Origin of the sequence: Bacteroides sp. 1_1_14 (assembly GCF_000162515.1) — a bacterium.
GTDB lineage: Bacteria > Bacteroidota > Bacteroidia > Bacteroidales > Bacteroidaceae > Bacteroides > Bacteroides thetaiotaomicron.
Genome location: NZ_GG774716.1, coordinates 1 through 57,671 on the forward strand (window position 1 = coordinate 1; position 57,671 = coordinate 57,671).

The 57,671-nt window shown below is 40.5% G+C and carries 36 protein-coding genes and 1 pseudogene (1 of these 37 running past the window's edge); 23 read left to right on the forward strand and 14 right to left on the reverse strand.

Translation table 11 applies throughout. The features are described 5' to 3' along the window. Positions 1-153, reverse strand: a pseudogene (locus HMPREF9007_RS0125490) (AraC family transcriptional regulator); the annotation flags it as partial. Positions 154-1,053: 900 nt separating this feature from the next. On the opposite strand from HMPREF9007_RS0125490, the gene HMPREF9007_RS01080 reads away from it, so the two are divergent. The 6 genes from HMPREF9007_RS01080 (at position 1,054) to HMPREF9007_RS01050 (ending at position 8,554) form a co-directional block, all read left to right on the forward strand. Then, positions 1,054-1,788 carry an alpha/beta hydrolase gene (locus tag HMPREF9007_RS01080; RefSeq protein WP_008763782.1) on the forward strand — a complete coding sequence of 245 codons (735 nt, stop codon included), beginning with the start codon at positions 1,054-1,056 and terminating at the stop codon, positions 1,786-1,788. A 345-nt stretch (positions 1,789-2,133) separates the two neighbouring features. Next, positions 2,134-3,270 carry a site-specific integrase gene (locus HMPREF9007_RS01075; RefSeq protein ID WP_032850808.1) on the forward strand — a complete coding sequence of 379 codons (1,137 nt, stop codon included), beginning with the start codon at positions 2,134-2,136 and terminating at the stop codon, positions 3,268-3,270. A 304-nt stretch (positions 3,271-3,574) separates the two neighbouring features. After that, entirely contained in the window at positions 3,575-4,468 is an 894-nt protein-coding gene (locus HMPREF9007_RS01070) for a DMT family transporter (protein WP_008763784.1), read from the forward strand. A 2-nt stretch (positions 4,469-4,470) separates the two neighbouring features. Further along, on the forward strand, positions 4,471-5,010 hold the full coding sequence (locus HMPREF9007_RS01065; protein ID WP_008763785.1) for a YbaK/EbsC family protein: 540 nt from the start codon (positions 4,471-4,473) through the stop codon (positions 5,008-5,010). Positions 5,011-5,577: 567 nt separating this feature from the next. Beyond that, positions 5,578-7,026: a glycosyl hydrolase family 28 protein gene (locus HMPREF9007_RS01055; RefSeq protein WP_008763787.1), complete on the forward strand. Its 1,449-nt coding sequence runs from the start codon at positions 5,578-5,580 to the stop codon at positions 7,024-7,026. A gap of 154 nt (positions 7,027-7,180) precedes the next feature. Next, positions 7,181-8,554, forward strand: coding sequence for an MATE family efflux transporter (locus tag HMPREF9007_RS01050; protein ID WP_008763788.1), 1,374 nt, complete (start codon positions 7,181-7,183; stop codon positions 8,552-8,554). A gap of 508 nt (positions 8,555-9,062) precedes the next feature. On the opposite strand, the gene HMPREF9007_RS01045 is transcribed toward HMPREF9007_RS01050, so the two are convergent. Continuing rightward, positions 9,063-9,488: a DUF3788 domain-containing protein gene (locus HMPREF9007_RS01045; protein ID WP_008763789.1), complete on the reverse strand. Its 426-nt coding sequence runs from the start codon at positions 9,486-9,488 to the stop codon at positions 9,063-9,065. A 602-nt stretch (positions 9,489-10,090) separates the two neighbouring features. Here HMPREF9007_RS01045 and HMPREF9007_RS01035 point away from each other — a divergent pair. Both HMPREF9007_RS01035 and HMPREF9007_RS01030 read left to right on the forward strand, forming a co-directional pair. After that, a complete protein-coding gene (locus HMPREF9007_RS01035) occupies positions 10,091-12,046 on the forward strand; it encodes a DUF3857 and transglutaminase domain-containing protein (protein WP_008763790.1) in 1,956 nt (651 codons plus the stop codon). A gap of 6 nt (positions 12,047-12,052) precedes the next feature. Next, the gene (locus HMPREF9007_RS01030; RefSeq protein ID WP_008763792.1) at positions 12,053-13,615 is read left to right on the forward strand and encodes a DUF3857 domain-containing protein; all 1,563 of its coding nucleotides are present in this window, start codon (positions 12,053-12,055) and stop codon (positions 13,613-13,615) included. Between the two features lie 185 nt (positions 13,616-13,800). On the opposite strand, the gene HMPREF9007_RS01025 is transcribed toward HMPREF9007_RS01030, so the two are convergent. Further along, complete coding sequence (locus HMPREF9007_RS01025) at positions 13,801-14,271, reverse strand: DinB family protein (protein WP_008763793.1); 471 nt, start codon at positions 14,269-14,271, stop codon at positions 13,801-13,803. A gap of 197 nt (positions 14,272-14,468) precedes the next feature. Between HMPREF9007_RS01025 and HMPREF9007_RS01020 the strand changes: the two genes are divergently transcribed. Then, entirely contained in the window at positions 14,469-15,089 is a 621-nt protein-coding gene (locus HMPREF9007_RS01020) for a hypothetical protein (protein WP_008763794.1), read from the forward strand. Positions 15,090-15,119: 30 nt separating this feature from the next. Here HMPREF9007_RS01020 and HMPREF9007_RS01015 read toward each other — a convergent pair whose 3' ends face one another. Both HMPREF9007_RS01015 and HMPREF9007_RS01010 read right to left on the reverse strand, forming a co-directional pair. After that, complete coding sequence (locus HMPREF9007_RS01015; protein ID WP_008763795.1) at positions 15,120-15,830, reverse strand: LytTR family DNA-binding domain-containing protein; 711 nt, start codon at positions 15,828-15,830, stop codon at positions 15,120-15,122. After that, on the reverse strand, positions 15,827-16,831 hold the full coding sequence (locus HMPREF9007_RS01010) for a histidine kinase (protein WP_008763796.1): 1,005 nt from the start codon (positions 16,829-16,831) through the stop codon (positions 15,827-15,829). Before HMPREF9007_RS01010 ends, HMPREF9007_RS01015 begins: the two co-directional genes overlap by 4 nt. A 233-nt stretch (positions 16,832-17,064) precedes the next feature. Between HMPREF9007_RS01010 and HMPREF9007_RS01005 the strand changes: the two genes are divergently transcribed. The 4 genes from HMPREF9007_RS01005 (at position 17,065) to HMPREF9007_RS00990 (ending at position 23,383) form a co-directional block, all read left to right on the forward strand. After that, positions 17,065-18,168, forward strand: a complete 1,104-nt coding sequence (locus tag HMPREF9007_RS01005; RefSeq protein WP_008763797.1) for an efflux RND transporter periplasmic adaptor subunit — start codon at positions 17,065-17,067, stop codon at positions 18,166-18,168. Positions 18,169-18,177: 9 nt separating this feature from the next. Continuing rightward, entirely contained in the window at positions 18,178-21,327 is a 3,150-nt protein-coding gene (locus tag HMPREF9007_RS01000; protein ID WP_008763798.1) for an efflux RND transporter permease subunit, read from the forward strand. A 12-nt stretch (positions 21,328-21,339) separates the two neighbouring features. After that, positions 21,340-22,707: an efflux transporter outer membrane subunit gene (locus HMPREF9007_RS00995; protein WP_016268775.1), complete on the forward strand. Its 1,368-nt coding sequence runs from the start codon at positions 21,340-21,342 to the stop codon at positions 22,705-22,707. 451 nt (positions 22,708-23,158) lie between these two features. Next, positions 23,159-23,383, forward strand: coding sequence for a winged helix-turn-helix domain-containing protein (locus HMPREF9007_RS00990; protein ID WP_008763800.1), 225 nt, complete (start codon positions 23,159-23,161; stop codon positions 23,381-23,383). A gap of 168 nt (positions 23,384-23,551) precedes the next feature. On the opposite strand, the gene HMPREF9007_RS00985 is transcribed toward HMPREF9007_RS00990, so the two are convergent. From HMPREF9007_RS00985 to HMPREF9007_RS27935, 6 genes are all read right to left on the reverse strand, one after another. Then, positions 23,552-24,700 (reverse strand): acyltransferase, encoded by a 1,149-nt coding sequence (locus HMPREF9007_RS00985; protein WP_008763801.1) that lies wholly within the window; start codon positions 24,698-24,700, stop codon positions 23,552-23,554. A gap of 109 nt (positions 24,701-24,809) precedes the next feature. After that, on the reverse strand, positions 24,810-25,373 hold the full coding sequence (locus tag HMPREF9007_RS00980; protein WP_008763802.1) for a Crp/Fnr family transcriptional regulator: 564 nt from the start codon (positions 25,371-25,373) through the stop codon (positions 24,810-24,812). 261 nt (positions 25,374-25,634) lie between these two features. Then, complete coding sequence (locus HMPREF9007_RS00975; RefSeq protein ID WP_008763803.1) at positions 25,635-27,128, reverse strand: RagB/SusD family nutrient uptake outer membrane protein; 1,494 nt, start codon at positions 27,126-27,128, stop codon at positions 25,635-25,637. Positions 27,129-27,161: 33 nt separating this feature from the next. After that, positions 27,162-30,239 (reverse strand): TonB-dependent receptor, encoded by a 3,078-nt coding sequence (locus HMPREF9007_RS00970; protein WP_008763804.1) that lies wholly within the window; start codon positions 30,237-30,239, stop codon positions 27,162-27,164. A 375-nt stretch (positions 30,240-30,614) separates the two neighbouring features. Continuing rightward, positions 30,615-31,757, reverse strand: a complete 1,143-nt coding sequence (locus HMPREF9007_RS27930; protein ID WP_277754725.1) for a hypothetical protein — start codon at positions 31,755-31,757, stop codon at positions 30,615-30,617. A 133-nt stretch (positions 31,758-31,890) separates the two neighbouring features. Next, entirely contained in the window at positions 31,891-32,553 is a 663-nt protein-coding gene (locus tag HMPREF9007_RS27935) for a hypothetical protein (protein WP_008763806.1), read from the reverse strand. A gap of 839 nt (positions 32,554-33,392) precedes the next feature. On the opposite strand from HMPREF9007_RS27935, the gene HMPREF9007_RS00965 reads away from it, so the two are divergent. From HMPREF9007_RS00965 to HMPREF9007_RS00930, 8 genes are all read left to right on the forward strand, one after another. Then, positions 33,393-34,781: a glycosyl hydrolase family 28 protein gene (locus HMPREF9007_RS00965; RefSeq protein ID WP_008763807.1), complete on the forward strand. Its 1,389-nt coding sequence runs from the start codon at positions 33,393-33,395 to the stop codon at positions 34,779-34,781. A gap of 35 nt (positions 34,782-34,816) precedes the next feature. Beyond that, positions 34,817-36,760, forward strand: coding sequence for a glycoside hydrolase family 97 protein (locus HMPREF9007_RS00960; RefSeq protein ID WP_008763808.1), 1,944 nt, complete (start codon positions 34,817-34,819; stop codon positions 36,758-36,760). A 112-nt stretch (positions 36,761-36,872) separates the two neighbouring features. Beyond that, a complete protein-coding gene (locus tag HMPREF9007_RS00955) occupies positions 36,873-37,388 on the forward strand; it encodes a sigma-70 family RNA polymerase sigma factor (RefSeq protein WP_008763809.1) in 516 nt (171 codons plus the stop codon). 205 nt (positions 37,389-37,593) lie between these two features. Further along, entirely contained in the window at positions 37,594-40,596 is a 3,003-nt protein-coding gene (locus tag HMPREF9007_RS00950) for a SusC/RagA family TonB-linked outer membrane protein (protein ID WP_008763810.1), read from the forward strand. Between the two features lie 3 nt (positions 40,597-40,599). Continuing rightward, positions 40,600-42,453: a RagB/SusD family nutrient uptake outer membrane protein gene (locus HMPREF9007_RS00945; RefSeq protein ID WP_008763811.1), complete on the forward strand. Its 1,854-nt coding sequence runs from the start codon at positions 40,600-40,602 to the stop codon at positions 42,451-42,453. Positions 42,454-42,471: 18 nt separating this feature from the next. After that, positions 42,472-45,555, forward strand: a complete 3,084-nt coding sequence (locus HMPREF9007_RS00940) for a TonB-dependent receptor (protein WP_008763812.1) — start codon at positions 42,472-42,474, stop codon at positions 45,553-45,555. 11 nt (positions 45,556-45,566) lie between these two features. Then, positions 45,567-47,504, forward strand: a complete 1,938-nt coding sequence (locus HMPREF9007_RS00935) for a RagB/SusD family nutrient uptake outer membrane protein (protein WP_008763813.1) — start codon at positions 45,567-45,569, stop codon at positions 47,502-47,504. A 26-nt stretch (positions 47,505-47,530) separates the two neighbouring features. After that, complete coding sequence (locus HMPREF9007_RS00930) at positions 47,531-48,967, forward strand: Ig-like domain-containing protein (RefSeq protein ID WP_008763814.1); 1,437 nt, start codon at positions 47,531-47,533, stop codon at positions 48,965-48,967. Positions 48,968-49,114: 147 nt separating this feature from the next. Here the strand turns inward: HMPREF9007_RS00930 and HMPREF9007_RS00925 are convergent, their stop codons facing one another. The 3 genes from HMPREF9007_RS00925 to HMPREF9007_RS00920 form a co-directional block, all read right to left on the reverse strand. Further along, a complete protein-coding gene (locus HMPREF9007_RS00925; protein ID WP_008763815.1) occupies positions 49,115-51,172 on the reverse strand; it encodes a TonB-dependent receptor plug domain-containing protein in 2,058 nt (685 codons plus the stop codon). An 86-nt stretch (positions 51,173-51,258) separates the two neighbouring features. Next, positions 51,259-51,642 carry an AraC family transcriptional regulator gene (locus tag HMPREF9007_RS27940; RefSeq protein WP_032850811.1) on the reverse strand — a complete coding sequence of 128 codons (384 nt, stop codon included), beginning with the start codon at positions 51,640-51,642 and terminating at the stop codon, positions 51,259-51,261. A gap of 23 nt (positions 51,643-51,665) precedes the next feature. Beyond that, positions 51,666-55,292, reverse strand: coding sequence for an ATP-binding protein (locus HMPREF9007_RS00920; protein WP_032850812.1), 3,627 nt, complete (start codon positions 55,290-55,292; stop codon positions 51,666-51,668). 323 nt (positions 55,293-55,615) lie between these two features. Here HMPREF9007_RS00920 and HMPREF9007_RS00915 point away from each other — a divergent pair, with 323 nt between their 5' ends. After that, the gene (locus HMPREF9007_RS00915; protein ID WP_225651750.1) at positions 55,616-56,920 is read left to right on the forward strand and encodes a family 43 glycosylhydrolase; all 1,305 of its coding nucleotides are present in this window, start codon (positions 55,616-55,618) and stop codon (positions 56,918-56,920) included. Positions 56,921-56,933: 13 nt separating this feature from the next. Continuing rightward, a protein-coding gene (locus tag HMPREF9007_RS00910) for an alginate lyase family protein (protein ID WP_016268763.1) crosses the window boundary here: on the forward strand, positions 56,934-57,671 show its start. The gene runs 870 nt beyond the window's last position; only the first 738 of its 1,608 coding nucleotides appear in the window; the start codon lies at positions 56,934-56,936; its stop codon lies off the right edge, out of view.

Genomic DNA, 57,671 nt, shown 5'->3' on the forward strand with positions numbered 1-57,671 from the left:
AGAATCTCCCGAGTACGCTTTTATTTGTTCGGAACTGCGGGCATAATCCCGGTAACGCGATATGACCGCCGACAAAGCATTGAACTTCACGGCGTGAACGCCTTCTATAAAGGAAGGGCGAAGACTGTTGTAAATGGATAAGTCGGTTTGCATAAGTCATTTCTATAAAACGGAGCCGCATCCCCTTGTTGCCAAAACTCCGCAAGTCGTTACTTATGAACCGCTTGGAACACGGTACGAATCCTAATTACAAATATATCGCATCTGATAATCCGGAACAAATATCAGCAGGTAAAAATGAAAATAAACCTCGTTATTTTTGATTATTACCTGCAATAATATTATATTTGCAAACAAATAAGAGTTGTTTGACAGCATGAGAAATATAGTGTATCAAAGCACTTTACCAATTTCTTATCCGTTGCCCATTCTCATGCGAGTTTCTTTTAATCTATTTGTAGTCAATTAAATACCTTCAGACTACATCAAATATACGAAAAGGAATAGTCAAAGATTCATTAGATGGTTCTTTTTCTTTGTTTGTATTCTTATGGAGATTTCCATATCTTTTCTGTGCTGCTTTGATTTACTCCGTTGCCCGATATTCGTTCGTTCCTGCACCGTTATGAACTAGTTCCGAGTTTACGTAGATTTACTTTTTATGTTTAATGGATGTAAGATTAATGCTGCAATGTTTTATTCGTCTGACAGTTGTTTCTTTTTCGTCTGACAGTTGTTAGACGAAAGAATAACAGTTGTCAGACGAAAGTTCAACAGTTGTCAGACGAATAAGGTTATATAAACCGAGCATTAGATGATTGCATACAGCAAATTAATTTTAAGAGAGACTGGGATTAGTTCGTTACGATGCGTTTCAGTGAGTTGTTATTTACCGTTTGAAATATTTATTTCTCTCTGTGATTACATATTTCCGCTTTATTTCTCTTTTATTATATGTAATTTTGTAACTCTAAATTAAGAATACTCTATATGAAATTAAAAGTTTTGACAACAAATCATTGTGTATACAAAATAAATATCCGGTGAATCACTATGTGCAGAATAATCATCTTATTAATTTCATTGATACTATCAGTGCAATGTTTTTCACAAACGGAGTTTACTACTTGTCTGTTTGACATATCCAGAAACAGAGTGATACCGATAGCGGTTTATCAGCCACAGAAAGTAAATTCAAAAACGAAAGTTATCATATTCAGCCACGGCTATGATGGGAATAAAAACAGTAAGTCGAACCAAACCTATTCCTACCTGACACGTTTTCTTTCACAAAAAGGTTTTTATGTAATTAGTATACAACATGAATTGTCCGATGATCCTCTTTTAGCGATGGAAGGCGATTTCATGCAGACCCGTATGCCGAATTGGGAACGAGGAACCGGCAATATACTTTTTACCATTCAGGAATTTAAAAACTTGAAACCACAATTGAATTGGAGCGAACTCATCTTGATAGGGCATTCTAATGGAGGTGATATGACAATGCTGTTTGCCACTAAATACCCGCAGCTGATCAGTAAGGCTGTATCTATGGACCATCGTAGAATGATCATGCCTAGAACTTTGAAGCCACGTTTGTATACGTTGAGAGGATGTGACTATGAGGCAGATGCGGGAGTGCTACCTACCGTACAGGAGCAGGAGCACTTCAGAATGAAAGTAGTAAAACTGGATGGAGTTACACATAGCAATATGGGTGAGAATGGAACGGCAGAACAGCATGACCTCATCAATCAATATATCTATAAATTTCTGACAGAAAGCTAACTGAAGTATCATTTCTATTTTATCCGGTGGTTTTAAACCGGAAGCCTGTTTTTCTTGTATGCTTGCTTTGTCATTATAAATAATAATGTAATTCAAAAAGCAAGTTTTAGCCAAACGAGGACAACCAACTGATAATGTGCGAGTAAAGTCCTTGATTTGGCTTTCCTTTTAGACGGTAAAAGCCGACCATAGACAAAGGTAAGACAAAGTTCAGTTACTTTTCCATTACCTGCGATAAAACTGCAAGCTGGTTATAAGTCGCTATTTGTCTGCATCTTGCGTTATAGCGTATAACCTCTTGTAACTCAAAGTAAACTAATTTTGTAACGTTTAAAACTTTGAGCAATAAGAAGTACATTTAAAATTCTATTCTATCTCAAGAGGAATAACCCTAAACCGGACGGAACAGGAAGAATCACTATTGACAAAACTATCAGCCAATTCAGTTGTAAAATGACTGTACCGCCCAATCTATGGGATACCAAAGCAGGAAGACTGACGCAAGCCGATGGCTTTACCACAGCAGATAAAGTAAAAAATGTCTATCTGGGTTTAGGTGTAAAGCAAGAAACGTTCTTAACTCTGTTTGCAAAACATAATCAGGAGTTTTCCCGGAAAGAAGGATACAACAGGTCGGAAGGCACTTATTCCAAATACTGTACGGTTTATAAGCATATGGAAAACTATATCCGACAGGAATACAAACGGGATGATATTTTTCTGAAAGAGTTGAACCTTGCTTTTGTTAATGGCTTTGAACACTATCTGCGTACAGAGCGGAACTGTTCCACTAATTCAATATGGATGTATATGATAGGAGTAAAACACATTGTTACCATTGCCCGTAATTCAGGACAATTAGCTATCAACCCTTTTGCAGGCTACCTGATAAGCCCTGAACAGAAAGACAGGGGATTCCTAAGTAAAGAAGAACTCAACTTACTTGTAAATGCCAAGATGAAAAATGCCCAATATGAATTAGTACGGGATTTATTTGTATTTTCCTGCTTCTGCGGACTTAGCTATTCGGATGTAAAGAATCTGACGAAAGACAATCTACAAACCTCATTTGATGGTCATTTATGGATAATTACCCGTAGGCAAAAAACAAATACAGATTCAAGTGTCCGGCTGTTGGAAGTTCCCAAACGAATAATTGAGAAATACAAAGGCTATACAAGAGATAACAGAATATTTCCTGTTCCGAGCAATACTTCCTGTAATAGTATACTAAAAAAGATAGCCAAGCAATGCGGAATCAAAGCCCGTTTAACATATCATGTAGCCCGTCATACTTTCGGAACTTTATTAACTATCTCACAAGGAGTTCCGATTGAAACAGTCAGTCGAATGATGGGGCATACCAATATCAAAACCACCCAGATTTACGCCAAGATAACAAAAGAGAAAATCAGTCAAGATATGGAAATCCTATCCCATAAATTAGAATCTTTGGAAAAGCAGGTAATGGAAAGAATATGATAAATAAGGCAAGCTTAACAGCTTGCCTTTATTCTACAAATGTTTCAAATAATAAAGGATTGATGGCAATACTATCATTATTTTTTTCTAAATTTGTGGCGTTAAAAAAGTAAGTATAAAAATGTATCAACGTTTTTCCTCAAATACACCTCCCCCGGTAGCCTAAAAGGCTGAATAACCGGATTCAATTAGATTTCGTTCCTGCATTTCTGTAGGGACTATTTTCATATACTTATTATTAGTATTCAAGGTTGTTTAGCCTCTAATCAGGTATTCATTTATTAATAAATTAAACAATCTTGAAATGAAGAATATTAAATATATTCTCATGGTTCTTCTTGGAGGAGCCATGTACGGTACGATGTCATCATTTGTTAAACTATCGTACTCATGGGGGTATAATGCCGCTGAAATCTCTTTTGCACAAGCTGCATTGGCAGCAATCTTTCTTGGAACTTATACTTTAGTTACAGGAAAAAGTATTCAAGGGAAAATTACCCGAAAAGATTTATTACCGTTGATATTGACCGGAAGTGCTATCGGAGTGACTAATTATCTTTATTATCAGTCTGTAAGTTATATTTCCGCCTCACTGGCTATAGTAATTCTTATGCAGTTTACATGGTTTAGCCTGTTTTTGGAATGGATTATATTCGCTAAAAAAACGTCCAGAATCGAACTCCTGACAGTTTTCTTTATTCTTATTGGTACAGTTATGGCAGGGAATCTTTTTGATTCAAAAGCATGGTCATTTTCATTAAAGGGAATCTTATTGGCGTTATTCGCTTCCCTGACCTATGCTATTTATATCGTAGCAAATGGGAGGTTTGGGAAATGTGTCCGATGGCAATCAAAAAGTACGTTTATAATGATTGGTTCTGCTCTCACAATTTTTATAGTGAATAGCCAAACAATTATTACAGATAATCATTTCGGTGGAAGCTTTATGCTTTGGGCGTTATTCCTTGCCATAATCGGAACAACTATTCCCACTGCATTGTTTGCTGCCGGTATTCCAAAAATAGGAGTTGGAATAAGTTCTATTCTGATGACGATAGAATTGCCAGTAGCTGTTATTTGTGCAGTTGTAGTTCTGAACGAACATATCAGCCCGGTACAGATAGCTGGCATAGTTGTAATGCTTACAGCAATCTCGACAATGAATTATTACAAATCATTAAAAAACAAAAGTAATTAACCATGTTTTACATAAGTGAAATACAATATACTGCTCCGGCAGAATATAAAACAGAATTGCAAGAAGTGATTTATACAACTTTACAAAAACTCAGAATATGCTTTGAACGCGTTGATACTGATGAGGTTATTTCAATAGAAGACTGTATCCCTATCAATAGAAAACTTGACATGAAAATGGTCAAAACCCTCTTTCTTTGTAATCGACAAAAAACTGATTTTTATCTTTTTATTACTACTGCTGATAAGCCTTTCAGGGCAAAAGAATTAAGTGCTGTAATAAATATACCGCATTTATCATTTGCCCCAGTGGATTTATTTGAAAAGATGCTCGGAACAAAAGTCGGAGCAGCGACTATTTTTAGTGTGATTCTGGATAAAAATAATCATGTACAGGTATTACTTGATAAAGATGTTGTGTCAGAAGAATACTATGGTTGTAGTGACGGGACAACAAGAGGGTACATGAAAATTAAGACAGCAAGTATCGTCAATTATTTTTTGGATTTTGCGAAACACAAACCAACCATAATTGCCATATGATTGCATCTATTCTAAAAAGTATGAGATTGTTCGTTCTATTGAATGAACCCTCACAGGAAATATCTGTAAATGAAATGGAAAACGCTTATTTTGATTTTGTGGAACAAATAAAACTAATTAATGCTTTCAAAGACTATTCATATGCTTTTAGGACATTGAATTTTGTTCGTATTGAGTTATCGAATACGAATCGGGGAAAAAAATGTACTTGAACAGATGTATTTTCAGAAATCATTATCATTTATCAAATCCGAGTTAGAGTTGTTAGAAAAACAAATGATGTATCCTAAATTTTTCATTCAAAAAAAACAGCCGAATGATACTTAGTGGAGATCTAATATATTTTCTTATTTAAACTTATTGACCGGACAGACGAATATCTTGGTTGGATGCGAATAGTGATTGTTATATCTTTATAACGTACTAATTCTTCTTACAAAATAAATTCCATTCTCTATTTTATAAAAGTAAAAATATTCATTCTTCTGTTGGGCGTTTTTTATAGTCAAAACGTATTCAAATTAGAGTGTTTAATAAATTTCAATATCAAATTTAAAATCAAAGAATATGAATTATCCAAAAGCGATACTTCTTTCATTGGCGTTATTAGCTATGCATTCGCTTAACGCAGAGGTAGTCACATACCCTGCTGGGGTCGGGGTGAAAACCTTAAACGATTTTTCTGTGGAAGTGCGTCAGGGTAGCGGACCGTGGTTGCCCGTTGACGTTTATCCTGTTAAAGTTGATAGGGTTGATGAAAAAGGGCATAACGTGGAGGTTGCCTCCATTGCTTATTTCGATTTTGACGGAATGGTAGATGTGCGAGTAATCAGCAACAAAGAGAGAGTCAATAGTGCGAGAGTACGTCCTTTAAGCTATAAGATAACACCGGATTGTGTTGGAGACACAGTGACATTCTCACTTTCGCGTCCTCGCAATCTCTCAGTAGAGGTCAATGGAGATATTTTTCACAATCTTCATCTTTTTGCGAATCCGATTGATAAATTTCGTCCTTCCGATAAAGAAATCCAAAGGGCTCTCAAGAAAAAAAAAGGGTCCAATTTGATTTATTTTGGTCCCGGTGTGCATAATCTTCCTAATGATACTCTATTTGTCCCCTCAGGAACTACTGTTTATATCGATGGGGGAGCTCGTGTTTATGGCAATATATTCACGGAAGGAGCACATGATGTGAATATTTTCGGGAGAGGCGAGGTACACCCTGATGGCAGGGGAGCCGGTGTTTGGGTCAGACGTTCTAAAAATGTCAGGATCGACGGAATTGTGGTTTCGCAACTCCCCATAGGACAATGCGATTCGGTAGAGTTGATGAATGTGAAATCAATCAGCTATTATGGTTGGGGCGACGGAATGGATGTTTTCTCAAGCAGTAACGTGATATTAGATGGGGTTTTCTGTCGTAATAGTGATGACTGTGCCGCAGTTTATGCTTCTACGCAAGGATTTAAAGGGGGAAGCAATAATGTATTGGTGAAAAATGCGACACTTTGGGCTGACGTGGCTCATCCAATCAATATCGGAGGACATGGAGATCCGAACGGCATGGATACAGTGCAGAACGTCACTTTTAGGAATATCGACATTCTTGATCAGGCAGAAAAACAGATTGATTATCAGGGATGTCTGGCTATAAATCCAGGCGATAATACATTGGTGCGTAATATTACGTTCGAGAATATTCGGATTGAAGATTTTCGTAACGGACAGCTTGTGAATTTCAGAATCAGTTTCAATCCGAAGTATTGTGTCTCTACCGGCAGAGGTATTCAGAATGTGCTTGTTAAGGATGTTACTTACAATGGATCGGGTGAAAACTTGTCGATCATTGCAGGGTATGATGAGAATCACAAGATATCTGGTATCTGGTTTGTGAATCTTGTGGTCAATGGGCGAAAGATTACAGACGACATGCCTGGGAAGCCGAAATGGTATAAAACCGGAGATATGGCCGGTATCTTTGTTGGAGAACATGTAGAAAATCTCTCTTTTGAATAGAAACGAAGCAGGCAGAATGTTAGAAATGGCGCCACATGCCAAAAACTGTCATACGGTCAGAAGGAAAGATTATACTTCAATTTTTATCACAATATAGATAAAAATTGAAGTTTTTTATCTATGTTGCAGCCGATTTTAGAAAAAGAAGTTTGGAATGAACAATAAATACGAAGAACGGCTGGGAACAGAACGTATGTTACCGCTTGTTTTCAAGATGGCACTTCCGGCAGTGGCTGCACAATTCGTCAATCTGCTTTATAGCATTGTCGACCGTATATACATCGGGCATATTCCGGGAATTGGCACCGATGCGCTGGCGGGTGTAGGGGTGACTACCTCTCTCATTATACTGATTTCTTCTTTTTCGGCAATTGTCGGCGGCGGTGGTGCTCCGCTGGCTGCCATTGCACTCGGACAGGGCGACCGTGTACGAGCCGGAAAGATATTGGGAAACGGGTTTGTTCTGCTGATATTGTTTACTTTGCTGACTTCTGTCATCGCATATACTTTTATGGAACCTATTCTCCTCTTGACAGGAGCTTCGGAAAACACCTTGGAATATGCGGTTGACTACCTTTCCATTTATCTCTTGGGAACGATATTTGTCGAAATATCCACAGGGTTGAATAGCTTTATCAATGCTCAGGGGCGTCCTGCCATTGCCATGTTTTCAGTTCTGATCGGAGCCTTATTGAACATCATTCTTGATCCTATTTTTATTTTTTGGTTTGACATGGGCGTGAAAGGTGCTGCTTTGGCTACGGTACTTTCCCAAGCATGCAGTGCGGTGTGGGTGGTAAGTTTCCTCTTTTCCCGACGTGCCTCTCTGCCTTTGGAGAAACGATATATGGGACTGGACCGGAAGATTATCCTTTCCATATTAGCTTTAGGAGTATCCCCCTTCATTATGGCAAGTACGGAAAGTCTGGTTGGGTTTGTCCTCAATAGCAGTCTGAAGGAATTTGGAGATATCTACATCAGCGCATTGACGATTTTGCAAAGTTCGATGCAGTTTGCCAGTGTACCGCTGACCGGATTTGCGCAAGGATTCGTTCCGATTATAAGTTATAACTTCGGGCATGGTGACAAGCAGCGTGTGAAAGATTGCTTCCGTATTGTGCTGGTAACCATGTTTTCCTTCAATTTGATATTGATGCTTTTCATGATTCTCTTCCCTTCGACGGTTGCCTCTGCTTTCACCAGTGATGAAAGACTGATAGAAACTGTACGTTGGACAATGCCCGTTTTCTTGGGTGGCATGACCATCTTCGGCTTGCAACGTGCCTGTCAGAATATGTTCGTTGCATTGGGACAGGCCCGAATCTCTATCTTCATTGCTCTGTTGCGTAAAGCTATCCTGTTGATTCCGCTGGCGTTAATTTTGCCGAACTTTATGGGAGTAACCGGAGTGTATGCAGCTGAGGCTATATCTGATGCGACTGCGGCCATCTGTTGCACGTTATTGTTCTTTTGGCAGTTCCCTAAAATTCTGGGAAGGATTAAAGGGAATACTTTGCGTGTGGAGTAATCGTTTCTTTGTAATTTATTTTTTTACTTCACAGATATGCATGGTATTACGGTTGTATTCTGACTGTTATCTCTCTCTTTATCTCATTTCCTGTGCGTAAATGTTGATTTATCCGGATATCTGTACCTGTTAATATATAGAAAAGTGTGTCTGTTTGCCAGGCGATGGTACCGGCTATCCTCTGATATAGGATTTCTCTTTTCATTCTTATTCTGTATCCGGCAAAGATACAAAAAGGATGTTTGTATCTTGGCAGGAGGTAAAAGGTGAATCTAAACCGGATATTTTTCAATTGTGTGAGTAACTGTGGCAGTCGGGCTTTTGGGAAGAAGCAGTTGTAGCCTGCGAATGGGCGTATCGTTCTCGTAGAAATTAATGAGATATTCGATTTTGTTACGAAGCATCGTTCTGCAATGCCTCGTACAGCTTACCGGTCGGTATGCACTGGAGAAAATGCCTAAAGATATGAGAGCGGAAGCTATGAAAAAATAGCTTCCTTTTCCTTCCTTTACTCTGCTTTTCTGTTTGGTTTTCGCTTAATAAGCAGAAGCCGTTCCATATCATTGAATAGTTTTGTGTCTTTTAATTCAAACATGATCCATTTGCCGTCGTGGAAAGTGGTAGCTGCATCATAGATCATCTGTACCTCGTTTGAAAACTGTCCCCGCTGAATTTCAAATTTGGCACGTTCATCTTTTCCTAAGATAACCATAAATCCCAGAGTCTTTTCCTTCGCATATAAAGCACAGAGGGTTTTACCGCCTTTGCGGTATTTGTATTCATACGTCCACGCTTTGCCGCCATGGTTCCAAAGTAGCTCCATTTCGTAGCTCTTCTCGATGCGCTGGCAGAGTGAGTTCCATACATCATAAAGGTCTGTTCCTATCAGATTCTCTATATCTTCGGAAGTCGGTATTTGAAAAGGTTCTTTCATGGTATTTGCTGTTTTATCATATATGCTGCAAAGATAGGATGATCTTTTAGTAAATCGTTGTCCAATATAGGCATCCTGGGTTATGATTATTAGGAGAAGTTCCATTTTCATCTACATTTCAGTCTTTTTTCAATTTTCATTGTACTCTTTCAAATATAGCAATGAGATTCTAGAACTAAGATGTAAAGACATATTCCATACTTCACCTCAATTATAATTTTAAAATTCAATCTATTTGTTGAGAAAAATAAAATATGCTGAAGAACGTTATTGTGTGTTTTGTAAAAGGCAGTATATCAAACAGTTATAAATTTCTATTTTTGGTTTAAAACCAACAGGTCGTTCCTTTAAAACCAACGCCCCATTTCTTTAAAACCAAGAGGGAATTTCTCGGTGAGAAACGGAGGATTGGTTAGAAACTAGATATAAATTCAGGATAAATATTTAAATATTTCAAATAGGTCATTTGTTTTTGTAAGTAAGGTGATGTAGTAATTTGTTGTATTGAGGCAGGAAAAATGATAATTGCTTTAGCACAAAATAAATAGATTCCAAAGATTTTACTTACATTTGTTTCTATAAATAAAATGTAAGTGAAAAACATGAGAAAACAACTATTAGTATCACTCCTTTGCTGCCTTCTTGTTTCGGCTGCGTCATTGGCTCAAAGCTGGAAACCTTATGAACAGGCTGCGAAGGGGAAGACTTACGAAGCATCCGATTGTGTGACACTGTTGGATAGTACATCGGTATCTGTCCAGCCTACAGGACAAGGGTCGTTTGCTGTATGCAAAGTGATAAAGGTACAGACTCCGAGGGGAGCAGGGGATAATCGGGTGATTAAATACGATTATGACCCTTTGACTGCTTATGCCGAATTTAAACGTGTAACCATCCATCGTGCCAATGGAAAAGTAGATGAACTTGATGTCAGGAAAACCTGTGATTATGCTGCTCCTGCGCGTGCTATTTATTGGGGCGCAAGACAAATCATGATTGAAGTGGGCGCCTTGCAGCCGGGTGATATTGTGGATTACGAAATAGCCAAGAAAGGCTTTACCTATGCGTTGCTTGCAGCCGGTAATGAAGATGAATCACGCTTTATTCCGCCTATGCGCGGACAGTTTTATGATATTGTTCCTTTTTGGAGCAGTACTCCTACTGTACGTAAAGTTTATGTAGTAAGCATTCCGATGGAGAAGGAACTTCAGTTTCAGTTCTATCAGGGTGAGTGCGCATCATCCATGCGTTATGAAGACGGTCGCAAGAAATATAGCTTTGCGATGGATGATATGATGCCTTTCGTTAAAGAGCCAAACATGGTAGACCTTTTCGATGCAGCTCCCAAACTGATGATGTCTTCCACTCCCCAGTGGAAAGACAAGTCGTTGTGGTTCAATAAAGTGAATGAAGATTATGGTAGTTTTGATCCATTGCCCGAAGCACAGAAAAAAGTGGATGAACTGATAAAAGGCAAGAAGACCGAAATGGAAAAAATAGCTGTGTTGACTCATTGGGTGGCAGATAACATCCGCTATTCCGGCATCTCGATGGGAAAAGGAGAAGGATTTACACTTCATAATACTAAAATGAATTATACTGATCGTTGCGGAGTCTGCAAAGATATAGCAGGTACACTGATTTCGTTCTTGCGCATGGCTGGTTTCGAAGCCTATCCTGCCATGACGATGGCAGGCAGTCGGGTAGAAAGTATTCCTGCCGACCATTTTAATCATTGTGTGGCAGTGGTGAAACTGAGCAATGGAACATATATGCCTCTTGATCCGACATGGGTTCCTTTCTGCCGCGAGTTATGGAGCAGTGCCGAACAGCAGCAGAACTATCTGCCGGGTGTACCCGAAGGTTCTGATTTGTGTATCACTCCGGTTTCGGCTCCCGAAAACCATTATGTACGTATCAAAGCCGACAACCGCTTGGAAGCAGATGGTACACTACGCGGTACTTTTACCCTTACAGCCGAAGGACAGAGTGACAGCAATATCCGTCGCATCTTTACCACCGGCTTTCAGAGCGAATGGAAAAGCACGATGGAACGTCAGCTGTTGGCCATCTCTCCCAAAGCCAGATTGTTGAGCGTAGACTATGGAAAAAATCCCAAAGACTATCAGGCTGCACCTATTAAAATCACTTTTCGTTATGAAATACCCGATTATGCCTTGAAAGGAGAGGGCGAGATGTTTTTCCGTCCGATGGTGATGAATAACCTTTATAATCAGGTACGATCTTATATGTGGATCGATACTTCGGTAGAAAACCGCAAGTATGGTTTCAAAGATGCTTGTTCCCGTTTGGTCGAACTGGATGAAACGGTTCAGCTTCCGGCAGGATACAAGCTGGTGAGTGCGGTCAAGGATGAAACCATGCAAGGAGTGGGAGCCGATTTTGAAGGTTCGTTGGTACAGAAAGGAAATAAAGTGTTGCTCCACAATCGATTGGCTTTGAAGAAGCGTGTTTATGAGGCTTCTGATTGGGAAAGTTTCCGCAATGCTGTGAATGCCCACAAGGCGTATGGTGAATATTTGGTGATTAAAAAGTAGAGCAGAATGAAAAATACATATTATTATATAGTTACGCTGGCGATGTTGATTCTGGCATTTCCGGTGAAAGCGGCATCCGAAGCTGAATTTGGGAAATTGAGCAAGGCTTATACGTTACACGCTGACGGCAGTCAGGAAATGCGTGTGCAAAAAGAGCTGACTTTGTTTACTCATGCAGCGATGAACCGTGTGTATGGAGAGAGTTTTATCATTTACAATCCGGAGTTTCAGACACTGAAGATACACGATTCTTATACTCGTCAGAAAGACGGTACTATTGTGAAGACTCCCGAAAATGCCTTCGTTGAGGTGCTTCCTTCCGTAGCGGCAGATGCTCCGGCTTATAATGGTCTGAAAGAGATGGTAGTCGTTCATACGGGACTGGAATTGGGAGCTACCATTTATCTGGACTACTCCGTCGTTACCCGTCCGGGATATCTGCCCGAACTGGATGTGTGCGAGCAGGTGGAAGAGCTTTCCCCAATCAGGGAATATGTGTTTTCGCTGTCAGTGCCCGAAAGCAAACCTCTGCATTATGAATGGTTGAATGGAAAAGCTGCTCCGGTGGTGAAAACTGCGGATGGCATGAAAACAGTGACCTGGACACTGAAAAATGTGCAACCGCGTCCTTATTCACTTGAAGTTTCTTTGCCGGCAGGTAATGTACAGGCTGTTGTGGCGTCCACTTATGCTTCAAAGGCTGATGCACTGAAAGTGATAAAACAACAACTGGAAAGTAATGGAAAGGATGTTTCCGAATTAGCACAGAAGCTGACTGCCAGTGCACAAACCACAGAACAAAAGAAGGAGTTACTCACTGCTTATGTAGAAGGATTAGGAAATTGCCGTCTGACCTTGTCGCAAACCGGATACCGTTTGCGTCCGGTCTCCGAAGTGATCCGTTCGGCATACGGAACTGAAGCGGAGAAGGCTGCTTTGCTGGTTGCCTTGCAACAGGCGGTAGGCATCCGTGCGGAGATAAAAGCGGCTTTTCCTAAAACAGAAGATAAAGATGCGGCCGGACTTGCCGCTGTCAGCGGATTGTTTGTGACCAATAAGGGGATTGCTGATATACAGAATTTTGTTTCTGTAGTTGATCTGAATGCTCAGCCGATAATTTTAGAGCAGGTTTCTCATGTTGTTTCACGAACTGATACCTTGCGGGTGAGCGATAAAACCGGAAAGGCATTGGCTGATGGTTATCGGAAATTCGACTTACCGCAGGCTCGCGGTGGATGGGCAAGTTATGATGGACGTGTGACAGCTCTGAATACAACTCGTCCTGTTAACCTGCTTTTGCGGTATTTGCCTGATGAGGCTTATACCTATATCATAAAGATTGATGAAGGAATGAAACCAGTGGTTGTGCCGACTAACAAAAAGATTGAAAATGCTGTCGGCATCATGGAAGTTACAGTGAAAAAGGCGGAGGATAAGATAGAGATAATCCGTACCTTGAAACTGAAAAAACAATTGATAACTCCGGATGAATATCCGGCATATTATCGCTTGATGGCGGAATGGATGGATACCAATGGCAATAGCCTGTTGTTTCAGACTGCGAAGTAAATCTGACAAGCATATTGTTCATTTTGAAATAGTGGTAACATACAATATGTTGACTTTTATGGCTAATTATGTCGGAAAGGCCGGAGATTTAAGATACAATGATCCAATCTGCTGAAAGGACAGAGATAAGAAAATATAAATCTTCTTATCTCTGTCCTTTACTATATCATATAGCAAACAGGCTGCTAAATCAGTTCGTGAATTTCTTGAATATGGAGATTCAGATGATCTAAATATCCTTCTATCATTTCTTTTAAAGTGATTTTTGTCCCTTCGAAGTCACACCAGTAACTATCAAGCTTTGTTTGATCTACCGACTTTATTACCTGAATGATATGTAGATTAAAGAATTTCCATAACTGAATCAGATTATTCCAGTCCGTATGCTGATAATCCTGCAAGGCTATCCACAGATCATTATCCTGCCGATAATCAGGAAAGAAAAGCAGGTCCTTACTGTATTGCAACCTGATCATCCGTTGATGATTGTTTGAGGCGGAATCAATCAAATGGCCGAGAATTTGTTTGATAGTACGATTCTGCCTGTTACGTTTTTGTGTGATTGTCTCTTCCGGCAGGCTGGTTAATACTATTTCTTCTGTCTCTATAACATTATAAATCCCTTCTGTTATTGGGGAAAAATCAAACTCTGGCATAATTCCTCTCTTTCTGTTTTAAAGTTTCTTTTGCACAACTGAGCAATAATGCAAATATAGACAAATGAATGAAATATATGTGGAATTACATTTTATAAAAGCAAACTTGTTTGTTATTCTGATTGTTAGGAGAACATCTTTTCCATATAACCTTTATATTTGCATGATATTAGAACCAACAATTATATAAAAAAGATATGAGAACAGTATTGGCAGCATTAGGAGTTTTGTGTTTCATGGGAAGTTGCTCGTCAGGTATGACAAGTTCAAAAGGCATTGTTTGTGATGCGACCATGAATACAGTGGCGATTGTTACAGACAAGAATGATACTCTTTCATTCAGTACGATGAATGCGAATAAAGAAGAAGTCGATGGCTTGCTTCTGAGTGATACTCTGGAAGTATTCTATGCCGGTAAATATACACCGGGGATGCAAGCTTCAAAATTAGTCCAGTATCCGCAATCTCCCAAACTTGGAGGTGATCGGGATGAACACGGTTGTATCGGCTCTGCCGGATATGTGTGGTGTGAAGTGCAGCAAGACTGCATCCGGTTGTTTGAAAAAGGTATCCGGACGGAAGCTGTTGATGGAAGCACTGCTTCTGCTTTCATTGTGTTCAGCCCCGATTCCACACGTCTGGAACTTTTCTTCTCTGATGATCAACCGAATGAGATTTTGGAGAGACGTGGCTTACCTTCAGGAGGCTATGCATGGAATGTGGAAGATGATGATACGAAAAATGTACGTTTCGTAGATGGTGTATGGACAATCAGCCAGAGAAATAAGCTGATTTATAGCCAGAAAGCCGGAAACTGACCGCAAACGACCGATTGCCCGGCAGGTGGTTTATGTTGTAATACTTCTGATAGTCAATTTGGAATAGACATTTTCAGCGTACTGTCTGCCTATGGGGATCGTTGCCGAACATCCTTTCAATGTTATTTCCCGTTTCGAGAATCGTTCTATTTTATTGATAGATATAATGTAAGAGCGATGTGTACGCAAAAAACGATCTTTAGGAAGCATTTTCTGTATAGCTTTCAAACTGGTACGGGATAGTATATAGTTACCGCTTGTACGGAATATTTTTGTATAATTCTCCATCGCTTCGATATAAAGGATATCGGATGTGGCAACGGATATGTTATTGTATTCTTGCTTTATAATGATATTTTCCGGTACTTTGTTGTGCTTTGCTTCTATAAGGCGAAGTGCTTTTTCTACTGCTTTCTCAAATCGTTCATAGGCAAAGGGTTTATGCAGAAAATCTACTGCATCAAGTTCAAAACCATTCAGAGCATATTGTGCATGAGCTGTTGTGAAAATCAGGCAACTTTCGGGAGGCAGCGCATGAGCGATGTCCAACCCGCTGGTGCTATTCATTTCAATATCCAGAAAAACCAGGTCCGGTTTGCACCGGCCAATCTCTTGCAGTCCGATAAGCGGTTCGCTGAAAGTTGTCAGTTCCAGTCCGCCTTTTCGTTCGCAGAACTGTCTGATAATGAGCAATGCGATGGGTTCGTCGTCAATAGCGATACAACTAATCTTTTTCATCATAACTGAATACTGAGCCGGATTTTAAACTGGCGGTTTTCTTCTTTCATAATTAGGGTAAAACGGTTGGGATAGAGTAATTCCAAACGTTTGCGACAGTTTTCTATGCCGATGGCATGAGGGTTAGCATGATTTTCTTTCATAACCGTATTTTCGGTTTCAAAGAGAAGTTCTCCCTTTTTCACTGTGATACGAATAAGAATCAGGCAGTCTACATCCGATGAAACCCCGTATTTGAAAGTATTCTCAACGAAAGTAATGAGAATCATCGGAGGAATCTTCGCGTGTTCGTCATCTATTTGGGTTTCAAATACCACTTGTGTATGCTTGTTTAATCGCAGTGACTGCAAATCGACGTATTGACGGATATATTCTACTTCATTATTTATGGAAATTGTTTCCATAGTGGTCTGAGCATACATATATTTCAGAATATTGGAAAACTTGATGAAAGCCGATTCCGTTTTATCTGATTTGGTTAGTACCAGCCCGTAAAGAGCATTCAGTGTGTTAAAGAGAAAATGCGGGTTGATCTGTGCCTTGTAGAGTGCAAGTTCTGCCCTGTTTTTCTCCGCTTCAATTTCCTGTTTGGACAGTATCTGACGGAAAAGTTCGAAAATCAGTTCGATAGAAAGGCTGAAGCCTGTAACTACAAGAAAGAAAAACCATACGGTTTGCGACCGCAGGTGTTGCCGGGCTTTATGGATTAAAGGGTCTAGCTTATTTGGTTCCGGTGGGTAAGGGAATTGGGTAAGTAGCAGGGTGATAATGACAAGTATTCCCATTAGTAGAAGGATATGTCCGAATTTCCGTTGCATGAAGAGCCTTGGCAGTCTGGCTTTGCGGTAAACGAAGTATAGGCCGTAAAGATAGACAATGAGTGTCAGCATGAAAACAGTGTGATGTACAATCCATCTGTCTACCGGTACCAGCATGATGATAGGCGGCATTATGACCAGGCAGAACAGCAGGTCAATATAAATAGGGATATTGGTTCGTTTCATATTCTCCTTACTATGGATTTAACTCCCGGAAGTATATTTTGTCACTTCTTTGCAAAGATAGAAGATTGTTTTGAAAACCCAATCATTCTTCTTTTGTCGTTCGTCATCACATTTTTGCTGTTCGTCACTACATCTTTATTTTATTGTTTGATAATTCCTAGATTTGGTCAATCGCATTGATTACTGAATGAACTGCTTATGAATCATTAACAATCATTTTAAATAAAGTCACAATGAAACAACTAATCATTTTTGTCGTGCTTTGCTTGCCGCTGCTATACTCCTGCGGAGTTCCGCAACAGCAGGAAACAGACACTGCGTACAAGACGCTTACCATCAAATCCGGCGATCAGATCCTGAAAACCGGTTATACAGCTACTCTTCGAGGACGGCAGAATGTTGAAATCCGTCCACAGGTAAGTGGAATTATCACCGAAATATGTATTAATGAAGGTGATGCTGTCCATAAGGGACAGACACTTTTCATTATTGACCAGATCCCCTATAAAGCTGCATTACAAACTGCGATTGCCAATGTTAAGAGTGCAGAGGCTAAACTTGCTACGGCTAAGTTGACCGCAGATAGTAAAGCCGAACTTTACAAAGAACAGGTAGTATCTGAGTTTGACCTGCAAACAGCCCGGAACGAACAGATTGCTGCTGAAGCTGCATTGGCACAGGCGAAAGCACAGGAGGTCAATGCACGCAATGATCTCTCTTATACTGAAGTGAAAAGTCCGGTGGACGGGGTAGCCAGTATGATTCCTTATCGTGTAGGGGCGTTGGTGAACAGTAGTATCACCGAACCGTTGGTTACTGTTTCGGATGACAGCGAGGTATATGCTTATTTTTCGATGACAGAAAACCAGATTCTTGATTTTGTACAGCAGTATGGTTCACTGAAAAAGGCGATAGAACATCTGGATAAGGTAGAATTGACAATGAGTAACGGAAAGACTTATTCCTCTTTAGGAAAAGTGGATGCTATCAGTGGTACGATAGATGAGGGGACAGGAGCGATCAGCCTGCGTGCCGTTTTCTCTAATCCTGATCAGTTTTTGCGTAATGGTGGAAGTGGTACGGTAGTTGTCCCGACGGTAAAGAAGCAGTGCATCATCATTCCCCAGGCAGCTACTTATGAATTACAGAATCGTATATTTGTTTACAAGGTGGTCGACAGTAAAGCACAGTCTGCTCCTGTAGAGGTCTTCCGGTTGAATAACGGCACGGAGTATGTTGTTGAGGACGGACTTGCACCAGGCGACGTAATCATAGCCGAGGGTGCCGGACTAGTACGTGAGGGAACAGTAATCAAGAGTGAGCCGACTAAAGAATAACATGACGATATGAAAATCAGAACATTTATAGACCGACCTATTCTGGCAGGAGTTATTTCGGTTGTTTTCTTAATTATCGGATTGATAGGACTTTCACAGTTACCTGTTGAGCAATTCCCGGAAATCGCGCCTCCTACCGTCAGTGTTTCGGCCAACTATACCGGGGCCAATGCGGAGACAGTGCAGAAAAGTGTAGTCGTACCGTTGGAGGAAGCACTCAATGGAGTGGAGAATATGATGTACATGACTTCCACAGCTTCCAATACAGGGGCGGCAAAAATTACAGTTTATTTCCGGCAAGGAACCGACCCCGATATGGCAACAGTCAATGTGCAGAATCGTATTGCTACAGCCCAGGGCTTATTGCCGGCCGAAGTGACCCGAAGCGGTATCACTGTCCGCAAACGTCAGACGAGTAACATTAAGGCATTGGCACTATATAGTCCCGACAGTTCTTTTGACGAAAGTTTTCTGAATAATTACCTGAAGATTAACATAGAGCCCCGTCTTTCACGTATTGCCGGTGTGGGTGAAGTGAATGTGATGGGGGCTGACTACTCGCTGCGTATCTGGCTCGATCCCGGAAAAATGGCCAAATATGGTTTGGTGCCATCTGATGTGACTAAGATTTTGGATGAACAGAATCTGGAAGCTCCTACAGGGACACTCGGAGCAGAGTCAAAGAATACTTTTCAGTATGTACTGAAATATCGTGGTCGTTATGAAGAAGAGAAAGATTACGGGAATCTGGTCATCCGTTCTTTGGGAGGAGGAGAAGTACTCCGTCTGAAAGATGTGGCCCGTATTGAATTGGGTTCCAGTTCTTATACATATATCGGAGAAGTGAACGGGCATCCCGGTTCCAACTGTATGATTGCACAGACTTCCGGCTCGAATGCCAACGAGATCATTGAAGAAATAGACAAGGTAACGGCAGATATATCAAAGAGCTTGCCTGAAGGAATGGAACTGGTGGATCTGATGAGTTCGAAAGAATTCCTGGATGCATCTATTAAGAATGTTGTCAAAACATTGATTGAAGCTATATTGCTGGTAGTACTTGTGGTATATGTATTTTTGCAGAGTCTGCGGTCTACCTTTATCCCGGCTATTTCTATTATTATTTCTCTGGTCGGAACATTTGCTTTTCTTTATGTCGCGGGTTTCAGTCTCAATATGCTGACTCTGTTTGCATTGGTACTGGTCATCGGGACAGTGGTAGATGATGCCATAGTCGTGGTCGAAGCGGTGCAGGCCAAGTTTGATGAAGGATACAAATCGGCTTATCAGGCAACTATTGATGCAATGGGTGGCATTACTTCGGCACTGGTTACAACTACCTTTGTTTTTAAGGCAGTATTTATTCCTGTATGCTTTATGGGAGGAACTACCGGAACTTTCTATACTCAGTTCGGATTGACCATGGCAGTTGCCGTTGCAATTTCGCTGGTCAATGCCCTGACCCTGAGCCCTGCTCTCTGCGCATTGATTATGACTCCCCATATGGAGGCTGTTAAAGGAGAAAAACTCAGTTTTTCTTCCCGCTTCCACATGGCGTTTGATAGTGCGTTCCATCGACTGGTACTGAAATATAAGAGTGGTGTGTTTTTTATGTTGAAACGTAAATGGCTGGCTGGCGCATTATTATTGGTGGCCTGTGCCGGACTATTCATTCTTATGAAAACCACAAAGACCGGACTTGTACCTCAGGAGGATATGGGGACTATCTTTATAGATGTGCGGACATCACCCGGAAATAGTCTGGAAGAAACCAGAATCGTCATGGACGACATAGATAAGCGGATCAATGATATCCCGCAAATCAGAATGTTTTCGAAAGTGACGGGCAATGGTATGATTAGTGGCCAGGGGGCTTCTAACGGTATGTTTATTATCCGATTGAAACCGTGGGATGAACGCAAGGAAAGAGAAGATGGGATCAATGCGGTTATTAATGAGATATACCGTCGTACAGACGATATTTCTTCTGCGCAAGTGATGGCTTTTGCATCACCGATGATCCCCGGATATGGTGTGAGCAGTGGTTTCGAAATTTATGTGCAGGACCAGAAAGGCGGTTCGGTGGAAGATTTGCTGAAATATACCCGTCAGATGATTGAGGCGCTGAATGCGCGACCGGAAATCGGACGTGCTTCCACTTCGTTTGACACTAAATACCCGCAATATCTGGTGGAAGTGGATGCGGCTCTTTGTAAACGGAATGGGGTGTCTCCCTCGGATGTGTTGAGCACCTTGTCGGGTTATATCGGTGGTAATTATGCATCGAATATGAATCGCTTCTCCAAACTTTATCGTGTGATGGTGCAGGCTTCGCCGGAATTTCGTCTGGATACGGAAGCGCTGAATAATATGTTTGTCCGCAACTCCGACGGAAAAATGTCACCTGTCAGCCAGTATCTGACACTAACACGGGTATATGGCGCCGAATCATTGACACGTTTCAATCTTTTCTCCGCTATATCCGTCAATGGTGCTCCGGCAGAAGGTTATAGTTCAGGACAGGCTATTGAGGTGGTACGCGAAGTGGCAGAACAGACATTGCCTGCAGGTTATGGTTTTGAATTCGGAGGTATGTCGCGCGAAGAATCTTCTACGGGAAATACCACTACGCTGGTTTTTATTATCTGCGTAGTGTTTATCTACCTCATTCTGTGTGCACTTTATGAAAGTCTGTTTATCCCGATTGCGGTGATTCTTTCCGTACCATTCGGTCTGGCAGGTAGTTTCCTTTTTGCTAAGATGTTCGGTCTGGAGAACAATATTTATTTGCAGACAGGTCTGATCATGTTGATTGGTCTGTTATCGAAGACAGCTATCTTGCTCACGGAATACGCTTCCGAACGCCGACGACAGGGAATGAGCATAATGCAGGCAGCTATATCGGCTGCACAGGTTCGCCTGCGTCCTATCCTGATGACATCGCTTACGATGATATTCGGTATGCTACCGATGATGTTCGCATCGGGGGTAGGAGCTAACGGAAATATATCTATCGGAGTAGGAACTGTGGGTGGAATGCTGATTGGTACGGTCGCCCTGTTATTTATTGTACCTGTGCTGTTTATTGTTTTCCAGTACTTGCAGGAAAAGCTGATGCCGGCACGTAAGCTGCCAAAACTGGAAGAGGAAAATCTTTAATTAATGAAACGTATGAAAAAGATAATAATATGTTTATTCCTGTCCGTTGGATTGAGTGGATGTCATATATACCGGGCTTATGAACGTCCGGATGAAGTGGTTGCCGATAGTCTTTATCGTCAGTCTGTTGCTGCCGAGGACACCGTTTCGCTTGCTTCCCTTTCATGGAAGGAGTTGTTTACCGACCCGCAGTTGCAGCAGCTTATTGACATTGGTATCCGGAATAATACCGACTTGAATATCGCCCGCTTGAGAGTGGAAGAAGCAGAAGCATTACTACTTTCTTCTAAGTTGGCTTATCTGCCCTCTGTCTCCCTTACTCCACAAGGGACAATGAGCAGTGCGGGTGGTACAAAAACTTCCAAAACCTATAATTTGGCAGCTTCGGCTGACTGGGAACTGGATATTTTTGGAAAACTGACCAATGCAAAACGGGGTGCTAAAGCTGTTCTTGAACAGAGTGAAGCCTATCGGCAGGCTGTACAGACACAGTTGGTAGCTACTATTGCCAATAGTTACTATACATTACTGATGCTCGATAAACAGTTGGATATTACCCATCGCACTGCCGAAACATGGGACGAAAACTTGCGAGCAATGAAGGCCTTGAAAAAAGCCGGACAAACGACTGAGATGGCTGTCGCCCAAACGGAAGCAACCAAACTCTCGACAGATGCTTCCGTACTTTCTATTGAACAGCAGATCAGTGAGCTGGAAAACTCTCTTTCCGCATTGCTCGGTATGACATCACAAACAGTCAAACGTTCCACTCTCGATAGCCAGGAGTTTCCCGAATCTCTTTCAACCGGAGTACCGTTGCAGTTGCTGCAACGCCGTCCTGATATTCGTCAGAAGGAAGCAGAACTGGCTGCCGCGTTTTATGCAACCAATCAGGCGCGTTCCGCTTTCTATCCATCCATTACGTTGAGTGGCTCTGCAGGATGGACGAACTCTGCAGGTGGTGTTATTGTTAATCCCGGTCAGTGGTTGCTTTCAGCTGTAGGTTCGCTGGTTCAACCGCTTTTCAATCGTGGACAGAATATCGCTAATTTGAAAATAACGAAAGCCCGACAGGAAGAAGCTCTGCTTACCTTCCGCCAGAGTCTGCTTGATGCCGGAGCGGAGGTGAATGATGCTTTGGTGCAGTGGCAGACGGCGCGGGGGCGTCTTAGACTTTCCAAGCAACAAGTTGCCTCCCTTCAGTCTGCTGTCCGTAGTTCCGAACTGTTGATGCGGCATAGCTCGCAAAACTATCTCGAAGTGCTTACTGCGCGGCAGACTCTTTTGCAGGCAGAATTGTCTGTTGCTTCCAATCGTTTTGACGAGATACAAGGAGTCATTAACCTTTACCATGCATTGGGAGGAGGTGCTTCTTTATAGGTCTAATGCTAAAAAATGTGATAATTTAGTAGACGTGGAGCAAAAAAAAGAGGAAGAATGTAATTTTTAATACCCAAAAATACTATATTTGTATAGCCGTTGAAAGGTGCGTTCATTGAGACTAAATATCGAAAAGCGTTCAGCTTTTTTACGTAGTAACGAAACTACCAATTTCTTTTACCCTTTGGGTGAATATTACAACACGTAAAAATGACTGAACGCCTACGCTTGTTATACATATACTTTGCGTGGGCGTTCTTCTCATTTGTGTTGTAGGGATTGGTAGTTCCTGTTGCTACATTTGGGAAGAAAAGGCTCACGTTTTTTTATATCTATTCTTGACATAACATTCAAAACATATGAAAAGATCTTCATTTTGGGTTTTATCGTAAAAGTGCGTTGCTTTTTTAACGAGTTAGTTTTCCTTTTTATTAATTAAAAAAAGACTACTATGGATAAGAAAATCGTAGGTGCCAACGCAGGCAAAGTATGGCACGCCCTTAATGAGGCTGATGGAATTTCGATTCCCGAACTTGCCCGGAAAGTAAACCTGAGTGTGGAAAGTACGGCTCTGGCAGTCGGTTGGCTGGCTCGTGAAAACAAGGTAGTGATTGAACGAAAGAATGGATTAATTGAAATTTATAATGAAGGTCATTTTGACTTTTCTTTCGGATAAGTATAATGAATATAATGCTGGTTAGGTTATATAATGAAAGAAGCTCTCGATAAAAAACTGAATTCAGTGATATTGAAAGCTTCTTTTTATTATATACCTTGTGTAAAAATGTCTTGTTGAAGAGTAACTGTAATGGAGTGTTCACCCTTCCCTGTTATGATAATTACCTTATTTCTTTGTCAGAAACTTCTTGCTCAACCACTTTCTTACAGGCTCGTCATACAGTTTCAGGCAAAGGTAAGCCAACACAATGCTTCCGAAGAAGACACATAAGGCTACCGGCCATGACTGGGAGAAAGTGATATGTGGCTCTTTGCTCCATAACCAGGCATAGAACAGATACATGAAAGGATAATGTATGATATATACCGGATAAGATATATCTCCCAGGAATTTACAGATTTTGGCTGTACCTTTATCCGTCGTTTTTCCCGAAGCACCCAGATAGACAAGTAGCGGGAAAATAAGAATGGTGCATATAGCATCGTAAATACCGTTCATCCACTGCGAAGTATGACCGCCAACGTACGGCATGGAAAGTAAAACGAGAGTTGCTACGCTGCATATCCAGAAAGCACCTTTGATATGGACAGGTTTAAAGATGCGTGACATCAATAATCCGATAGAGAATGCGAACAGCATACGTAGAAAACCTCCGATCAGGTTATAGTCGATCATCGACCAGCCTACTCCCAGATGATAGTTGCCGGAAAGATTGAATATCGAGAAGGAAGCCAATCCGATTCCTGCTATCACAACGAGTATCGTAAGTGCTTTGGTAGACAGTCGGCGAATAAATAGGGCATACAAAATATTACCGATATACTCGAAGAACAAAGACCAGCTGGGACCATTCAAAGGGTACATCTCGCCGTTTCCACGGACTTCGGGACCCGTGCCCGGAACAGCCGGAATCAGGAAAAGATTGAGAAGCATAGCCACCATTACCATCGATATGGAAACACGGGTACCGTCCCATTGCTCGCAGCCTTGTATGCAAAATGTAATAGCACCCAAAACGGCTCCCATAACAACCATCGGATGCAGACGGATTAACCTGCGTTTGAAAAACTCTTTTTGGGTCATCGTTGTTTTCCAGCGGTCATCATAAGCATAGCCGATAACGAAGCCCGAGAGAATAAAGAAGAAATCGACAGCCAGATACCCATGATTGAATTTTTGGTCTATGGGACTTGTAGCAAAACCTTCGAATACATGATACCATATCACCAAAAGAGCCGCAACCCCTCGCAGTCCGTCAAGGAGTACGTAATGGGGTTTAGAGTCTGCAAATGCAGAGGAAGAGATTTTTTGCATGTTTTAAATTATTGTTCAAATTAGTATTAGTCATTGAAGAAGCCGCAAAAATACGGAATTTATAAGTTTAAAAATTTGTCCTGCATCAAAATCTTGCCGTGTATGGGAATTATTTGTATGCTCTGAGGCGGCTGAGTGTTGATAGTGTGATGCCCAGATAAGAGGCGATATATCCCAATTGTATCCGCTGGCACATTTGAGGAAACTGAAGTTTGAATGCTTCATATCTTTCTTTTGCAGACAGGGTGAGGCGGTCTTTGTGCGAACGGTGCAGGCGTCTGTATTCGTTTTGATGAATCACTCTTCCCCAGTTTGCCAGTTCGATATTGGTCTGAAACAGCCGGAGCAGATCGGTTAGTGATATTCTGTATGCGACGACGTCCTCAAGCGTTTCCACAAATTCTTCACTCATCTTATTATAATACAATTCATCCATGCTGAAGACAATCGCTCCTTCGCACGCAAAGGAAGTCGTTATTTCCTCTCCGTTTACCAGCCAAAAAGAGCGGGTCATTCCTTCTTCAATAAAATAAGCCGATTTGCAAAATTTGTCAGCCTCTATCAGTTGATGTCTCTTTGGAAAATGACATAATACTGTATTTTCTTTTAGTATTTGTATCGTTTCATCCGAAATGGGATACAAAGAGTTCATCTTATCTATAATGTTTCTCATAAAGTAGCCTTAATAATTTTCTGTCAAGTGCAAAAATAGGAAAAACAATTCTGCCTACAATAGATGCCGGTGAAAAAGGGGGTGTTTTATCGGTTCGCTCACTAAGGAGGAGAGAAACCGGAGAGTGGGAACTGCTGCTGAAAGACAAAGAAGGTACATTTCATTCTTTGGTGAAATGTATCTTCTTTGATATCGGGAAGAGGCTAAACACATGAGTATAGCCAGCTTATTCCGGAAACGGTATACATCAATTGACGTTGCTTACCTTGGATTCTGCTGTATATTCGGATTGGCATCTATCTCGCTTTGTGGAATAGGCAGAGCTATTCTCAGGTCGGTAGCTTCTATCTTTTGTGCGTTAGACGCTTTCAAAGTCTCAAGATGCCAGCTGCCCTTGCGTTCAATAGCCAGACCATTGCGTAAGTAGTCGTAGAAGACTTCCCCTTCTCCAACCAGTTCCTTGCGGCGCTCTTTAAGAATCCTGTCCAGAGTAAAAGTCTCCGTTGATACTTGCTGACTGGTATCCGTGGTACGGCGGCTGATGATGTCATTCAGATAACCTTGTGCTTCTTCAAGATCCGTTCCTTTTTTCAGTCCCGCTTCAGCCGCGTTCAGATAGACTTCAGAAAGGCGGATGATGCAAATGTTATTAGTTTTGGGATCATCTCCGGTCTTGCCGGGGAACTTGGCAAGATAGACTTTCTCGTGCATGGCGGCAGCCGGAAGTCCGGTGTTGTTTTCGATGACAGATTCCTTCGTCAGGCAGTGGCGTACATCCTTGGGGTCTTCATTCAGCAGGTTCAGGAAATCTTCCGACAAGATCAGATTATTCCAGTCGACCGTTGCTTCGTTGGCATAAACCATCGGAGCACCCTCACCGCCCGTACCTCCTGAAGGTTCGGATAAAGTGATGTAAAGTTCGAATAATGATTCGGACTGGAAATCCTGTCCCCATACATTGGGATATTCCTCATAGCTGTAAAGCTGATAACGTCCGCCGTTGTTTTTGATGACGTCCGTAGCAGCATCATAAGCCTTCTGATATTCACCCATATTCAGATAGACTCTTGACAGTAATGCCTGAGCTGCCCAGTAGTTTATATAGCCATTGGATGTCTCTTGTCTCAATCCGGACAGTGCATTGCTCATGTCGCTGACTACCTGTTCGTAGCATTGTGCTACAGTGCTGCGTGACGGTTTATGTGTGGGATCGGAAGGGGAGGTCTCGATGGGTACTCCCAATGAAGCCCCCTTGTCATTCGTATAAGGCATTCCGAACAACCGGGTCAGGTTGAAGAGGGAAAGTCCCCGCATCACCAGTGCTTCGGACTTGATGCGGTTCAATTCTTTAGTATCACTGCTTTGAATACTGCCCGACTCTATTTTCCGTATCAGATTATTTGTCTGTCGTATTACTTTATAAACAGTATTCCACGGCAGTACAATATTCAGATTATCGGAAGCGAGCACATTGTATTCATAATAGGGAGATACGCGTTTTCCGTCTCCTTTGGTGATACGTGCCTGTACATCGGCGGCACGGCAATCGCCGTAATACCAATAGTTGTCTCCGTAGTAGCTATGGCCGGATGCCAGACGATAAATTCCGTTCAAAGCGATCTGGGCATCGTCCAATGTTACGATGGCCTGTCCTGTTTCTACCGAGCTGGTGGTGTTAAGGTCTAGCCAGTCTGCCGAGCAGGAGCTGTTCAGTAGAGCCATTGCTGTAAGTATGTATATATGAATTCGTTTCATTATGTTGTTTATTTAGTTAGAATGATAGGGATGTTAGAATGATAATTGAGCTCCGAAACTGAAAGTACGCATGGCGGGAGCCTCGCAAAAGACTTCACCGTTAACGGGTGTTTCGGGGTCATACTGTTTCCATTTGGCCCAGGTCAGCAGATTATTTCCCGAGAAATATACCCGTACTTTGTCAATCATCAGCTTTTGAGTCCACTGGTTGGGCAGTGTGAAGCCGAGGGTAAAGTTTTTCAGGCGTAAATGATCGGTACTGTGGATATAGCGGGACGAGTTGGTGGAAGTAGCCGGTTCACCATATACGAAACGTGGGGTATCCGTCTGATCTCCGGGCTTGTGCCAACGGTTCATCATGTATGCGGGCAAGTTGTATCGTGAACTGTAGATGGAACTGCTGCCGTTTTCAATATAAGTTCCCAGTTTGTCGAACGAGTAACCGCCCAGTGAATAAGTCAGTGTAAAGGTCAGGTCTATCCATTTGTAATTCAGAATATTGGTGAATCCTCCTGATACTTTGGGAGTAGCGGTTTTGTACGGAATAGATTCTGCTTTGACAGCGTCGGTGGTGAGTTCCCGATTGTAGCTTCCGTCTTCATTTTTTGTATTCAGATAATATTGGGCAGAACCGGTCAGCGGGTCTACTCCGGCAAACTCTTTTACATAAAACGTATGATAGGGGAGTCCCACTTTATGGATGAACCATGTTCCCTCAATCGTCTGGTCTAATAGTCCGTTGAGTGAAACGATCTTATTCCGGTTATGGCTCAGGTTGAAAACACTGGTCCAGTTAAAGTCGTTGGAAACAACATTCAGCGTACGCAATTCAAACTCTACTCCCTTGTTGTTCAGGCGTCCGATGTTGCTTAAATAACTGGTAAATCCGGTAGTGGCGCTGATGGGGAGACTGTAAAGCAAGTCTTTGGTATCCCGGTTGTAATATTCCAGACTCGCAAAAATACGATTGATAAATGAAAGATCGATGCCCAGATTCAGGCTGTAATTCTTTTCCCATGTCAACAGATCATTGGGTTGTGCCGATTCATACGATCCGGCTGCCTCCATGTAGTTTTCTCCATAACTGTACAATCCTTTGTAGCCGTAGTATGAACCGGGCTGATTTCCGTTTACACCATACGAGGCACGTATTTTGACATCACTCAGAACTGGCTTTACGGCTTTCATGAAATTCTCGTTGCCTAAATGCCACATACCTGACACAGACCAGAAATTTCCCCAGCGGTTGTTGGGTGAAAGGCGTGAACTTCCGTCGCGACGGTAACTTCCGGCGATGTAGTAACGGTCGTCATAGTCATAATTCAGTCGTGATAGATAAGAAATCATCCGATAGGCTTGGGTGGCAGACTTAAAACTGTTCAATACGGCGGCATTATCCGGTTCTGTCAGTTTATCACTGGGGAGTTTGGACTTTTCACCCGAAGCGTGGTCTGTCTGGTAGCTTTCTATTTCATAAGCCGCCAATACATCGAGATGATGTTTGCGGGCGAAAGTACGCACATAGTTCAGTGAGGTCGATGAGATCAGTTTGCCGTATTCAATGAAGCCTTTGGCTGTCTGGGCGTCGCTTCCGCTTTTAGGACCTGCCGAGCTCAGAGGGTTATAGTAGCGTGAATCCTTCTGGATAGTATAATCATAGCTTAATGTCTCTTTCAGTTTGAGACCTTTGATCGGCTCTATCGCTGCGTAACCGGTTGAAAACATACGTGTCATGCGCACACGGTTGTAATCGGTGAGTATGTCGCGCAACGGGTTCAGGCTGGTGCCGTCATAAGCTCCTACGTAGTTTCCTTCTTCATCACGCACCACCATGGAAGGGGTCATGGTCATGGCTACGCACAAGAAAGGGTTGATGGATGATCCGCGTTCCTCATTCATTTCCTGATTCATTTGCGAGAACATCATATTTGCTCCTACTTCCCCGTATTTGCCGACTTTCTGCGTCATGTTCAAGCGCGCAGAGTAACGGTCCAGGCTGGAGTTTTTGGCCAATCCTTCCTGATTGTTGTAGCCGAGCGAAGCATAGAATGTAGAACGGTCGTTACCGCCGGAGACGGAAGCTTCATAACTCTGATGCATAGCGGTGCGGAGCAGCTCTTTTCGCCAGTCCGTGTATCCCATGGCCGGCTTATATGCATATGTGCCGATATTGGAATTGGCATATTCATTCGGAGACTCCATACCGTTGTCTATTGCGTAATTCAGCAATCCTTCATAGAGCAGTTCTTCCCGTTGGTCACCGTTGAGGGTAGGGCGGAAGTCGACGGCCGCATGAGAGAAGCCGCCTGATACGTTCAAGTCCACGCGTACCTTTCCGGTATTTCCTTTTTTAGTCGTGATCAATATGACGCCATTGGCGGCGCGGGAACCATACAGAGAAGCCGCTGCCGCATCTTTGATTACAGTTACGTTTTCAATATCCGACGGATTCAGCGTACTCATTATATTGGTCTTGGAGTTGTTCATATATGCTGCATCAGGACCACCGGAACTCATACTCCCGGAAGTAACCGGTACTCCATCTATGACAAACAAAGGTTCCTGTGAAGCGTTGAACGATCCCATTCCTCTGATGCGAATACTTTGGTTGGCACCCGGTTGACCGGAACTGCTGGTTATTTGTACACCGGTAGTCATACCTTGCAACTTTTGCTCAACGCTCATCACGGGCACTTCTTTCAGCATATCTGTACGCAGCGTATTGGCCGATCCTGTGAACGAGGATTTGGAGAAATTACCATACCCTGTTACTACTACCTCGTCAATATCCATCGTTTCGGGAATCAGTACTATTTTGAGTTCTTTCTCTCTGCGGGGGACGCGTATTTCCTGTGTCTTCATTCCTACATAGGATACGACCAGCAGCTTGGTTCCGGTTTCCACGGACAATTGAAACTGACCGTTGATATCGGTAATCACTCCTTTGGTGGGATTCCCCTTTACACTGACGGTGGCACCGATAAGTGGTTCATTATCCTCTGATGATATAACAACACCGGATATGTTCAGTTGCTGAGCGGATGCATATGAAATACTCAACAAACAAAACAGTAAGCTAAAACATAATGTTAACCTTTGATTAATCTTCATACTTTTATATTTAAAAATACATTTGCTATAAAGTCGATACAAAGGATATACCAATAGGATATAAAGAAATGCTGAAAAGATAAGATACAGATTAACAGCGGGGTTGAAAAAAATGATATTATTGGGGAGGTGTGGAAAAATGTGGAAAGGTGTGGAAAATATCCCCAATCATTGGTACGATAAATAGCATGGCTATATGGATTATCGTACCGATAATGATTGGGGATATAGATATTCACTGTGTAGGCAGCATTCGCTCCTATGTTCAGATAAACGTCAGTTTCTGCGGTAATTCAGATAAACTTCTGCTATAGGCATGATAAACGTAGTGTTCAAACAAGTTAATCTAATCGGCAGATGGATTTACAGAATTACTTAAAGTTCACACTTTGGCATCCGCTGCCCTCCGATGTAAAGTCCCTTCACTTTTAGGTTCATGATTCCTGAAAATGTTGAAGATGGATGTGCTATCGGTTTTACAAAATAGATGTTTTTCATCACAAAATTTTGTATCATCTGGTTGTTGTCTACCATAGTTTGGATAAGAGCCCATTTATTTCCCGGTTTCCAGAAAGAACAATTTTTAATTTCGATCTTTTCATATAAAGGCCAAGAAGTGGAACTATTGTAGTTCACGAATCGGATGTCTCCACTACCATTTCTGCCGACTATTGCATGATAATTATCAAAATAGAAGCCTTTTAGTAGTCTGCCGCACGTGTCGGTTTCAGGATTGTTGCTCTTGGTATTGATTCCTGCGCGTATACAGTGGGCTAAGCGTGTCCATCCGATGGCATTGCTAATACGGATGTTCTCGGTATCGGAGTTGCTCCAGTTGAGGCGATCTTTGTTGTAGACACCTGCAGCCGCGAAAGTATTTCGTATTTCTGCCGGATTTGCGTCCGTATTGGTTAAATTGATGGATTGGTTTTCAGTGTAGGTGCGTCTCGGAAATTCATTCGAGGGATTATAATGACCAGTTGCAAACGCATCGTCATTTCCTAAAGTAATGGAGCCATTGACTGTGATGTTCTTGCCACTTGAAAGATTGAGTCCGTCAATCCATCCATGATTGTAGGGAGAAAGGCCTTTTATGTTGTTCAGATTAATGTCCACGACATCATGTGTTTCCCAATTCCATTGCTGAGAATCTCGCATATATGTATCATTAAATGTGATGTTGTTTGATTTCTTTATCACTACACCACCTTGATGTGGGGTGTTTTTTGCGTCTTTTCTGTCGGTTGAGAAAGAGAGGCAGCCTTGCCCATCATGTATGCCACGACCGGAAATTGTTATATAGCTGGAGTAGGCAATGTATATTGCAGGCTCGATAGCTTCTCTACATTCTTTCTGACGGTTTATCATGAGTGCATTTTCGTCGGTATAAACGAAAAGAGGTTTTCCACCATTGTTGGCGTCTCCGTTCCAGTTGTGTATTTTAAGTCCCGACCAGAGATAGACACCGGCGGGGATGTATAGTGTATTGAGTTCGGGTGTATTTTTGATTTTTTCCAAAGCCGCTTGTAGTGCATCAGAGAGGTCGTTGCTGTCTCTTGCTCTTAAGTTGGGGAAGGCTACTCTTTTGCTTGTATATGAGACGAACCGACCTGCTTCGTGATTCCAGGTGAATAATCTTCCATCATTAAGACTAGCGTCTGTAACGCTCCCCGCAGGGCGGCAGATCTGTCCGACTGAGTCCGTAATTGGATTTTTTTCGCAGATAGTTTTCAGAAAACGTCTTGAAATTAAGTACATTGGGGGCAGAAAGCGAGGGTTGCTTTGCTGGTTCCTCCAGAGGGTCGTTTATAAGCGTAAGTTGCGGGTTAGTTGTGGAGGCATCTTGCGGATCATCCCCGTTGATAATCACTATGGCATATGGCAAGTCTTTCACCATTTCGAATGTGAGTGTTTTTCTGTCAGCACTGATCGCAAGCGCCTTTTGTGGATAAAAGCGCACTGGGTGGATAGTAACACTGTTGATCTCGGTCCCTCCTATGATATTGATCTCAATTTTAGGTGTCAAGCTGTTTGAGGCAAAGCGGGCAACATCCATATTATGCCCTTGATTTCCGTTAACAGTATTGTCGTAACGGATGGCAGGTACACTAACATTTGCGACTTTCACACCAAATCGTGCGGATATAACGTCATTTCTTACATGTGAAGGGTAGGCTACTCCGCTCGGTCCTGTGGCTGGGATGGTAAATGGTGTGTATGCATGTACGATATTGTTTTGTGCATACAAAGGTACTTCTGTCAATAAGAATAACATTACTGTCAGAATGTTGCAAAATAAAAAATTTCTATTCATAAAATTATTTATATAATAACTATTATTTATTTCAATTTATAGGTTTACAAAGAACGGAATTTTTTTTGAGAGTAATTAGGCTGAAAAGACACAGGGGGTATCCTTTTACGTTGCATTGCTTAAAAAAAAGAATTATGATTCAAATTAACCTATAAAATGCAATAAATAATCCCGGAGGAGTGAGTTTTATTCAACCTTGCATTATAAAATTGAAAAATAGAAGGGCAAAGAATCTGTAAGAGCGGTTTCACTGAACGATACAAAACATGTATTTGTCGGATGAACTTTATTTTTATCATAAACATATTAGCATTTGTTTTTAAAACATCTTATACAGTAAGGAGTTATCTCTCTATCTTTGTTTGCCTGCCGATATGAAAATCAATTACTGAAGATTTCTCACAAAACCGAACTGTTTGGGTTATTGACAGAGAATTCAGGAGAATTTTTTTATATGGTGGAGTGATAATCTTGAAATGGAATATTTGCAGGCATCCAAATATACCATACCTTCTGCTGATCGAAGTTGGGACGGTTGGAGCAATCTTATGGGGTATATGCAACTATACATAATATTAATCTTTAAAAGAGTCTGGTATCAATGAAGTTTGCTGAATATTGACCTTTGTGTTGGCACGGATGGTGTTTATTGTTTAAAGCCGACTATGATAATCATAATATAAAGAGATATAGTATGAGATAAAAAAACATTTTATGGTATAATTTGAATAATATAACACCATGATAGGAAATATACTACTTTTTGCTTCAATATGAATGAAGGAGCTACATCTAAATTAGTCATTTTTGCTCCCATAAATTCCTAATAAAGAAGTTAAATGAGAAGAATAATTTGCTTACAGTTATTGATATGGTTGGGCTTTTTTTCACTGGTAGCTCAAACATTGAATATTTATCCTATTCCCAAAGAGTTGATCTATAGCAAGCATAATGATGACTTTACAGTTTCAGTACGTTTACCCGGAAAAGAGTGGCAGGATCTATATGAGTATCGTGTTTTGGTAGATATGGATAACCCACAACCGGCCTCGATGGTGCAATTTGACTTCTCCGGCAGGGTGGAACTTCGCATAAGACCTAATAATCAAATGATTCATAAAGTAAAGATACGCCCCTTGTCAAAAGGAATTGAGTATACAGTACGTGAAAATATGATTTATTTCTCTTTGGATAAACCCGGAAAGTTCTCGATAGAGATTAATGAAAATAGAGTAAACAACCTACATGTATTCGCTAACGAACCAGAGACAGAAGTGCCCAATCCAGATGATCCTGGAGTGGTCTATTTTGCTCCCGGATTTCACCGTCCAAAAGATTTGCCGGGAAATGCATTTACTATATCTTCCAATACTACTGTTTATCTAGCTCCCGGGGCAGTTGTGAATGGAAAGTTTATCTGTAATAATGTTGAAAATGTAAGATTTATAGGCCGGGGATATATTGATAATCCGGTACGTGGATTTGAGTTTACGCATAGTAAGAATATAGAGATAAATGGTATTACAGTTATCAATCCTGATCATTATACCGTATTGGGAGGAGAAGTAGACGGATTGAAGATTAATAACCTGAAAGCGTTCAGTTGCAAGGGATGGAGCGATGGCATTGACCTTATGAGTTGCAAAAATGTAGAGATTAAAGATATATTTATGCGAAACTCTGATGATTGCATAGCTCTTTATGCACATCGCTGGACATATTATGGGAATGTAAAAAATATAAAGGTATCTGACGCTATTTTATGGGCCGATGTGGCACATCCGATAAATATCGGAGGGCATGGTAAGGGAAACATTCTAGAGGATATTACTTTCTCAAATATAAATATACTACAGCATGATGAAGATGACAGGTTATATCAAGGCTGTCTTTCTATTAATGTGGCTGATGATAATGTTGTTCAGAATGTAAACTTTGAAAATATTTGGATTGATAATATTGAAGAAGGGCAGCTTTTTAATTTTAGGGTATTATATAATCCAAAGTATAGCGTATCACCCGGAGGTGGTATTCAAAATATTAAAGTCAAAAATATATATTATACTGGATATGGGGAAAATCCGTCAATAATTGAAGGGTATAGTAAGGAGCGTTTAATAAACAACATTACTTTTGAGAATATAATAATTAATGGAAAACAAGCCGGTATACTAGAAGATGCCAATATAAAAGTTGGAAAGTATGTTGAAAACCTAACGTTTCGGTAAGTCAATTTTCATGAATAAAAAATCAGTTATATATAATGAGAACAATTTATTTATTTTTTAGCTTCTTCATACTATCTATATTTTCTGTTTTTGGATCTATAGTAGATGTAGAGAAAACGCATATAAGAATAACCTCCCCTGATAGTTTGATACATTTTCATTTTTATCAGCGGATGGATTCTGACGAACAATATCATCTTTATTATTCCATATCGTACAAAGATAAAGTGACCATAAAAGAATCCCGAATGGGATTAGAACTTGATAATAAGGTCTGGGAAATGGCACTCGCAGAAGATATTCAACGAAAAGACAGATGGTATTACGATTTGATTTTTCGTACCGTCGAATATAAGAATTGTAGGAATAATTGGAAACCTCTTTATGGTGAACGTGGCTTGGTTACAGATAATTGGAATGGTGCTCTTCTTAAATTTGAAAAGAGTAATAATTCGGGTTATTCCATGGATATTGAAATTCGAGTCTATAATGAAGGAGTTGCTTTCCGTTATCTTTTTCCTGAACATCCGAATGCTATTTACCATAAAGTCATAGCTGATGATACGGAATATACCTTCGAAAAGGGGGCACAGACTTGGTGTGCTTCGTGGGCACAGGGAATTTATAAGCAATTAAGCATATCCGAATGGAAAGGAATTTATGAACGTCCTATGACGATAGGGTTACCCAATGGATTATGGGTTTCTATAGCGGATGCTGATGTAGCTGATTGGTGTTTAAGCCGCTTTAAAAAAAATATTCAGAAACAAAATACAATATCAACGGATATGTATGATGTGGTTGATGTTGTGACTCCTGGAAAGACACCATGGAAAGCTATCTTGATAGCGGAAACACCAGGTAAGTTGCTTGATAATAATGATATGATCCTGAATCTGAATCAAGATTGCACACTTGATTTTAGTTGGGTGAAACCCGGCAAGATTCTGCGGGAAATAACGTTAACTACTGAAAATGCCATTGAGTGTATTGATTTCTGTGTGGAACACAATCTCCAATATATTTTATTTGATGGAGGCTGGTATGGTCATGCTACTACATTTCGGGCGGATGCGAGCTATGTGTCTGTACCAATTGATCTAGCAAAAGTGATTGCATATGGTAAGGAAAGAGGAATAGGTGTCTGGTTATATGTTAACCAACACGCTTTACAAAAACATGCAAAGACACTATTTCCTCTCTATAGGGAGTGGGGTATAGTAGGTTTAAAGTTCGGATTTGTACAATATGCAACCCACCGATGGTCAGTCTGGATGCATGATTTAGTTAAATTGGCCGCTGAAAATCAGCTTATGGTAAATATACACGATGAATATCGTCCCTCAGGTTTTAGCAGAACTTATCCTAACTTGTTGACCCAGGAAGGGATTCGGGGAAATGAAGAGTTTCCGGATGCAACTCATAATACCATACTACCATTTACCCGTTTGATTTCCGGTGCTGCGGACTATACTATTTGTTACTATGATAAACGGCTGAAAACAACACACGCTCATCAATTAGCAGCGTCAGTAATTTTTTATAGTCCGTTGCAAACATTATTTTGGTATGATAAGCCTTCTTTTTATAATAATGAGCCTGAAATTACTTTTTTTGAAAATTTGCCAACAGTATTCGATGATTCAACTGTGCTTTTGGGAGAACCGGGTAAACAAGTTTTTATGGCACGCCGGAAAAAAGATGATTGGTTTGTTGGCGGTATTACCAATAATAACGGTTCTAATGAGATAATTACATTAAACTTCTTAGAGCCGGATAAAACTTATTTGGCAATTGTGTACACCGATGATGAGAATGAGAGGACCTCAACTCATGTTAAATGTTCCAGTTTTCTAACGGATTCGTCACAACAAATGAAATTTAAATTAAAACCTAGTGGTGGAGTGGCTATTCATTTTGTTCCGGTGATGAGAGGTGAACGGATTAAATATAAGAAATATAAGGGGCAATGGTTGTGATATATAGTACGATTTTGCTCATGAATAGGAATATCCCATTTTTTGTGCTAAAATGTCCTTGTGTTTTTTTATCAGATGACTCATATTTGCAGTGACTAATTAAAGTGATGTTATGAAAAGCATGGAAACGAAAGCATATTCGATAATTGAAGAAGCGTATAAAGAATATTATCCGGTTATATACCGATATGTTAGATGCCGTATAAAATGTAAATATGAAGTTGAAGATCTAGTGCAAGACGTTTTTATGCGTTTGTTGGATTATGACAATATGCTTCAAAAATCTACCATTCAGTCTTTTCTTTTCACTATCGCACGTAATCTTGTGACAGACTATTTGCGCTGTTATTATAGAAAACAGGAAATGATATCGTGCGCCTATGAAAATGCTATTGAATTTACTTGTGGACCTGAAGAAGAAATCATTGTTAAAGATTTACTTTTCATGGAAAAAATGAGGTTAAGTGTATTTCCGCAACAACGTCAAAGGGTTTATTCCATGAGCCGATTTGAGGAAAAAACACTAAGTGAAATTTCAAAAGAACTTCAATTGAGCATGAGTACAGTAGAAAATCATCTGTTTATAGGCAGAAAAATTATGCGTAATTATATTCGAATGTGCATTTAAGTGAATATATAATGCATCAATATGATTGGTGCGATAGTAATTTATTGCATCGTGTATAGTAATTGTTTAAATGTTGGACTGACAAAATCATTTATACAGGGAACGTGAAGGTATTCTTGCATATATGATTTAGTATATTTTAATTTTATACAGTCAATTTAAAATTAGTGTTAATTAATATTTTGTTAAACATCAATCTTGTACAATGAAGAAAAAGATTTTAAAATGCTGTATGGTAAGTGCCCTGCTTCTTACTTCTACTGTGTATGCACAGCAGATTCAGAATATACGGGGTATGGTTGCCGATACTGATGGAAAGCCCTTATCAGGGGTGGTAGTCCAAGTGCCGGGGACGAAAAAGCAAGCATTAACGGACGTGGACGGCTATTTTGATTTACCGATTACAGAGGGAACGAAACTCAGTTTCTCTCATCCTGATTTTTACTCTCAGGAGACATGTTACAAGAAAAAAGGACGTTTCATTGTCCAGATGGCTTCACGTGCGATGCCCGGTCCGGAAGATAAAGAGATAGTGGTCGACCGTTTACGGGGGACTTCTAAGAAAGGAGAATTGACAGAAACAATTGGTTTTATAAATGGGACGTCAGTTACATCCACTCCTACTTATAATTTTTTAGGGGCTATACAAGGAAGGATGCCGGGGCTGAATATTTATCGTCAAGGTGGTGATATGCCAGCTGCTTATGGATGGAAAGTACGTAATTCACGTACGAATTTATTTTTAGTGGATGGAATTGAACGTGACTTTTACACTATGGACCCAGATCAAATCGAAAGCGTACAGGTGTTGAAAGATGGACTTTCTACCGTGATGCTGGGACAACGTTCTGCTGCAGGTGTCATTAATGTGATAACAAAGAAAGGTAACGTAGGTCGTCCTAGGTTTTCATTTACTGCCGAAACAGGTTTTGAAAAAGCGTTAAAGCTGCCAGATTTGCTTGGAGCCGTAGATTATATAACATTAGTGAACGAGGCCTATGCTAACGATCTCCGTGAACCGGGAGCTTATATTGAGGCCTATAATCCGGCAATTATAGAGAAATACCGAAATAAGGAGAATCCTTACCTTTATCCTGATGTGGACTGGTATGATGAGTTGTTAAATAATACAGCTCCTGTTCATCGCTACAACTTTAATGTATCTGGAGCTACGAATAGCTTTAATTACTTTGTAGATCTTGACTGGTATCGTGAGAATGGTTTTTTTAAAACAAATGATGCGAATAGTTACAATACCAATGCACAGACTAACCGATTTTCTGTACGCTCTAATTTAGGCGTCAAAGTAACTTCAACAACTTTTATGCAGATTAATCTGGCTGGACGCCAAGAACGTTATAATCAACCTGCTGCAGGCACCCGGTCATTTTATAGTAATATACTTACTACACGTCCTAATCGTTATCCTGTTTATAATCCGGATGGATCTTATGGTTCGTATATAGACTCGAAGGCAAATCAGAATTTGAAAGGTCTGTTATATGACAATGGTCATCAGTTTAAAGACAGCCGTCATATGTCTTTTGATTTGACGATCAAGCAAAAAATGGATTTTTTGCTTGATGGTCTTTATTTGGAAGCTACTGGTTCTTATTATTCTGCGACTTCATATCTTACTACTCGTAGTAAAGAGTTTGCAGCTTATTTATATAAAGAAGATGGTTCTTATCAGCAGGTAGGTGAAGATAAGGACCAAGGTAACTCTGGAAATAAAGACCAGCGTTATCGTATTACTTTCTTGAAGGGAGCGGTTGGCTATGATCATTCATTCGGTAAACATAGAGTGGCTGCTTTGTTTGTAGCCGATCTGAATCAAATCCAAGATCAAAATGTACAGAAGGGATATTTGAGAAATTATACAAATTATTCCGGTCGAATGAATTACAACTATGATGATCGCTATTTGGCTGAGGCTGTATATACTCGCGGTGGATATAACTGGTTGGCTCCGGGCAACCGTTGGGCCGATTACTGGGGTATGGGAGCTGCATGGAACGGACATAATGAATCATTTGTGAAAGAATTGAATATCTTTAGTACACTGAAGCCACGTATTTCTTATGCAGTAACAGGGCAGGCTATATGTGATTATGCTGAATATAAACAGTCCTATAGCACCTCTAAGGTTCATGTGTATGGTGGTCCTTTTGATAATAAATGGACAGAGGAGAACAAAACTGCTTCGCGGCTTAATCCGGAAATAGCTAAGAAATTAAATGTAGGTATTGATTTGGGATTTCTCAATGATCGCCTAGCCTTTACATTTGATTATTATCAGAATAAGTTTTCTGACGTGGTGGCTACTTCTGAAATCAAGACGGCGATTCTTGGCAATGTTTACCCACGTTCTAATTGTGAAAAATATTCTTATACAGGTACGGAAATGGTACTTACTTGGCAAGATCGTATAAGAAATTTCAATTACTTCATTAATGGTAATTTAAGTTTTGAACAATCTAAATTCGAATATTCTCCGCAACTACCGAAGGCTTATCCGTGGATGAGTCGATTAGGAGATCCGGTAGGAATGACCTATGGATATGTGGCTGATGGAATTTTCCAAAGTCAGGAAGAAATCGATGCTTATGATGCTTTCTTGCCATCTGCTGTGAAGAGTACGATTATGCCGGGGGATATTCGTTATAAGGATTTGAATGGTGACCATATTATTGATATTCACGACCAGACCAATTTAGGTTCAAAGAAGGCTAAGGGATATTATGGTATTTCTGCTGGATTTAATTATAGAGGATTTGATTTTTCTGTATTTGCGCAGGGAACTCTCAATCGCCAAGTGTATTTGAACGGTGACTTTATGGACGGTTCAGGAAAAAGCGGCGAGGGTGCTATTACTTCTTATGTTTTAGGACGTTGGACTCCCGACAATCATACTAACACTCATACTCGCGTATGGTATGGTAGTAATAATAACAACAGGCAGACTTCCTCATTTTGGATATATGACGCAGATTATTTTCGCTTGAAAAACGTAGAAATTGGTTATACGTTGCCTACATTGTTGACACGCAAATTAGGTATTCCTTCCGTACGCATCTATGCGCAAGGCATGAATCTGCTGACGGCTTCTGAGATTTTTGATGTACGCAAAGATATTGATCCTGAAATATGGGGCGGCAGTTTCCCTATGACACGTACTATTAACTTTGGTATAAGCATAAAACTATAAAAGATGAAACGATATATACATATTTTAATTGGTGTATTAACTGTGTTCGGTGTCTTTTTTACCTCATGTGAGGATATGGAAAACGAACCGCTTGAAATTCAGTCGGATATTTATGTGTGGGACGAGGATGATTATACGGGTGAAAACGCAAAACAATGGTTAAACTTTATTTACTCGTTTATACCTGCAGGTATGGACCGTTTTAATGGACAACCTATGGAGGTATTGACTGATGATGCAATTCCAACCGACAGGGCCAATGCTAACTGGTCGGTAATAAATTCTGGATATTCAACTACTAATATGTTTCCTTTAGAGCATAGAAAAGCGGATACATATGGTGAAAGTTGGACATTGCTTTACAAGGCAATTCGTTATTGTAATATATTTTTGCAGAATTATGAGAAAGTGCCTTGGTCGGATTGGGAAGAGGCATCTTATCACGCCAATGAGGCTCGTGCTTTGAGGGCATATTTTTATTGGCTCTTGGTACGTACTTACGGAGGAGTCCCTTTGATTTATGACAAAGTGTTTACGATGGATAGCCCTGAACTACGTACATTACAAAGAAATAGCTTTGCAGAATGTGTCCAATACATTAAGGATGAAATAGATGCGGTGAAGGATAACTTACGTCTCTATTCAGATATTGGTGAGCGTAAATCACCTGATGAAAAAAAGAATAGTTTTGCTGAAGGAATAGACAGCAATTGGAAACATGTACGTAAGTGGGGCTTGTTGGGACTTGAAGCCCGTATGTTGCTATATGCTGCAAGTCCATTGGTTAATGGTACGGGTAATGCGGCAGAACCTTGGCTGGGTTATCCCGAAAATGATCCTAACAGATGGAAAGAAGCAGCGGATATTTGCCGCACAATTATTAATACGAATCAGTTTATACTTGAAAAAGATCGAACACGATTGAGTCGTACAACAATCAATGGGGAAGTATTGTGGATGAAAAAAGGGCAGGATGGTAACGCTCTCTATGGCGATAATTGGGGATATAAAAATTCACCTATGGGTTCTATGGATATGGGAACTTGGGCGGGTAGTGGTCGTCCCTGTCTTGGTCAAACCAGTCCTACACAAGAATTAGTAGATGCATTTCCAATGAAGAATGGAAAATCCATTGACGAAGCTAAAGAGAATGGCGAATATAATCCACAAGATCCTTATAAGAATCGTGATCCACGTCTTACACAAACTGTGTTTTATCACAATAGCCGTTGGTTGAAAGCAACTGTAGATATATCGGAAGGTGGGAAAGATAATAATTCCATAAACCCGGCGCGAGAAGGAAATCGGACGAAGACCGGTTATTATCTGAAGAGACATTTAGCCGAAAATGAAGAAGACACCCAATTTGGTAAAACTAATTTCCACTCAGGAATAGTTTCTTCTTGGCCGGTGGTACGTTATGCTGATATTTTATTGATGTATGCAGAGGCACAAACCGAATATTTGAATAAAGCGCAAGGAGCAAGTATTATCAATGATGAATTGGTGTATAAGTCGATTGAAATGGTACGTCAGCGCGCAGGACTTAATCCTTATACTTTGAAAAGAGGAATGAGTTATGATCAACTCATTAAATTGATACGTAATGAACGCCGTTGTGAGTTTGCTTTTGAGGAAAGCCGTTTTTGGGATATTCGTCGGTGGAAAATTGCTAACGACGTTTACTCCAAACCATTGCATGGCGTGAAGATAACTAAAAAAGAAGATGGAACTTTTCATTATGATTATAATATGGAGGTAGCAAAACCTTACTGGGACGATCGTATGTATCGTCTTCCGATAGATCATAATGAAGTTTTATTTAATCCGAATATAGTACAAAACCCGGGTTACTAATTTGTAAACAGAATATTTATGAAAGTAAAGAATATCATACTATTCTTGTTGTTCCTCTTCCTGGGAACAACAATCTACGCCCAAAATACGGTAGTTAGGGGTAAGGTTCTGGACGAGAATGGCGAGCCGCTAGTAGGTGCTACCGTGCAGGAAACAGGAAATAAAGCAAATGGCACTATTGTAGATGTAAATGGTGATTTTGTTCTGAAAGTGAAGAGTTTGAATGGGAAACTTACCGTTTCTTATGTGGGTTATCACACTTTGGAGGAATCCATGGGCAATCGATCTTTTATAAAGTTGGTTTTGGCACCGGACTCAAAGGGGTTGGATGAAGTTGTGATTTTGGGTTACGGCCAGCAAAAACGTATTACTATGACTGGTGCTGCAAGCAGTATTAAAGCAGAGGAGATTAAACGTGTACCTGTGGGTAGTATAAACAATGTGTTGGCTGGGCGCTTGCCGGGTTTTTTCTCCGTGCAACGTAGTGGTCAACCGGGAGCCGATGCTGCAGACTTTTTTATTCGTGGAAGTAATTCATTGAATGGCGACAGAAAGCCTTTGATAATTGTAGATGATATAGAATATTCGTACGAGCAATTGGCACAAATCAGTGCTAATGAAATTGAGAGTATTACGATTCTAAAAGATGCTTCTACTACTGCTGTTTATGGATTGAAAGGTGCCAATGGTGTATTGGTTATAAAGACTACTCGCGGACAGGAAGGCAAACCTACCATTAACTTTACAGCTGAAGGAGGTATTAATAGGGCCATTAAAATGCCTACAATTCTTGACGCTTATACAACGGCATCCCTTTATAATGAAGCGCAGTTAAATGATGCATATGGGCTGAGTGAGCAACCGGTTCTTCAGTTTTCTCCCAGCGATTTGGAGTTTTATCGCAATGGTCTCGATCCTTATGGTCATCCTAATGTAGACTGGGTAAATACGGTGCTTGCCAAACAATCTTCTTCCGCACGTTTTTCCGTAGATATACGTGGTGGTAACAAGTTTGTGAAATATTTCACATCTTTGGCATATTATACTCAAGGCGGTATGATGAAACATTATGCTCCTATTCAGCCTGGTGAAGATGTTGATAACAACTATTATTACCGGCGCTATAATTTCCGTTCTAATTTGGATTTTACACCGACTAAGACTACAAGTATTCGCTTGGACTTGAACGGGCGTTTTGAGACACAGAACACTCCTGCCGGTTCAGTGAAAGGTTCGCTTTTTGATGAGATTAAGAATTACAGCATATTGACTCCCTATGCAATGCCATTGACTCTGCCTAATGGTAAGCCTTCGTATGCCACTCATCCTGGTGTGGATACTTCAAATCCGGTAAATCCAATTGCCCGTTATGCCAATTGTGGTTACAAGCGTTATTATAAGAATAATTTTAATGTATTGTTGAGTGCCGAACAAAAACTTGATTTCATTACCGAAGGATTATCGGCAATGGCTACGGTTTCATATGCCGGTAACTTTAATGAAAGACGTGAATTGACACGTAGTGTAGATCTTCCCGCTTATTTGTATGATCCGGACAATAATTCTTATATTGCCCGCGGAGGAGGTTCTAAAAAATTTCCGACTTATTCACTAGGTGGAAATGATGATACCTTTAACTATAAGGTTACTTATCAGGGTAGATTGAATTATGATCACACTTTCAATGCGACACACCATCTTTACATGTTGTATCTTATCAGTCGCCAGTCATACATAAATCAAAAGAATTTGTCGGACAATGACCAAAGTATGACATGGCGTTTGGGATATGATTTTAAACATCGCTATATGGTGGAATTCAATGTAGCTTATAATGGTAATGACCGTTTTGTCGGAAAGAAAAAGTTTGGCTGGTTCCCGGCTGTTTCGGTAGGTTGGAACCTGTCGGAAGAGACGTTTTTCAAGAGTGCTTTCCCGTTCTTCGACTTGTTTAAGTTGCGTGCCTCTTACGGTCTGGTCGGTAGCGATAATTCTTTTGGAAAAGATAAAAATACAACGGATGTCATTTGGAAAGGGGGAGGTAATCCCTGGGGAAATACGACAACTGAGGGAGAACTGGTGTATGTCGATGCCACCTGGGAGAAAGAACGTAAGCTTGATGTTGGTTTGGATATGAATATGATTGATGGACGCTTGCGCTTTACGATAGATTACTTTCGTAACCAGCGTTATGATCAGCTGATTGCAAGTGGTGACATACCTGCTATTATCGGACAAACACTACCCAAACGCAATATCGGTAAATCCGAGAATTCAGGTTTTGACGGTGAATTGAATTATCGTGGTTCTATAGGTGATTTTAGTTACAATGTGGGTACTACTTTTTCTTATGCTAAAAATAAGGTGGTATATGTTAGTGAAGCACCGGCTTACCCTTATCAGGCACAAACCGGACATCGTATAGGCACGAAGTTGGGATTGAAGTGCGTTGGCTTTTATCAACAAGAGGATTTTGATGAAAATGGTAAGTTGAAAGAAGGTATTCCGGCTCCAGCTTGGGCAAGCAATTTGCAACCCGGTGATTTACGCTATGCTGATTTGAATGGTGATAATTTTATCACTGATGCTGATAAAACATATATATCTAAGCCCGATACGCCTACTTGTACCTATGGTATTACTCTTGGAGGTAGCTGGAAAGGATTATCGTTTAATATGTTGTGGCAAGGAGCATTCGATTATGCTATTCCTAATATGGGAGGTAATCTTATACCTTTTGTCAATAATATGCAAGAATTGATGCTTGAACGCTGGACTCCGCAAAATACGAATGCTCGTTTTCCACGTTTGGGAATTACTACTTGGGAAAATAATAATTATAATACCCATCTTTCTGATTTCTGGTATTTGGATGCTTCGTATATTCGTCTGAGAAGTGCGGAAATTGCCTATCAGTTGCCACAGGACTGGCTGCGAAAAACTACAAAAGATATAGTGAAAGCAGTGCGCTTGTATGTTACCGGTTACAATCTGCTCAACTTTTCTAATCTGACGAAGCTGAGTATGGACCCTGAAAATACGAGCAGTTCGGTTTATCCTACACAGGCAAGTTATATGTTTGGAGTTCAATGTGCATTTTAAGAAATAATAATATGAGACTGAAATATATCACAAAGTTTTTTTTAGTTGCTGCTTGCGGACTTGTCACTTTTGCAGCATGCAGTGATGAGTATCTTGATAAGAAAGTAGACGTTTCTGAAACGCAAGAGAAGGTCTATTCGGACAGTGCGAAAGTTGCAGGTGTTGTCAATGGCTTTTACGGTCAAATCGGCTATTCCCATAGTTATAAACGGTTCGGGCAGTGTGGTCTTGATTTTCCTGCCAAAGAACTGGAGGCAAGAGGGGCGGAACTAAGCATGGGTATGTACTTAGCTCAAGGAACGGTCAATGTTAATAATGCGGGAAACGATGCGTGGAACAATACGTATAATAAATGGCGCGCTATCAACATTTTCATGAACAATTACAATGAGGGGAAGGTAGCGGCTATTCTGAGTTCAGACCCGAATAAACCGGGTGAGACCCTTACTAAGGCCACCATTGAATATTGGAAAGGACAGGCTTTCTTTCTTCGTGCATGGTTTATAGCCACGATGATAAAACATTATGGTGGAATTCCTTTGATTGAAGACCGGGTGTATACTGAAAATGATAAGATCGATGTGCCTCGATCTACATATGGAGAAAGTGTTAAGTATGCAGTAGACCAGTGTGACAGTGCTTTCTATTATTTGGAGCGTTCGGGACATATTTACAGTCAGGGGACTGTTAATCCTGTAGGAAGCATTCATGGGAAAAGCGAAGGGCGTGCATGCGGTATGGCGGCTCTGGCTTTGAAGGCGCGTATTCTTCTGTATGCGGCAAGTCCGTTAGTGAATTGTAAACGTGAAGATGATCCGAACTTGCTGGTTTCTTATGGAGATTACGATGCAGCTCGTTGGAAGACTGCTTATGATGCAGTTAAAAGATTTATAGACCTTAATAATGCTAATTCATGGTATGAGCTACGTCCCGGTCAAAAAGACAACACTACAGCGGCCAAAAGCTGGTGGCCTCGGTTCTATTATGCGTTTATGCATGATGCTGTTACGAATAAAGAACCTATATTTTGCGATTTTCTTTCGAATGAACAAGGTGACAGCCAGAATCGTGTAGCATTGGATGCTTATTATTCTCCTAATTCACGTATATCACGATTTGCTAATTTGAATAAGCTTACAGGCTTTCCTACACAGGAACTAGTAGATGCTTTCCCTATGGCTGATGGTTTTCCGATTCGTGATAGCCGGAGTAAGTATACATACGAGGATGGTGATGATATGTATCTGAATCGTGATCCGCGTTTGAAGGCAACAGTATCTTATAATGGTGCTTATCGTATGATGAATGCTTATAAGGATGCGTTAATGAGGACATATACTGGTGACATGGTGACAACCGGGAATCCTGATGAGACAAGTGCTATAAAAGATGGTATTTATCAGCCAAATGCGACAACTACAGGATACTATCGCATGAAATTTATTTTGGATAATGGTGGCTTGGAAACCTACGACTATCGCCCGACTATCCTGATGCGTTATGCGGAGATTTTGTTGATTGCTGCAGAAACTGCTAATGAATTGGTTGCAGACGGAGCATTGGCTCCGGAAGAATCAAAGGAGTATATTCGTATGATTCGCCAGCGTGCTGAGATAGAAGAAGGAGAATCTAATAAATACGGTGTTATGGATGACATCAAAAAAGAAGATATGCGCAAGCTGATTCAGACAGAGCGTCAGATAGAACTGGCGTTTGAAGAACATCGCTATTGGGATGTACGCCGTTGGAAGATTGCAAAAGAAGTGTTGGGCGGTCCTAGTCATGGAATGGAGATTACACGCAGGGTACTTGATGATGGAGGCGAAAGCTTTAGTTATCGTCGTATAGAGGTGCTGAACCATGTATGGGATGATCGGCTGTATTGGTGGCCCGTTCCACAAAGTGAAATGTCAAAGTCTGGCGCATTGATTCAGAATCCCGGGTATTAATGTTAATAAATAAAAAATAAAGAAACATGAAATCTATAAACTATATATTGATAGTTGCCTTGATGTTACTGTTTCACGGTTGCGTGCAAGGCGAAGGCATGGTTTCCGGGGAAGGGGAAACGTATAAGATAAAGGCTGACCTTCAAACAAAAGGGGAGGTAGAAGGCTTTTATGACAAAGGAACAGGAACATTGACGTTGCTTGTGTCGTGGACCGATCTGTTTGTAAAAGGAGAAGATGAGATAGTCGGTGTTAAGATTTACAAGGGAGCACAACACAATGGAGCGATTCGTTTTCTAAAATATTTGAATAATAATCCCACTAATGAAGCTGGCATAAGTTTTGTTATTTCTTCTTATCAGGGGCTATCAGCTGTTGAAGAACAAGCTTTGTTGGCAGGCGAACTTTATTTGGCTATTTCTACGGAAAAGCATCCTGATGGCATTGTTTCCGGACAGATTATAACTTCTGTTTATGAACAGTTGAATTCACATAAGATAAAGAAAATCAAACTACAGGATGATGCTACGGAATTTCGGGTGAAGATGGGTACTACAGCTAAATTGCCGCTTTTAGTTATACCTTATTATGCTGCGAATCCGGCGGTGAAGTATGAATCATTGAATACAGATGTGTTTACAGTAGACAGTGAAGGTATGATCAGTGGCTTGAAACCGGGAGTTGGAAAAGTAAAAGTAACTTCTACGGACGGGACAAATATTGTAGCCACTTTTGATATTAAGATAACTAGTCCGGAAACGGTTAGTGATATAATCTTTGCCGACTCGGATAATTTGTTTATTATTAAGGGTGAGGAACCACTGCAACTGGTATGGTCGGTATTACCTGAAACAGCAGTAAATAAATCTGTTAAATTCATTTCGTCTGATGAATCCATAGCTACGGTTGATGCGGAAGGACGTGTTACGGCACTTTCGTCAGGTACGGTAACTATCACAGCAATGGCGGCTGATGGTGCTGGAACTTCGTCTACCTGTGTGGTGAAAGTTTATGGCACTTTCCGAATGCTTGATCGTGCAAAATGGACGGCAACAGCTACTTCCTGGCAAGTGAACAATGAGCCTTGGAAGGCTATTGACGGAGATGGTACCTCTTCTTCCTTGTGGCACAACATATGGAACAATGGTACAGGAAATGGTAATTTACCGCAGGCGTTGGTGATTGATATGGGTGATGAGGAACGAGTTTCACAATTAGAATTGGATAGGCGGAATGACAACAATACAGCGGACGTTCACACGGTAGAAATATACGTTGGCATGGATGCCGATACAGCTCCATTGGTCGGAACGATCGTTTTTGGTGATTCAAGCAACAAAGAGATTACAGGACGTGTATCTTTTGAACCTATGCAAGCTCGTTATTTGAAACTGGTGTTTACTAAGAGTAATCGAGGAAAATCTGTCAGTGCGGCTGAGGTCAGAGCTTATTTGCTGGAATAAAAGGAATTGTTTTTCAGGATGTAGAGAGGAATGTCATCATTCAACATTAGGGTTTGAACTTGTAATTTGAAACTTGACTATCCTTTTTGACAAGACAAGAGCCATATCGCAACTTAAATAGAGTTCGGTATGGCTCTTTAATGTTATTTATCGTGTCACAGTCCGGGATATTTTCCGTTTTAAAGAAATAATACGCCCATCCTCAGAAACTCCTTGCACGAGAATTGTATAGGGTGTATCGCTATCTGAGGTATAAAAATCAAAAGAAGCTTCTCCATTATCAGTTATAGGTACACAGGGATTCCAATAGAGAGTCGACCGGTTATCTTCCGATACAGAACTTTGCTTCTCTTCGGTATCATAACAGACCGGATAAAAACGTTTTAACCGCTGATACCCCAAAGGGGATACACGTACTACGTTCCTCACAAGTTCGGGGCGTGTTATTTCTCCCCGTTTTGTCATGATCAGAATAGCCCCGTTTGCTCCTTTCATTCCAAAAACTGCTGCTGACGCATCTTTTATGACTTCTATTTCATCTATTTCATCAATGTTTATATTCCTCACATCTTCAAATGTAGTAGGGATGTCATCCAGGAAAAACAGTTCATTTTTAATCCCACTCAGCATTACACTATCCCCGCTTATATATACTCCGGGAAATCTTTCCAACATGTCCGTCAACGATCTCGGATGGGGAGTCATTAATTCTTCCGCTGTTTTTACCCTTCCCATAAAAGAATGATATACTGATTTACCTATCTTCTTTACAGAATCTGCTTTTACAATGACTTCGTCCAACTGATAACTGTTCATTGCCTGGGCCAAGGAATCAAACCGTTCCTGGTTTTCATTCCGATAAGCATAAGATTTAGCTGAGTTAGTGTTATGGTTGACAACAGAATGTTTGAATGGATAGAATACTTCCGGTTCCACTATCGGCTGGATTGATTTATTACCTCTCTTGCCTGTTGCTCTTATGAGAAAAGTAGAGCCTTCGGGAAAATCAAACCCGGTAAAACAGAATCTACCCAAAGAGTCTGTATGTTGTTTGGCACTAAAAAGAGATTCTATGCCAAAAATCGAAACTTCAGCATCTGTTTTTGCTTTGCGGCTATAAAAATCATAAGCGATTCCTTTTATTTCAGGAGATACATCAAAACGACCGCCCGGATGTTGATAATTACCGTTTAATAAATTCTTGAGATTGTAGCGTGGCCACTGCTGCCGGTCAGCAGACAAATCGGATTCCCATAGTAAATATGGAGCGATCATGCGGAGACTATCCAAACATACACTGGCATCATCCGTCACCGATACGGAAAAATTCCCTTTCAAAGGTTTTCCTGTCTCATCAAGCAGCTTCATGACAACGTTAACCTGTTCTCTGCGACTATAAGTTGGTTTATCTGTCGTAAACTTTATATCTGGACCTTTTCTTTCATTCGTACACAATAAATGTTGATCTAGAAGATGTAGCCGGTCATCCAGTAATAATGTCTGGACTACACCTGCCGGAAAGGTACTGATATCAAATAAATAGCGTTCACGTTCTTTTTCGAGGGCTTCAGCATAAAATACGATTCCACGGCAATGCATGGTCAAATATAACTTTTCTCCTCGTGATAATTTAGCTAAAACAACCGGAGATAAAGCTACTGACAGAATATCATTTTGGTGATTTAAGTCGAACAATGATGCTGTAGCATCCTGCTGTTCATCTTTTATCTTCAATGTTTCATATATATTTCCTGTAATGACCGGATTTATCACTGGCAATTCGACATCAAACAGGCAATCCTGATTCAGATTCTCCATAAAACGAGTATAAGCACATAAATGGTAGCTACTCTGCGGAGCAGATATGGGAATTGGCATATAACCGCAATAAATAGAGTCACTCAAACAAACTCTAACCCGATGAATAACCGAATCCAACTGATTGATAAGTTCTACATAGACACATCGACTTACAGTTGCAGGAATGTGTGTAGCTGCATCGACCACATGCGCACGAAACCAAATTGTATCTCCTGCAATATAAGCAGATTTATCTGTATGGAGATAAAGTTTCTCTTGCGGAAATAACATCAATTGATCTTTAAAGCGATCTTGAATGGAATCAACCAGTGAGGATTGTGCCATACAGGGCAGCAACATTCCGGCATATAGAATGGTAGGAACGATTATTTTTATTGTTTTCATATTATTCTAGCAAACGGAAAATCTCTCACGACACCATTACAGATACAGACCAGCTAATAAATATAGAAAAATAGCAGTACAGGAAATTACCCTTTATTCTTTTCCCTGTATTGGCTGGGTGTCATTTGGAATTCCTCTTTAAAGTGTGAATTAAAATATTTTAAGGTGTTGAAACCTACCATGTAAGAGATTTCATTTATGTTATATTGACTGTTGGTTAGTAATTGCGCCGCCCTTTTTAAACGGATGGACCGGATAAATTGGAGTGGCGTTAAATCGACAATAGATTGCAACTTCCGGTTCAAATGAGTCTTACTCAGTCCCAGGTCCTTACTTAAATCTTCAATCGAATATTCCGGATTGTCGATGTTCTCTTCTACGAAGTGTAGAGCTTTTCTTACCAATTCCTCATCAAGAGATGTGGTAGTTATGCTGCTAGGAGTTATTTCGATAGTTTTATGGAATAACATTTTCCTGTTTTCCTGTTGTTCAATTAGTTTTTTATTCGTATACACAATAGCTCGAAACTGAATGGCTTGGAAATATAAGAATCAGCACCGGCCTCATAACCTTCCATTTTTGATTCGTCCGAAGTACGGGCCGTTAGTAGGATGAAAGGAGTGTGAGAAGTTTGTATATTGGATTTAACGCGTTGACACAATTCGATCCCGTCCATTTTGGGCATCATCAAATCGGAGATGATTAAATCCGGATATTCCGATAGTATCAATTTTTCAGCTTCTTCTCCATTCGAAGCATCAATGACACGATAGCATTCACTAAGTTGCTCGGTTAAGTAATTGCGGAACTCGTCGTTGTCTTCAACAACAAGGAGTTTTTTTCTATCGTCTTTTTCTTTTGTGTCGGGTATGATGTCGTTTATTTCATTCTTTTCTTCTTTTTCTTCCTGATGATTTTTATCATTGCTTTTAGGCAAATCAACCGGTATATACACTGTAAAAGTACTGCCGATGTTAATTTGGCTGCTCACTGTTATATCTCCGTTATGTAATCTGGCGTATTCTTTAACCAGATGCAGGCCAATACCGCTTCCAGCTGGTGCATTATCGTCTTTTATCTGGTAGAAGCGTTCAAATATATGAGGCAAGTCTTTTTCGTCGATGCCACATCCGGTATCGCTTACTTCTATCATGATGTATTCTTTATCGTTTCTGTCTGCTTTATTCACAGTAAGTTGTATATGCCCATTTTGTGGAGTGAATTTAAAGGCGTTAGACAACAAGTTATTAATGATTTTATACATCATATCATGATCGTAATTGATCAGGAGATAATCAACCGATGTTTCTAGGGTGAAATCGATATTTTTAGTAGTGGATAACTCTTTGAATTGTAGATATATATCTTTTATGAATTGTATTATGTTTCCTGTCTTGAATAAAACTTTCTCCCCTTTTATTTCCAGTTTTCTGAAGTCCAGAAGCTGATTAACCAGACTAAGCAGCAGGTGTGCATTTTGATAGATGGAATCCAGCTTCTTCTTCAATACCATATCGCTCTGCTGTTTTATTAACGTTTCGAGAGGAGTTAATATTAATGTTAAAGGAGTGCGGAATTCATGACTGATATTGGTGAAGAATTGAAATTTCATTAGGTCCAGTTTTATTTTCTGTTCCAGTTCATATATCTCTTTTTCCTTGAGTATTTTTTTCTGCGTCCGTCTTTGATATCGTTTTAAAATGTAAATAAAGATAGCTATGCTCAATATGATATAAATGATTATAGCATAAGAAGTAGCCCAAAACGGAGGAGTAATTATAATGGTTAATTCGTAGGGTATTTCTCCCCATACTTTATCATTATTGGCTGTATATACAATAAAATTATATTTTCCCGGGCGGAGGCCGGTGTAAGTAGCCTTGCCCAGTTCATTGCCTGAAATTTCATTCCAATCTTCATCAAAATTCTTGAGCATGTATTTATAGTATGTCTGTGATGGATTAACATAATTCATACCTGCGAACTCAAATGTAATGAAATTCTGATTGTATTTAAGGGTTATTTGCTTGGTTTTATTTATGGGTTCTTTTAATATGATTTTTCCATTATACTTTTCTTCTTCTTTTATGAGGGAATTGAAGATTCTGAATGCTGTTAATACAGGTTTGTTTTTACTATTATTGTAGATGATTTTGTTGGGATCAAAATAATTAAATCCATGTGCTCCTCCAAAATATAATGTGCCGTCTTTGGTTTTAAGAGCTGAATGATCATAGAATTTTCCCCATTGTAATCCATCTGAAATTCCGAAATTTACTATCGAAAAGTTATAAGTATCATTAGATTGAATGGGGGCGATTTTGCAAATGCCGTTCAGTGTTGAAGCCCATATTACTCCATTGTCGTCTTCAAGCAGGGAGGATATTTCATTATTAGGTAGTCCTTCAGTGACGGTGAGCTTATATAATTTGGTTTTGTCCCAAACTCTGATGCCATCTTCGGTAGCAAACCATTCAAGTCCCCTGGTGTCTTTTAATATCCCGAAATATTTAATGTTCTGTTCAAAATCGGGATTGTCAGTTCCGGGAATATACAAGCTGTCTTGTTTGGTATTGTAATAGTAGATACCTTTATCTCCTAGTGCAGCGAATGTTTCATCGTTAATTGGATAGAGGTGATAGATTAGGGTATAGTCTTTTATTTCCGGATATTTATCGGCTAACATATATAGCATTTTTCCACTAACCGGATCGATTTGTCCTACACCGCCTGTCACACTGGCCCAGAATCGGCCGTCTGTATCTTCATAGATGCATCTTGAAATATTTTGGTTCGGATCTTTCTCCAGATTGATTGATGACCTGAGATATTGTCTTATTTGTTTTCCTTCTATACAAAAGAAGCCACCCAGATAAGTTCCTACCCATATTCTGCCGCTATGGTCTTTCCTGATAGAGAGACACAGGTCGTTGATTTGTTCTTTAAACAATCGTTCCACTTTCTTTGATTCCGGGTAGAAACGATATAAACCGTCTCCAGAGCCAATTAAGACAGTACCGTCTTCTTCTTCCAGGAAACAGCGTATGGTTTCGTTAGTAATTTGTGTTCCGGTATTAATGGTCTGAATTAGCTGAAACTTTTGCATGCTGGGGTGATAGTAACATAATCCCTGAAAAAGTGTACCTATCCATATGCCATTATTAGGATCTATAAAGAGTGTGTAGATGTCATTGTCCTGTATTCCCCCGTTTATGAGACGCATGCCTGGCAGGTGAGTAGCTTCGAATGTTTTGCCGTCAATATATCTTAATCCGGATTTGGAAGTTCCTACCCATACATTTCCGTCGTTATCCATGTCCATGCAGGTGAAAAAATTGGATATGCCTTTAATCGTGGCAACTTCTTTCCAGTCTCTGTTTATCCTGTGGTGAAAGTAAACAGCATTGTTATACATCAGCCAGATATTCCCCACAGAGTCAGGATGAATATATATTCTATCGGTAAAGTCGCCTATGATATTCAAAAAACGGGTTTCCTGAAAAATAAATTCGTGAGAGGTATAGTCCCAACAGCGTATTAATCCGCTGCTATATACAATCCAACAGAGATTTTTGTACTGGGTCAGTTCCATCGGGATTCCGTATAGCCTGGTGAAATCACTCTGACCGTCTTCTATCGTAATAAGTTTGCTTTGGGTTGTATCGTAAAAGGTAAATGTATTATCTTCTGTCAGAAACCAGTAGTTCTTGGAATCGTCAATAAAGAGATTCTTCAGATGTTTGGTAATACCCAATGTGGCTAATTCTTCCGATATATTGTAGTTGAATTTGTTGGTATTCAGGTCAAGAAGCAACAGATATCCGAGTTCTTTCATCCATATTCTCCCTTGATTGTCATAATATTCTTTGGTGGGGCGATTATAATTCCATACGTATTTCTGCTTTTTATCATAATGGAAGTATTCAAAGGTCGTTCCATTATAGATGTTCATTATGGAAGCGGTTCTGACAGCAATACGTCCGTCGGGGGTGATGCTCAATCCACGTATCTGATTATCGGACAGGCCATCAACGATATCAATTAGACGGAATTTATATTGATTGATAGCAAAACTGCTTATGCTTAAAAGCAATACTAGGATGGATGACAGATATCTCATTATTAATAGGAATTGGTTTTTCTACTACAAAGAAAACAAAAAAACGGTATATTCATAGTACTCATTGCCTCATGAGGTAGTACAATTTGAACCATTTCCTTAGCCGGGAACATTACTGTTTATCGAATCGATCAGTTTATGATTCTATATGACATAGGGTTAATTTTATTTATCCGTATCTTTGTAAGTGCTAAAATGCTGTAATCGTTGCTTTAATCATTAAACTCAGGGATGTATTTATGACATTAAAAACAAGAATTTATTTATTATGCTCTTTTCTTTTGGTCGGCTGTAATCAGCCCAAAGAGAAAGTTGAGACTCAAATGACGGAAATTAACAACCCTATCCTTCCGGGATATTTTGCAGATCCTTCGCTGGTGCAGTATGAAGGTAAGTTTTATCTCTATGCGACGGTCGATCCGTGGGGAGCGGATTTTCTGCCGTGCTGGGTTTCCGAGGATTTCCGGAACTGGACGTTTCATCGGTTGAACTGGCCTACGAAAGCGGCTTGTACATCTGCTCTCTCCCATAAAAACATGGTATGGGCGCCTTCTGTTATTCAAAAAGGAGATATGTTTTATATGTATGTATCTGTGGGGTCAGAGGTCTGGTGTGGTAAAGCTGCCCATCCGCTTGGTCCATGGGAAAACGTGTTGGGAGATAAACCCATGATATCGTTTGATACCACTCGCTATTATCATGTAATAGATGCTGAAGCCTTTATTGATAATGATGGAAAAGCCTATCTTTATTGGGGATCCGGTTGGGGATGGACTAACGGTCATTGTTTCGGAGCCCGGCTGAATGACGATATGGCTTCTTTTGCGACAGAACCGGTGGAAGTAACGCCTGCGCACTATTTTGAAGCTCCGTATATGCTGAAACATAACGGTAAATACTATCTGACTTATTCGGAGGGAAAAACAATTGATGATACTTACAAGGTATGTTATGCTGTAGGCGATCATCCACTTGGTACGTTTGAAGAAGCTGGGAATAGTCCAATCCTGACTACAAATAAAGAATTGAAAGTTTATGGTCCTGGTCACCACACCCTGTTTACTTACGATAACAAAACCTATATGTTGTACCATCGGCATCGTTGGCCGTTTTTAAATGATGGGTCGGCCTTCCGTCAGACTTGTTTGAGTGAACTCACTTTCAATGATCCGGAAAATGAAATTAATAATATTGTGCCGCATCATGCCCAGTTATTCCCCGATCTAAACAAGGATGACAGGCAATTCATAAAAGTGGATGAAATCTTATCAAGTTCGGAGCGGAATAAAGACTTTATGGCGAAAAATGTATTGGATGGCAGCTATGCTACACGTTGGGAAGCAACAGATGGCGAAGAAGATTCCTATTTATCAGCCATTTTTAAGGATAGTGCATATATCGATACCATGGAGATTCGTTTTGAATATCCTTGGAAGAGGTATTTCATAAAGGTTGAAACTGCTGATGATAAAAACAACTGGGTGGCAGTTGCAGATCATACGGCCGAGGGGATTGAGGGGTCACCCGTTCATATTCCGATTTCCAAGGTATGCAAATCGGTAAAAATTTCCTTTTTAAATAAACTCGGAGCGGCAAAACCCTCAGTGTGGGAGTTGCTCTTTTACTAAACTTTTCATTGCTATGAGATTAAGAAAAATATGGTTACTTTGTAATTTGGTATGCATTATTCCCGGTGCTTTCGCCCAACAGTTTATTCATCCTGGAGTACTCCACTCCGAAAAATCATTGGAGCGGATAAAGCGTTTAGTTGATCAGAAAGCCCAACCGGCTTATGGTTCGTATGAAATTCTCGCAAAGCTACCGGAAGCCAGGGCCGACTATCAGATGAAAGGACCTTTCGAAATAATAAGCCGGGATGGAAAGTATGGATACACCAAAGGACCTAGTGAACGTGATTTTAATTCCGCCTATTACAATGCCCTTCTTTGGAAGATAACCGGAAAGAAAGCCCATGCGGACAAATCCATGGAAATTATCAGAGCTTATGCTCGTACCGTTCGGCAGATACCGCCTACTAATGATGCTCCGCTTTGTGCGGGACTGCAGGGATTTATACTGGTTAATGCGGCTGAGATTATGCGCTACACTTATATGGAGACTCATTATCCGAATGGTTGGAGTGAGCAGGATACAGAGTGTGTAGAGGCTATGTTCCGAAAGGTGTTTCAGCCGGTTTTAAGCAAATTCTTTCAAACGGCCCCCTATACTAATGGTAATTGGGGAATTGCGGTAGCTAAAGCGCAGCTTTCTTTCGGGGTATTTTTGAATGACCGTAAGCTCTATGATGATGCAATTGACTTCTTTTATCATGGAAAAGATAACGGAAGTCTGCCTAATTATATTGCCGAAAGCGGGCAA

Coding starts and splice junctions, on each gene's coding strand:
- HMPREF9007_RS00995 (WP_016268775.1), top strand. CDS start 21,340: ATGAAAAAGATAATAATATGTTTATTCCTGTCCGTTGGATTGAGTGGA.
- HMPREF9007_RS00915 (WP_225651750.1), top strand. CDS start 55,616: ATGACGGAAATTAACAACCCTATCCTTCCGGGATATTTTGCAGATCCT.
- HMPREF9007_RS00970 (WP_008763804.1), bottom strand. CDS start 30,239: ATGAAGATTAATCAAAGGTTAACATTATGTTTTAGCTTACTGTTTTGT.
- HMPREF9007_RS00980 (WP_008763802.1), bottom strand. CDS start 25,373: ATGAGAAACATTATAGATAAGATGAACTCTTTGTATCCCATTTCGGAT.
- HMPREF9007_RS01065 (WP_008763785.1), top strand. CDS start 4,471: ATGTTTTACATAAGTGAAATACAATATACTGCTCCGGCAGAATATAAA.
- HMPREF9007_RS00965 (WP_008763807.1), top strand. CDS start 33,393: ATGAGAAGAATAATTTGCTTACAGTTATTGATATGGTTGGGCTTTTTT.
- HMPREF9007_RS00935 (WP_008763813.1), top strand. CDS start 45,567: ATGAGACTGAAATATATCACAAAGTTTTTTTTAGTTGCTGCTTGCGGA.
- HMPREF9007_RS01005 (WP_008763797.1), top strand. CDS start 17,065: ATGAAACAACTAATCATTTTTGTCGTGCTTTGCTTGCCGCTGCTATAC.
- HMPREF9007_RS00920 (WP_032850812.1), bottom strand. CDS start 55,292: ATGAGATATCTGTCATCCATCCTAGTATTGCTTTTAAGCATAAGCAGT.
- HMPREF9007_RS01030 (WP_008763792.1), top strand. CDS start 12,053: ATGAAAAATACATATTATTATATAGTTACGCTGGCGATGTTGATTCTG.
- HMPREF9007_RS27940 (WP_032850811.1), bottom strand. CDS start 51,642: ATGTTATTCCATAAAACTATCGAAATAACTCCTAGCAGCATAACTACC.
- HMPREF9007_RS01000 (WP_008763798.1), top strand. CDS start 18,178: ATGAAAATCAGAACATTTATAGACCGACCTATTCTGGCAGGAGTTATT.
- HMPREF9007_RS01070 (WP_008763784.1), top strand. CDS start 3,575: ATGAAGAATATTAAATATATTCTCATGGTTCTTCTTGGAGGAGCCATG.
- HMPREF9007_RS00940 (WP_008763812.1), top strand. CDS start 42,472: ATGAAAGTAAAGAATATCATACTATTCTTGTTGTTCCTCTTCCTGGGA.
- HMPREF9007_RS00960 (WP_008763808.1), top strand. CDS start 34,817: ATGAGAACAATTTATTTATTTTTTAGCTTCTTCATACTATCTATATTT.
- HMPREF9007_RS01015 (WP_008763795.1), bottom strand. CDS start 15,830: ATGATGAAAAAGATTAGTTGTATCGCTATTGACGACGAACCCATCGCA.
- HMPREF9007_RS00990 (WP_008763800.1), top strand. CDS start 23,159: ATGGATAAGAAAATCGTAGGTGCCAACGCAGGCAAAGTATGGCACGCC.
- HMPREF9007_RS00950 (WP_008763810.1), top strand. CDS start 37,594: ATGAAGAAAAAGATTTTAAAATGCTGTATGGTAAGTGCCCTGCTTCTT.
- HMPREF9007_RS00975 (WP_008763803.1), bottom strand. CDS start 27,128: ATGAAACGAATTCATATATACATACTTACAGCAATGGCTCTACTGAAC.
- HMPREF9007_RS00945 (WP_008763811.1), top strand. CDS start 40,600: ATGAAACGATATATACATATTTTAATTGGTGTATTAACTGTGTTCGGT.
- HMPREF9007_RS01025 (WP_008763793.1), bottom strand. CDS start 14,271: ATGCCAGAGTTTGATTTTTCCCCAATAACAGAAGGGATTTATAATGTT.
- HMPREF9007_RS01020 (WP_008763794.1), top strand. CDS start 14,469: ATGAGAACAGTATTGGCAGCATTAGGAGTTTTGTGTTTCATGGGAAGT.
- HMPREF9007_RS01035 (WP_008763790.1), top strand. CDS start 10,091: ATGAGAAAACAACTATTAGTATCACTCCTTTGCTGCCTTCTTGTTTCG.
- HMPREF9007_RS01045 (WP_008763789.1), bottom strand. CDS start 9,488: ATGAAAGAACCTTTTCAAATACCGACTTCCGAAGATATAGAGAATCTG.
- HMPREF9007_RS01050 (WP_008763788.1), top strand. CDS start 7,181: ATGAACAATAAATACGAAGAACGGCTGGGAACAGAACGTATGTTACCG.
- HMPREF9007_RS01010 (WP_008763796.1), bottom strand. CDS start 16,831: ATGAAACGAACCAATATCCCTATTTATATTGACCTGCTGTTCTGCCTG.
- HMPREF9007_RS00930 (WP_008763814.1), top strand. CDS start 47,531: ATGAAATCTATAAACTATATATTGATAGTTGCCTTGATGTTACTGTTT.
- HMPREF9007_RS00925 (WP_008763815.1), bottom strand. CDS start 51,172: ATGAAAACAATAAAAATAATCGTTCCTACCATTCTATATGCCGGAATG.
- HMPREF9007_RS00985 (WP_008763801.1), bottom strand. CDS start 24,700: ATGCAAAAAATCTCTTCCTCTGCATTTGCAGACTCTAAACCCCATTAC.
- HMPREF9007_RS01080 (WP_008763782.1), top strand. CDS start 1,054: ATGTGCAGAATAATCATCTTATTAATTTCATTGATACTATCAGTGCAA.
- HMPREF9007_RS00955 (WP_008763809.1), top strand. CDS start 36,873: ATGAAAAGCATGGAAACGAAAGCATATTCGATAATTGAAGAAGCGTAT.
- HMPREF9007_RS27935 (WP_008763806.1), bottom strand. CDS start 32,553: ATGAATAGAAATTTTTTATTTTGCAACATTCTGACAGTAATGTTATTC.
- HMPREF9007_RS01055 (WP_008763787.1), top strand. CDS start 5,578: ATGAATTATCCAAAAGCGATACTTCTTTCATTGGCGTTATTAGCTATG.